The sequence below is a fragment of the Burkholderia sp. Bp9143 genome (assembly GCF_003853645.1).
Lineage (GTDB): Bacteria > Pseudomonadota > Gammaproteobacteria > Burkholderiales > Burkholderiaceae > Burkholderia.
This window is the reverse complement of record NZ_QTPO01000002.1, coordinates 113,230-169,943: the sequence shown is the minus strand read 5'-3', so window position 1 is coordinate 169,943 and position 56,714 is coordinate 113,230. Positions and strand designations below refer to the sequence as shown.

Here is a 56,714-nt window from a genome sequence, read left to right as displayed (position 1 = left end):
GAATCGATTACGCGCGGCGCGGGCCGCGCGATGCAGGAGCAGGAGACACAACCATGCAAGTCCGGGAAAACCTCGCCAGCGCAGCCGTGAAGCCGTCGGCCGACGCGCTGGTTCCACAGCAGAGCGACCGCCAGAAGTGGTGGCAGCACCTCACCGAATACAGCCTGATCGCGATCTTCGCGGTGATGTTCGTGACGATGTCTCTGACGGTCGATCACTTCTTCTCGATCGACAACATGCTCGGCCTCGCGCTGTCGATCTCGCAGATCGGGATGGTCGCGTGCACGATGATGTTCTGTCTGGCGTCGCGCGACTTCGACCTGTCGATCGGCTCGACCGTCGCGTTCTCCGGCGTGCTGTGCGCGATGGTGCTGAACGCGACCGACAACACGTTCGTCGCGATCGTCGCGGCGGTCGCGGCCGGTGCGGCGATCGGCTTCGTGAATGGCGCGGTGATCGCGTACCTGCGCATCAACGCGCTGATCACGACGCTCGCGACGATGGAAATCGTGCGCGGGCTCGGCTTCATCGTGTCGAAGGGGCAGGCGGTCGGCGTGTCGTCGGATACGTTCATCGCGCTCGGCGGGTTGTCGCTGTTCGGCGTGTCGCTGCCGATCTGGGTCACGCTGCTGTGCTTCATCGTGTTCGGCGTGCTGCTGAACCAGACCGTGTACGGCCGCAACACGCTCGCGATCGGCGGCAACCCCGAGGCGTCGCGTCTCGCGGGGATCAACGTCGAACGCACGCGCGTGTACATCTTCCTGATCCAGGGCGCGGTGACGGCGCTCGCCGGCGTGATCCTCGCGTCGCGCATCACGTCGGGCCAGCCGAACGCCGCGCAGGGCTTCGAGCTGAACGTGATCTCCGCGTGCGTGCTCGGCGGCGTGTCGCTGATGGGCGGCCGCGCGACGATCTCGGGCGTCGTGATCGGCGTGCTGATCATGGGCACCGTCGAGAACGTGATGAACCTGCTGAACATCGACGCGTTCTACCAGTACCTCGTGCGCGGCGCGATCCTGCTCGCGGCGGTATTGCTCGACCAGCTGAAGAACCGCGGCGTACGCGACTGACCGATTCCACGGAGACGATTCGCATGACCATCGAAACTTCCGCGCTGGATCCGCGCGCCGCGAGCGACGCGCGCTATGCGCGCTACCCGAGCCTCGAGGATCGCGCGGTGCTGATCACGGGCGGCGCGACCGGCATCGGCGCGGCGTTCGTCGAGCACTTCGCGCGGCAGGGCGCGCGCGTGGCGTTCGTCGATCTCGACGCGCAGGCGGGCCAGGCGCTCGCGGAAAGTCTCGCGCAGTTGCCGGACGTACGCCACGCGCCGCTGTTCATCCCGTGCGACCTGACCGACATCGACGCGCTGCGCCATGCGATCGACGCGATCCGCGCACGCATCGGCGCGATCGCGGTGCTCGTGAACAATGCGGCGAACGACACGCGCCACGCGATCGGCGACGTGACACCCGCGTCGTTCGACGCGGGCATCGCGGTGAACCTGCGCCACCAGTTCTTCGCCGCGCAGGCGGTGATCGACGACATGAAGCAGCGCGGCGGCGGCGCGATCATCAATCTCGGCTCGATCAGCTGGATGCTGAAGAACGGCGGCTATCCCGTCTACGTGATGGCGAAGGCGGCCGTGCAGGGGCTCACGCGCGGGCTCGCGCGCGATCTCGGCCCGTTCGGAATCCGCGTGAATTCGCTGGTGCCCGGTTGGGTGATGACCGACAAGCAGCGCAGGCTGTGGCTCGACGACGCGGGCCGCGCGGCGATCAAGGCCGGCCAGTGCATCGACGCCGAGCTGCTGCCGGACGATCTCGCCCGGATGGCGCTGTTCCTCGCGGCCGACGACAGCCGGATGATCACCGCGCAGGACGTGGTGGTCGACGGCGGCTGGGCCTGATTGCCGGTGTTCGAGTTCGCGCGACACCGCGCGACGACCCGTATCGTTTCATCGACGAAGGAAAGGAGCTCACCATGACCGCCACGTCCTCGCACGCATCGTCGTCCACGAGCCAGTCGCGCCGCGCACGCCTGGCTGCCGCCGCTCAGCCGGTCAGCGCCGGCCCGCAGACCGCCGCGTTCGCGCAGGGCGTCGGCGCCGCGCATGCGGAGACCGTCACGTTGTCGAACGCGTCGCTGCGGCTCGACGTGCTGCCGCACCTCGGTGGCGGCATCGCGCGCTTCGACTGGCGCGGCGACCACGGCGCGCTGGTGCCGGTGTTCCGTCGTTGCGAGCACCCGGAAACGGCGACGGACCCGAACGCGCTCGCGTGCTATCCGCTGCTGCCGTACTCGAACCGGATCGGCAACGGCCGCTTCGAATGCGACGGGCGCAGCGTCGCGGTGCCGCGCAACCGTCGCGACGAGCCGCTGCCGATTCACGGCGACGGCTGGCTTGCGCCGTGGCAGGTGGACGATGCGACCGACACGACGCTGCAGCTGTCGCTCGATCGCGCGAGCGGCGCGCCTTACGCGTTTCGCGCGATCCAGTCGTTCGCGCTCGAGGACACGACGCTGTCGATCGCGCTGACGATCGAGAATGCGGGGCGCGCCAGGCTGCCGTTCGGGCTCGGCGTGCATCCGTTCGTGGTGCGCGACGACGCGACCGAGCTGGCGGCGGCGGCCGGCGGCCTGTGGCTGTCGGGCGCCGATTTTCTGCCAGTGCGGCACGTGAGCGTGCCGCCGGCCTGGCAGTTCGGCGTCGCGTATCCGTTGCCGGCGACGCTCGTCAATCATGCGTTCACCGGCTGGGGCGGCCACGCGACGGTGAGCTGGCCGCGCCGCGGGCTGTTGCTGACGGTCGCGGCCGACGCCGATGCATACGTGCTCTATACGCCGCCCGGCGAGGATTTCTTCTGCTTCGAGCCGGTCGATCATCCGATCAATGCGGTGAACCTGCCGGGCGGTGCGGCCGCGCACGGCATGACGTTGCTCGCGCCGGGCGAGCGGCTCACGCGGCGTTTCGCGTTCACCGTCGAGCGGGCCGATGCACGCGTCGACGCGGCCGCGCGCGAAGGACGCCGGCGACGCGGGTAAAATACGCGGTCTACCAACGGTTTGCCGCGAGTATCCGCCATGTCTTCCCCGCTTACTTTCATCGAATCGCTGCGCGCCGCGTGGCAGCGCACGAATTCGCTGCTGTGCGTCGGCCTCGATCCCGAGCCGTCGCGCTTTCCCGTGCAGTTCGACGGCCAGCCCGACGCGATCTTCGAATTCTGCCGGCAGATCGTCGACGCGACCGCGCAGTATGCGAGCGCGTTCAAGCCGCAGATCGCGTACTTCGCCGCGCATCGCGCGGAAGATCAGCTCGAGCGCCTGATCGCGCATATCCACCTCCAGCATCCGGGCCTGCCCGTGATCCTCGACGCGAAGCGCGGCGACATCGGCAGCACGGCCGAGCAGTATGCGCGCGAAGCGTTCGAACGCTATCGCGCGGACGCGGTCACCGTGAACCCGTACATGGGCTACGACTCGGTCGAGCCGTACTTCGAGCATGAAGGCAAGGGCGTGATCGTGCTGTGCCGCACGTCGAATCCGGGCGGCTCGGATCTGCAGTTCCTCGACACGAACGGCCGGCCGCTGTACCAGGTCGTGGCCGACCTCGCGGCGAACAAGTGGAACGCGAAGAACGGCCAACTCGGCCTCGTGGTCGGCGCCACGTTCCCCAAGGAAATCGAGATCGTGCGCGGGATCGTCGGCGACATGCCGCTGTTGATCCCCGGCATCGGCGCGCAGGGCGGCGACGTGCAGGCGACCGTCAACGCGGGCCGCACCGCCGACGGCACCGGAATGATGATCAACTCGTCGCGCGCGATCCTGTACGCGAGCAAGGGCGAGGATTTTGCCGAAGCCGCGGCGCTCGCCGCGCAGAAGACGCGCGATACGATCAACGCGCATCGCTGAGATATCGCTGAAACGCACGCCGCCCGTCTGGGCGGCCTCTTGCTGCGTCCCGCGCCTGCGTGCCGCGCAGCTTTTCCGGCGCTAGCCGCTCTGGCGCACGCGAACAACTTCCCGTCGCTTCCGCACCGCATGTCCGCGCGTCAATCGCGCGATGCTGCCGCTTGTCATCGATCCGTAATCAAAATGTCAAGAAAGGGAGCGACGCCATGCCCAAGCTGTCCCGACGTCTTCTGAGCGCGCTTGCCGCGTCGTTGTGCATGTCGTTCGCCCACGCGGCGGACCTGGCGCACTGGCCGGCGGACAGTGCGAAGACACTGAACGCGATGATCGCCGCGCACGCGCATCGCGGCGACTACGCGGTGTTCGACGCCGACAACACGACCTATCGCTACGACCTCGAGGAATCGCTGCTGCCGTATCTGGAGAACCACGGCGTGCTCACGCGCGATTCGCTCGATCCGTCGCTGAAGCTGATCCCGTTCAAGGATTCCGCCGACTACAGGGAATCGCTGACGAGCTACTACTACCGGCTCTGCGAGATCGACGACCTCGTCTGCTACCCGTGGATCGCGCAGGCGTTCGCGGGGCTGTCGCTTGCCGATCTGAAGCGCCACGTCGACGCGATGCTGGCCGACGGCAAGCCGGTGCCGATCCGCTACTGGCAGGGCGACAAGGTCGTCGACGGCGCGGCGAACCCGCCGCGCTTCTTCCGCGGCATGCAGGAGCTGTACAACGCGCTGCGCGAGAACGGGATCGAGGTCTACGTGATGACGGCCGCGCACGAGGAGCTCGCGCGGCTCGTGCTGTCGGATCCGAAATACGGCTACAACGTGAAGCCGCAGAACGTGATCGGCGTGACGACGCTGCTGCGCAACCCGGCGACGGGCGCGCTGACCACGTCGCGGCTGCAGATCAAGGCCGGCAAGTACGACGAGGCCGCGAACCGCGACCTCGTGATCACGCCATTCCTGATGAACCCGATGACGTGGTACGAGGGCAAGCTGGGCTCGATCGCCGGCTGGATCGACCAGTGGAAAAAGCCGGTGCTCGTCGCGGGCGACACGCCGAAATCCGACGGCTACATGTTGCTGAACGCGACCGACGTCGCGCGCGGCGGCGTGCGCGTATGGGTGAACAAGAAAGACAAGCAGATGGCGCAGATCCGCGCGTGGTCGGACGAATCGGCTGCGCAGCAGAAGGCGCTCGGCCTGCCGGTCACGGCGGACAAGAACTGGATCGTCGTGAAGCCCGACGCGATCCAGTAGGCGCGCAGGGGCGCCGGCCGCCGCTGCCGTTGCGCCGGCGAATCAGCGTTCGCGCTCGTCAAGCAGCTTCAGCAGCCCGCGCAGCGCATGCGCGGCCGCCTGCGTGCGGATCCGCTCGCGGTCGCCCTTGAACACGAGGGTCTCGACGTCGGTATGCAGCCGGTTGCTCCACCCGAACGACACGGTGCCGACCGGCTTCTTCTCGCTGCCGCCCGCCGGGCCGGCGATACCGGTGACGGACAGCGCGACCTGAGCGCGGCTGTTGCGCAGCGCGCCTTCGGCCATCGCGCGCGCGACCGGCTCGCTGACGGCGCCGTGTTTCTCGATCAGATCGGGCGGCACGCCGATCATCTCGATCTTGGCCTGGTTCGAGTAGGTGACGAAGCCGCGCTCGAACCACTGGCTGCTGCCGGAGATGTCGGTGATCGCGGCGGCGATCATGCCGCCCGTGCAGGATTCGGCGGTGGCGAGCGACAGGTGCTCGTCACGCAGCTTGTTGCCTGCGCGGATCGCAAGCTGATGGACGACGGAATCGGTTGGCATGCGCGTCGGGAAGCGGGAGTCGGGAAGTGGGTCAGCCGACGACGGAGCGCCAGAAGGCGATCACGAGCAGCGTCATGAACGCGGCGATCAGGTCGTCGACCATGATGCCGAGCCCGCCTTTCACGCGACGGTCGAAATAGCGGATCGGCGGTGGCTTGAGCATGTCGAAGACGCGGAACACGACGAACGCCCACAACTGGCCGATGAAGGTCGCGGGCGTGACGAACAGCATCACGAGCCAGATCGCGACGATTTCGTCCCAGACGACGGCGCCCGGATCGGACGTGTGCATCTTCCTCGCGGTGAAACCGGTGATCCACGTGCCCGCCGCGAAACCGATCGCGATCAGCGCCCACCATTCGGGCACCGTCAGGTAGCGGTTGAGCACGACGAACGTGAGCCAGCCGAACAGCGTGCCGAACGTGCCGGGCATGAACGGCGCGAGCCCGCTGCCGAAGCCGAGCGACACGATGTGCGCCGGGTGCGACAGCATGAAGCGCGCGGTGGCGCGCCGCGGCACGTTCCGGGCGGCGCCGGGCGCGGCCGCGGATTGCTCGGTCGTCGGGTCAGTCTGCATGGAAGTGGTCGAAACCGTGCAACGTGAGAGTCAGGGGCGCGCCGGCGGCGTCGCGCCACGCGATCGCGGGCGGCTCCGACGGCGAGGACAGCGCGTGTATTGTACCGATTCGCGTGACCCGAACGCCGGCGCTCGCGCCGGCTGCCTCGACCGCCGCGCGGGCCGCGGCCGGCGCGGTGAAGCACAGTTCGTAGTCGTCGCCGCCGGCCAGCGTGCAGCGTCGCTGCACGTCGGGCGGCAGTGTCGCGAGGGCGGCCGAGCGCGGCACCGCGTCGGCGTCGATGTCGGCGCGCACGTTCGAGCGGGCCAGGATGTGCCGCAGGTCGCCGGCGAGGCCGTCCGAGATGTCGAGCGCCGCATGCGCGACGCCCGCGAGCGCGAGCCCGAGCGCGATGCGCGGTTCCGGGCGCTCGAGCGCCTGACGGAACGCGGCGGCTTCGGCCGTGCCGGCGGCCCATTCGCCGCGCGCGACCCCGAGCCCGGCGCGGGCGTCGCCGAGCGTGCCGGATACCCACACGTCGTCGCCGTCGCGCGCGGCATCGCGCCGCAGCGCCGCATCCGGCGCGACCTCGCCGAACACGGTCACGCACAGGTTCAGCGGCCCGCTCGTCGTGTCGCCGCCGATCAGCTCGCAGCCGAACCGCTCGGCGAGCGCGAACAGCCCGTTGCTGAACGCCTCGAGCCACGCCGCGTCGGCGCGCGGCAGCGCGCACGCGAGCGTGAACGCGCGCGGCTCGGCACCCATCGCTGCGAGATCCGACAGGTTGACCGCGAGCGTCTTGTGGCCGAGCGCGTCGGGCGCGACATCGGGGAAGAAATGGCGGCCTTCGACGAGCATGTCGGTCGAAATGGCGAGCAATTTGCCTGATCGCGGCGCGATCAGCGCACAATCGTCGCCGATGCCGAGCGTCGACGCACGCGCCCCCCGGGCCGCGCGGCGCGCGAAGAAGCGATCGATCAGCGAAAACTCGGACAGGGCGGCTGGCACGGCGGACGGACCCGGAAGCGGTGAAAGGAACGGCATTGTACGCAGCGAACGGCGCCGTTCCTGCACCGTTCAGCCCATTTTTGTCGCGGCTGTTGCACCCGAATCACCGGTCTGGCGGCCTTCGATTGGCGCTACAATGCCGTCGAACAGTTATTCTAATCCGCCCGCCAAGAGACACATGTCGACCCAAGCCTCCTCCAAAGCCAAGCTCCGCGAAGCCGCTCTCGACTATCACGAGTTCCCGACGCCCGGGAAGGTCGCGATCGCCCCGACCAAGCAGATGATCAACCAGCGCGACCTCGCGCTCGCGTATTCGCCGGGTGTCGCGTATGCGTGCGAGGAGATCGTCGAGAACCCGCTGAACGCCGCGCGCTTCACCGCGCGCAGCAACCTGGTCGGCGTCGTCACGAACGGCACGGCGGTGCTCGGGCTCGGCAATATCGGCCCGCTCGCGTCGAAGCCGGTGATGGAAGGCAAGGCGGTACTGTTCAAGAAGTTCGCCGGCATCGACGTGTTCGACATCGAGCTGAACGAGTCGGACCCGCACAAGCTGGTCGACGTGATCGCCGCGCTGGAGCCGACCTTCGGCGGGATCAACCTGGAAGACATCAAGGCGCCGGACTGCTTCATCGTCGAGCGTGAAGCGCGCAAGCGGATGAAGATTCCGGTGTTCCACGACGACCAGCACGGCACCGCGATCGTCGTGGCCGCGGCCGTCACGAACGGCCTGAAGGTCGTCGGCAAGGACATCAAGAAGGTGAAGCTCGTCGCGTCGGGCGCGGGTGCGGCCGCGCTGGCGTGCCTGGACCTGCTGGTCGACATCGGCCTGCCGCTCGAGAACATCACGGTGACCGACCTGGCCGGCGTGGTCTACAAGGGTCGTGCCGAGCTGATGGATCCGGACAAGGAGCGTTTCGCCCGCGAAACCGAAGCCCGCACGCTGGCCGAGGTGATCGACGGCGCGGACATCTTCCTCGGCCTGTCGGCTGCCGGCGTGCTGAAGCAGGACATGGTGAAGGGCATGGCCGAGCGCCCGCTGATCCTCGCTCTCGCGAACCCGACGCCGGAAATCCTGCCGGAACTCGCGCTCGAAGTGCGCCCGGACGCCGTGCTGGCCACTGGCCGCACCGACTACCCGAACCAGGTCAACAACGTCCTGTGCTTCCCGTTCATCTTCCGCGGCGCGCTGGACGTCGGCGCGACGACGATCACGCGTGAAATGGAGATCGCGGCCGTCAACGCGATCGCCGAACTCGCACAGCACGAGCAGAGCGACATCGTCGCGACCGCATACGGGATCCAGGACCTGTCGTTCGGGCCCGAATACCTGATTCCGAAACCGTTCGATCCGCGCCTGATCGTCAAGATCGCGCCGGCCGTCGCGCAGGCCGCGATGGACGGCGGCGTCGCGACGCGCCCGATCGAGGACATGGAGGCGTACCGCGTTCACCTCCAGCAGTTCGTGTACCACAGCGGCACGACGATGAAGCCGATCTTCCAGATCGCGCGCGCCGCGTCGGAAGAGAAGAAGCGCGTCGTGTTCGCGGAAGGCGAGGAAGAGCGCGTGCTGCGCGCCGTTCAGATCATCGTCGACGAAAAGCTCGCGAAGCCGATCCTGATCGGCCGTCCGTCGGTGATCGAGCACCGTATCCAGCGCTACGGCCTGCGCCTCACGCCGGGCACCGACTTCACGGTCGTCAACACCGAGCACGACGAGCGCTACCGCGACTTCTGGCAGACGTACTACAAGATGATGGCGCGCAAGGGCATCAGCGAGCAGCTGGCCCGTGTCGAGATGCGCCGCCGCACGACGCTGATCGGCTCGATGCTGGTGAAGAAGGGCGAAGCGGACGGGATGATCTGCGGCACGATCAGCACCACGCACCGCCACCTGCACTTCATCGACCAGGTGATCGGCAAGCGCGCGGGCTGCAGCGTGTACGCGGCGATGAACGGCCTCGTGCTGCCGGGCCGCCAGATCTTCCTGGTCGACACGCACGTGAACGTCGATCCGACCCCGGAGCAACTCGCCGAGATCACGATCATGGCGGCGGAAGAAGTGCGCCGCTTCGGCATCGAACCGAAGGTCGCGCTGCTGTCGCACTCGAATTTCGGCACGAGCAACGCACCTTCGGCGAAGAAGATGCGCGATACGCTCGCGATCCTGCAGGAACGTGCGCCGGAGCTGAAGGTCGACGGCGAAATGCACGGCGACGTCGCGCTCGACGCGGCGCTGCGCAAGGAAATCCTGCCGGAATCGACGCTGGAAGGCGACGCGAACCTGCTGATCCTGCCAAACATCGACGCCGCGAACATCGCGTACAACCTGCTGAAGACGGCCGCCGGCAACAACATCGCGATCGGGCCGATCCTGCTGGGCGCGGCTCAGCCGGTGCACGTGCTGACCGAATCGGCGACCGTTCGCCGCATCGTCAACATGGCGGCGCTGCTGGTCGCCGACGTGAACGCCGCCGCGCGCTGAGCCGGAACGAACGCGCGGTGCCGGTCGAACCGGTTGCCGCACGTCGGGCGAAATTGTAAACAAAAGCAAAAAGAGGCGTGCCCGCAATGGGCACGCCGCGGGTAGGGCGCAAACGCGCTTCCCATAAGCAACAGCAGCATCTCTCCACTCCGGGTAGCGAGCGTGGCAAGGAGGCAGTGTCTTGCCATGCGAGAGATGCCGCCAATATTTTATCTCATGCAAGATAAATGTAGTCTTATTTGGGTAAAAAATGCGCGATTCCGTGCGACGCCAGCCTTTCGGTTCCCAAACGAACATTGATTCGCGCGGACAATAGCGCTACGCTAACGCCTTTGGTTGGTCGTCAACTACTTGATTTAACAGCGGGAACCCTGGTTCATGGCACGCAAGTGGCTCCGCAACGGCGCGCTCGCGTCCGTCTTCGCGATGTTCGCGATGGGTATCGTCGGTACACCGACGGGCAGTCTGGTTTCCGCCGCTTACGCACGGCAGGCCGTTTCGGCCGATCTGGCCGTCGGCGGGGTCGATACGATCCCGACCGGCCGTCTGCCGCGCGAGGCCGTGACCACGCTTGGCCTGATCGGCGCCGGTGGCCCCTATCCGTACGAGAAAGACGGCGTCGTCTTCGGCAACCGCGAGCGGATCCTGCCGAAGGCGAAGCGCGGCTACTACCACGAGTACACGGTGCCGACGCCGCGCGCACGCAATCGCGGCGCGCGCCGGATCGTCTGTGGCGGGCCATTGCGCAGGATCGACAACTGTTATTACACGGACGACCACTACAACAGTTTTAAACGTATTGTTGAATGACTTCGGGATGAACGGCATGAGCGACTCCATCTACGCGCACGATACGGCGGCGGCGGAACTGTTCGCGGCCGGCGACGGCAATCTGTTTCAGCGCGTGATCCAGCTTCACGCGGCGGCACAGGCCGGCGGCGCGCCGGAGCAACAGGAAGCCGACGGGCTTTCATCGAACGAGGAGCCTATGAGCCTTTTCACGACCGTGCGACCCAATCTCGTGCAGTCGATCCGCGCGTTCCGCGTGCAGGATCTCGCCGACGAAGCCGGTCGGCTCGGCCAGCATTTCCTGTACGCGTATTGCGGTGCCGCGCAGTCGAAGCAGGAAGTGATGGAGACGATCGCGACGTCGTTCCTGTTTCCGAAGCATTTCGGGAAGAACTACGACGCGCTGTACGACTGCCTGACCGACCTCGTCGCGAAGGCCGGCGCGCAGCCCGGTTTCGTGATCGTGCTCGAAGGGCTGCCGATCGCGCAGAAATTCGACAAGGAAGGGCGCGAGACGCTGCTCGACGTGTTCCGCGAAGCCGCCGAGTTCTGGGCCGAGCGCAAGGTCGCGTTTCGCGTGTTCTATTCGTTCGCGTAACGCGCGAACCCGCCGGCCGCCTGAGCGCGGCCGATTCGGCGAAAGGCCCGCCTCGCGCGGGCCTTTTTGCGTCCGTGCGACGCATGCAAGACGGCGCGCCGCATCGCGCGCTAACATTCACCTTTCATCGACACCTTTTTTCGAGACAATCCCGGGCGCCCCGGCTGCGGCTGCTGTGCCGGGTGCGCAAAACAAACCATCGAGAGAGGGCTGTCCACCCATGAATATTTCCCGTTCCGCGCGCGTAGCCGCGCTGTCCCTGCTGGCTGCCGCGGGCGCCGCGTACGCCGCGCCGCTTACGCCCGAGCAGACCGTCGACCTGTACATCGGCGCGTTCGTCAATGGCGACGTGTCGAAGGCCCGCGAATTCAGCGACGCGGTGCGCCCGAGTTATGCCGGGAAGGATGCGCTCGACGTCGACGTGCTGTCGACGCTGCGCGAGTCGATGCGTGCCGACATGGCAGAGGGAATGCTGGCGCCGATGCCGCCGAAATTCAGTATCGCGTTGCGGCCGGCCGTCGAGAGCATGGCCGCCGCGTATCAGCGCGCGCTCGATCGGTCGGAGTGCAAGACAACCGGGTCGTCGCGGCAACCGAACTCGGCCATCGAGGGCCAGACGATCGCAACGGTCGAATTCACGTGCCGCGTCGCGGATGCGGGGCCCGGCGGGAAGGCGCTGCAGGCGAAGCTCGGCAACGGTCGCCTGACGAACGATGCGGCACGGATCGCCGCGTTCAAGGCAGTCTTCTCGGGCATGGCGCAGGTGCTGGATGCGGCACCGGTGACGCGCCCGGTGACGGGCAAGATCGACCTTTACAGTCTCGATGGCGGTTGGGCAACCGGCAGCCCGCAAGACGTGCTGACGCCGGTGCTCGACGCGTTGTCCGACTCGATGCCGCATCGATCGTCGCGCGGCAAGTCGCAGTAAGCCGCTGGTTGAAGCGCGCCGCATTCACGCGGTGACCCTGGGCCGGGTCGCCACGTGGTTGCGGCACGTCGGGTTCGTTACCAACCGCCCCAGCGCGCGGCCAGCGCCGCCAGCACGGCCGCGCCGGCCGTCTCGGTGCGCAGCACGCGGGGCCCGAGCGACAACGCGGTGAACCCGTGTGCGCGGGCCGCGTTTTCCTCGTCCGGCGACAGCCCGCCTTCGGGCCCGATCAGCAGCGTGACGGCCGCCGCGGGCGGCGCGTCCGGCAGCGACGCGAACGAGATGCTCGCGCGCGGCGACAGCAGCAACCGCAATTCGCCGTCGGCCGCCGCGGCCGGCAGCGTATCGAGCCATGCGCCGAAGCCGCGTACCGGCGCGACATCGGGCACGCGGTTGCGCCCGCATTGTTCGCACGACGCGCGCACGACGCCGCGCCAGTGCGCGACGCGCTTGTCCGCGCGCTCGCCGGACAGTTTCACGACGCCGCGCGCGGTCGACAGCGGCACGACCGCCGCGACGCCGAGCTCGACGGCCTTCTCGATTACCCAGTCCATCTTGTCGCCGCCGGCGATGCCTTGCGCCAGCGTCACGCGGTAGGGCGGCTCGGCCTCGGCCGGGTCGAACGCCTCGATCTGCGCAAGCGCGCTGCGCTTGTCGATCTCGACGAGCCGCGCGCGGTACTGGCCGCCGCTGCCGTCGAACAGCGCGAGCGCGTCGCCGGGCTGCAGCCGCAGCACTTGCGCGTGCCGCGCGACGTCGGTCGGCAACGCGAGCGTCGCATCGGCGCACAGCGCCGCTTCGACGAAGAAACGCGGCACGGCCGCGGTGGTGGTGGCTTCACTCATGCGTATCGCGGCTCCGTTCATGCACACAGGCGGCGCGCGAGCGCCCAGCGGTAGCCGTCGAGATCCTCGATCTGCGCGAAGCGGTCACCCCAGAACTGATCTTGCGGCGCGGTCAGCGATTTCGCGCCCGCGTCGAGCGCACGCTGCCAGGTCGTGTCGACGTCGTCGACATACAGGTAGAACGACTGCGGGGCGGTTGCGCCCGCACGCTTCGGCGTGAGCGCGGTCGAGCCGAATGCGCCTTCGGGCGCGAACATCACGATCAGCTGCCCGTTGTAGGTCATCTCGACGTGCATGATCGCGCCGTCCTCGTCATGGACGTCGCGCAGCTCGAAGCCGAATGCGGCCTGGAAGAACTCGATGGCCGCATGCGCATTGCGCACGGCCAGGTAAGGCGTCAACCAAGGCACGTTGGCCGGACGTGGATCGGTCATGAAATCTCCTGTCGAACAGTGTTGGTGCTTCAGCGCCCACTCTGTTCCCATGTTTTGCGGTCGAACGGTGTTGGCGCTTGAGCGGTTACTCCCTTCCCATGCTTTGCAGTCCAGCGGATATTGGCGCGCGGGTCGGGCGCGGGAGAAAGCGCGGCCAACCCGCGGAATGTTGCGTCCGCCCGGAAGCTCAGCGACGAACGCCCAGTGTATCGCGCAGCGTGCGCGGCAGGGCAAAGAGGGCCGCATGGAGTCGCGCATCGTAGTAGCGCAAGCCCTGCACGTGGCGTGCGGCGAGCCGTTCGTCGATGTCGTGCGCGAATAGCGCGGCCGCATCGAGCGTGTCGCTCGCGATCGCCATCAGCCATTGGGAGCCATACAGCGGCACGTGCGCGGACAGCAGATCGACGACCGCGAAGCTCGCACGCAGGTCGTCGAGCAGCGCGGCGATGCGCGCCGCGTGGTACACCGGCGAGCCGAGGTGCAGCGAGATCGCGCCGCACGGCGTGAGGATCCGCTTGAGCCGCGCGTAGAACTCGCGCGTATAGAGGCCGGCCGCCGGCGAATCGGGCGGTGTGAGGTCGAACACGACGAGATCGAAATGCTCGACGGTCGACGCGACGAAATGCGCGGCGTCGCCGATCACGACCTCGACGCGCGGGTCGTCGAGCGCGCCCTGGTGCACGTCGTCGAGATAGCGGCGCGCCATGCCGACCACTTCGTCGTCGAGTTCCGCGACGACGATCCGCTCGATGCACGCGTGCTTGAGCAGCTGGCGCGCGGCGCCGCCGTCGCCGCCGCCGAGCACGAGCGCCTTCCTCGGATACGGATGCGCGAGCGCGGCCGGGTGCGTCATGCACTCGTGGTACACGTATTCATCGCCGACCGACGTCATCGGCCGGCCGTCCAGTGTGAACAGGCGGCCGAGCTGCGGGGTTTCCCAGACTTCGATGTGCTGGTGCGGCGACGCGACGTGCGCGAGCCGGCGTGCGTTCGGGAAGCCGTACGCGGCGTCGGGCGTGGGATGGAAGAGAAGGGTCGTGTTCACGGGCGGGCCGCTCGGGGCAGGCAGTTCCGACGCCTGAATTATAGGAGGCGGGCGGTCTGACGGAAAACCGTGCCGGAACACTACGCGCCGACAAGGGAAATGTCAGCCCATCTGTTAAAATGACGAGCTTTGCAGCCCCGTCCGTAGGCTCCGTCCGCTTCGCGTCCGTCAGGCGCCGCACCGCGCGCCGGGAACGATTGACGCTCGAGCTTCCGGATGCCGCCGTGCCCCCGTTTCCTCGACTCGTTCTCCGGACTCGACATGACGACTTCGTCTCCCGCCTCCACCACCCTGATGGCCAATGCGATCCGTGCGCTCGCGATGGACGCCGTCCAGCAAGCGAACTCCGGCCACCCCGGCATGCCGATGGGCATGGCCGAAATCGGCGTCGCGCTCTGGTCGCGCCACCTGAAGCACAACCCGACGAACCCGCACTGGGCGGACCGCGACCGTTTCGTGCTGTCGAACGGCCATGGCTCGATGCTGCTGTACTCGCTGCTGCACCTGACCGGCTACGACCTGCCGATGGAAGAGCTGAAGAACTTCCGCCAGCTGCACTCGAAGACGCCGGGCCACCCGGAATACGGCATCACGCCGGGCGTCGAGACGACCACCGGCCCGCTCGGCCAGGGTCTCGCGAACGCGGTCGGCATGGCGCTCGGCGAAGCGCTGATGGCCGACGAGTTCAACCGTGACGGCGCGAAGATCGTTGATCACCACACGTACGTGTTCCTCGGCGACGGCTGCCTGATGGAAGGCATCTCGCACGAAGCCTGCTCGCTCGCGGGCACGCTGAAGCTGAACAAGCTGATCGCCCTGTACGACGACAACGGCATCTCGATCGACGGCGACGTCGTGAACTGGTTCCACGACGACACGCCGAAGCGCTTCGAAGCGTACGGCTGGAACGTGATCCCGCATGTGAACGGCCATGACGTCGACGCGGTCGACGCGGCGATCGCGAAGGCGAAGCTGTCGGACAAGCCGACGCTGATCTGCTGCAAGACGGTGATCGGCAAGGGCGCGGCGACCAAGGCGGGCGGCCACGACGTGCACGGCGCGGCGCTCGGCGCGGAAGAAATCGCGAAGACGCGCGAAGCGCTCGGCTGGAAGTGGGAGCCGTTCGTGATTCCGCAGGAAGTCTACGCGGCATGGGACGCGAAGGAAGTCGGCAAGCGTGCCGAGACCGAATGGGACGCGACGTTCGCCGCATATCGCGCGAAATTCCCGGCAGAAGCCGCTGAATTCGAACGCCGGATGGCCAACAAGCTGCCGGCCGACTGGGCCGAGAAGGCCGCGGCGATCATCGCCGGCGCGAACGAGCGCGCCGAGACGGTCGCGACCCGCAAGGCATCGCAGCAAGCGATCGAAGGGCTCGCCGCCGCACTGCCGGAACTGCTCGGCGGCTCGGCCGACCTGACCGGCTCGAACCTGACCAACTGGAAGGCATCGAAGGCGGTGCGCGCGAATCCGGAAGGCGCGGGCGTGCTGCTCGGCAACCACATCAACTACGGCGTGCGCGAATTCGGCATGAGCGCCGCGATCAACGGCCTCGCGCTGCACGGCGGCCACAAGCCGTTCGGCGGCACGTTCCTGACGTTCTCCGACTACAGCCGCAACGCGCTGCGCGTCGCGTCGCTGATGAAGGTCCCGTCGATCTTCGTGTTCACGCACGACTCGATCGGCCTTGGCGAAGACGGTCCGACGCACCAGTCGATCGAGCACGTGTCGAGCCTGCGCCTGATCCCGAACCACGACGTGTGGCGTCCGGCCGACACGGTCGAGACGGCCGTCGCATGGACCCACGCGGTTGCCGCCGACCGTCCGTCGAGCCTGATCTTCAGCCGCCAGAACCTCGCGTTCAACCCGCGTACCGACTCGCAGATCGCGAACATCGAGAAGGGCGGCTACGTGCTGAAGGACTGGGACGAAGAGATCGTCGCGCGCAAGATCATCCTCATCGCGACGGGCTCGGAAGTCGAACTCGCGATGAAAGCCGTCGAGCCGCTCGCGCAGCAGGGCATCGCGGCTCGCGTCGTGTCGATGCCGTCGACCAACGTGTTCGACCGCCAGGACGCCGAATACCGTGAACGCGTGCTGCCGCACGGCGTGCGCCGCGTCGCGATCGAAGCGGGCGTGACCGCGTTCTGGCACAAGTACGTCGGCCTCGAAGGCGGCGTCGTCGGGATCGACACGTTCGGCGAATCGGCCCCGGCCGGCGTGCTGTTCAAGTACTTCGGCTTCACCGTCGAGCACGTCGTCGAGACCGCGAAGGCCGTGCTGGCCTAAAAGCATTCGCGACGCGCGCGGCCCCGCGCGCGCGTCGCACCGTGAAGCTGCACGAAACGAATTTTTTCAGCCATCAGGAGATAGACCATGACGATTCGCGTCGCAATCAACGGCTACGGCCGTATCGGCCGCAACACGCTGCGCGCGTTCTATGAAAACGGCAAGAAGCACGATCTCGAGATCGTCGCGATCAACGACCTGGGCGATGCGAAGACCAACGCGCACCTGACCCAGTACGACACCGCGCACGGCAAGTTCCCGGGTGAAGTGTCGGTCGACGGCGATTACCTCATCGTGAACGGCGACAGGATCCGCGTGCTGGCCAACCGCAACCCGGCCGAACTGCCGTGGGGCGAGCTCGGTGTCGACATCGTGATGGAATGCACGGGCTTCTTCACGACCAAGGAAAAGGCGAGCGCGCACCTGAAGGGCGGCGCCAAGAAGGTGATCATCTCGGCGCCGGGCGGCAAGGACGTCGACGCAACGATCGTCTACGGCGTGAACCACAACGTGCTGAAGGCCGAGCACACCGTGATCTCGAACGCATCGTGCACGACGAACTGCCTCGCACCGCTCGTCAAGCCGCTGCACGACAAGATCGGCCTTGAAACGGGCCTGATGACGACGATCCACGCCTACACCAACGACCAGGTGCTGACGGACGTCTATCACGAAGACCTGCGCCGCGCGCGTTCGGCCACGCACAGCCAGATCCCGGCCAAGACGGGTGCTGCTTCGGCCGTCGGCCTGGTGCTGCCGGAACTGAACGGCAAGCTCGACGGCTACGCGATCCGCGTCCCGACGATCAACGTGTCGATCGTCGATCTGTCGTTCATCGCGAAGCGCGACACGACGGTCGAGGAAGTCAACGCGATCATGAAGGAAGCATCGGAAGGCGCGCTGAAGGGCATCCTCGGCTACAACACCGCACCGCTGGTGTCGATCGACTTCAACCACAACCCGGCTTCGTCGACGTTCGACGCGACGCTGACCAAGGTGTCGGGCCGCCTCGTCAAGGTGTCGAGCTGGTACGACAACGAGTGGGGTTTCTCGAACCGCATGCTGGATACGGCTGTCGCATTCGCAAACGCGAAGTAATCCCGCACGTTGCGCGGCCGCCGCAAGGCGGCTTGCGCGGCGAACGAACCCGGCCCGATTCCGCGGCCGGGTTTTTTATTGTCCGGCGTGCCCTGTCACGTGTTCGAGCGCGTCGACGAACGCGCGCTTCAGCGGGCTGTCGAGGTCGGTCCAGGCGAGGCCGATGCCGGTCCGGTGCCCGGCCAGGTCGAGCGGCCGCGCGAGCACGTTCGGCGGCAGCGCGCTCGCGGCTTCCGCCGGGATCAGCCCGATCCCCATCCCGGCCGCGACGAGCGCGAGCATCGTCGTGAATTCCCCGAACTCCTGCGCGATCTCGAGCGTCGTGCCCGCGCGGCTCAGCGCGAGCAGCATGTCGTCGTGAAAGCCGGGCGCGTAGCGGCGCGCGAGCACGAACGCGGGCTGGCCGCGCAATGCCGACGGCGCGATCGTGTCGTGCGCGGCGAGCGGATGGTCGAGCGGCAGCGCGACCACGAAGCCTTCCTCGAGCACCACGCGCGTGTCGATGCCCGCATACGCGGCCGGCAGCCGGATCATCCCGAAATCGATGCGCCGGTCGCGCAGTGCGGCGATCTGGTCGGGCGTCGGCAGATCCTTCAGTTCGAGCGTGATCAGCGGATAGCGCTCGCGCATCGTGCGCAGCACGGCCGGCAGCAGCACCGGCAGTACCGACGACACGAACGCGATGCGCAGCGTGCCGATCTCGCCGCGGCTCGACAGCCGCGCCATCTGCTCCGCGCGCGCGGCCTGCTGCAGCGTCGCCCGCGCCTCGGGCAGGAACACGCGCCCCGTATCGCTGAGTTCGACCTTGTGACGGTCGCGCTCGAACAGGCGCGCCCCCAGCTCTTCCTCGAGCGCCTTGATCTGCATGCTCAGCGCGGACTGGACGATGAACAGGCGCTGCGCGGCGCGCCCGAAATGCAGCTCTTCCGCGAGCGTGACGAAGGCGCGCAATTGCTTGAGTTCCATGGTGGGCGGGCGGCAGCGAATGGTGATCGGATTTCATGATAACCGGATCAAAAAAGACCATTGGCGCAACCCCCGGCCGAGCGCCGAAGATACCCTCAACGCGAGACCGGCCGCGACCGGCGGTCGGCTCGATGGCACGAGGAGACTTGCATGAGTAACGCGCTTGACCGGTTCCGCCTGGACGGCCGCCGCGCACTGATCACGGGTTCCGGACGCGGGATCGGGCTGACGCTCGCCCGCGGCCTCGCGGAAGCCGGTGCGGCGATCGTGATCAACGATCGTAATGAGGAGAAGGCCGCGACGCTCGCGCGCCGGTTCCGCGAGGAAGGCTTCGCGGCCGACCATGCGGTGTTCGATGTCACCGAGCACGCGCAGGTGCGCGCGGCGATCGACGATTTCGAGGCGCGCGTCGGCGCGATCGACATCCTCGTGAACAACGCGGGCATCCAGCGCCGCGCGCCGCTCGACGCATTCGACCCGGACGACTGGCAAGCGCTGATGCGCGTGAATCTCGACGGCGTGTTCAACGTCGCGCAGGCGGTGGCGCGCCACATGATCGCGCGCGGCCGCGGCAAGATCATCAACATCTGCTCGGTGCAGAGCGAGCTCGCACGGCCGACGATCGCGCCGTATGCGGCGACGAAGGGCGCGGTGCGGATGCTGACGAAAGGGATGTGCGCCGACTGGGCGCGTCACGGCATCCAGGCGAACGGCCTCGCGCCCGGCTATTTCGAGACCGAACTGAATCGCGCGCTGGTCGACGACGCGGCGTTCTCCGACTGGCTGTGCAAGCGCACGCCGGCTGGCCGCTGGGGGCGCGTCGACGAGCTGTGCGGCGCGGCGATCTTCCTCGCGTCCGCCGCATCCGACTTCGTGAACGGCCAGACGCTGTTCGTCGACGGCGGGCTGACCAGCGCCGTCTGAGCGGCGACGCCTGGCGCCCCGTGCGCAGCGTCGTTGCGCCGGCTGGCACCGGCATCCGAATTCCCAGAAGAGCCCGCCGCACGAGCGGGCCGATGTCCCGGCGCATCGCGCCGGGTTCCGGAACGGAAGGCAGGAGACAGGAGACAACGATGGATCGCATTTCCCCGCCGCCTCAGCGGCGCGATGCAATGCCCGGCACGCCGGTCGACGCCGTCGAGCGGCGCGGCGTCGACACGAAGCAGTTGAACCGCGCGGCATGGACCTGCTCGCTCGGCAGCGCGCTCGAATACTACGATTTCGCGCTGTACACGCTCGCGTCGGCGCTCGTCTTCGGACCGCTGTTCTTTCCCGCGCAAACCGCCGAGATGCGGCTGATCGCGAGCTTCGGCACGTACTTCGTCGGCTTCGCGGTGCGCCCGCTCGGCGGTGTCGTGTTCGGCGTGCTCGGCGATCGCGTCGGCCGCAAGTTCGTGCTGACCGCGACGGTGCTGCTGATGGGCGTCGCGAGCACGCTGATCGGCGTGCTGCCGACCTATGAGACGGCCGGCTACTGGGCGCCCGCGCTGCTGGTGCTGCTGCGCATCCTGCAGGGCCTCGGTGCCGGCGCGGAGCAGGCGGGCGCCGCGGTGCTGATGACCGAATACGCGCCGCCGGGCAAGCGCGGCTTCTACGCGTCGCTGCCGTTTCTCGGGATCCAGCTCGGCACCGTGCTCGCGGCTGCCGTCTATTTCCTGCTGCTCGCGAACATCGATCGCGTGACGGACGGCTGGGGCTGGCGCGTGCCGTTCCTGTTCAGCGCGGTGATCGTCGCGGTCGGGCTCTACATGCGCGTGCGGCTGCACGAGTCGCCGACCTTCGTGCGGCTCGAGAAGCGCGCGCAGGTGTCGGCGAATCCGCTGAAGAGCGCGGTCCGGCATTCGAAGCGCTCGCTGCTGATCGGCATCGGACTGCGGATGGCCGAGAACGGCGGCTCGTCGATCTACCAGGCGCTCGCGGTCAGCTATCTCGCCGGCGTGATCGGGATGAAGGGGCCGATCGGCGCGCTCGCGCTGGTGTGCGCGGCGACCGTCGGCGCGTGCACGGTGCCGCTCGCGGGCCGGCTCAGCGACCGCTTCGGCCGCGTGCGCGTGTACCGCATGTTCGCGTGGCTGCAGCTCGCGCTCGCGTTTCCGGTGTGGTGGATCTTCAGCCAAGGGAACGTGGTGGCGAGCGTGATCGCGATCTCGATCGCGCAGGGCTTCGCGAACTGGGGGATGCTCGGCGCGCAGGCCGCGCTGCTGCCCGAACTGTTCGGCGCGCGGCATCGCTACATGGGCGTGTCGTTCTCGCGCGAAGTGTCGGCCGTGCTCGCGGGCGGGATCGCGCCGCTCCTCGGCGCGACGATCATCGCGACCGTGATCGCGCTGCACGGCGGCGATCACGCGGCCGGCGTGCGTGCATGGGTGCCGATCGCCGCGTACCTGGTGCTGCTGACGCTGATCACGCTGTTCACCACCGCGCGGATGCCGGAGACGCTGAACCGCGATCTCGACGATCCGCTCGACGCCGCGCAGGCGCAATCGGCCCCGGATGCCGAACCGCTCGCACGGCATGCATGAACGGGCCGGGCGGCCGACGCGGCCCGGCACGCATTCGACTTTCAACGCTTTTCGACAGGAGCAAGCGCAAATGGCGCACGAATCGACCCGGCGGCCCGAGCTGCTGATGACGGGCCCCTACCAGCCGTGGGACGACGCATGGTTGTCGACCGGCTATGACATTCACCGGCTGTGGGAGGCTGCCGACCGCGCGGCGTTCCTCGCCGAACACGGCGCCGCCGTGCGCGCGATCGCGACGCGCGGCGACCTCGGTGCCGATGCCGCGCTGATCGCCGCGCTGCCCAAGCTCGAGATCATCTCTTGCTACGGCGTCGGCACCGATGCGATCGATCTCGCGGCGGCCCGCGAGCGCGGGATCCGCGTGACCAACACCCCCGACGTGCTGACCGGCGACGTCGCCGATCTCGGCGTCGGGCTCACGCTCGCGCTGCTGCGCCGGATCGGTGCCGGCGACGCGTACGTGCGCTCCGGCGCATGGTCCGACGGTGACATGCCGCTCGTCACGCGCCTGTACGGCAAGCGCGTCGGCATCGTCGGCTTCGGCCGGATCGGTTCGACGCTCGCGCGCCGGCTGTCGGGCTTCGATGTCGAGCTCGGCTACTTTGACGTCGCGCCGCGCGCGGACAGCCAGCACCGCTTCTTCGACCGCCTGACCGAGCTGGCCGACTGGTGCGACGTGCTGATCGTCACGCTCGCGGGCGGCGCGTCGACCCGTCATCTCGTCGACGCCGCCGTGCTCGACGCGCTCGGCCCGCGCGGCTACCTGGTGAACGTGTCGCGCGGCACGACCGTCGACGAGCCCGCGCTGCTCGACGCGCTCGAACGCGGCGCGATCGCCGGCGCGGCGCTCGACGTGTTCTGGAACGAACCGCGCATCGACCCGCGTTTTCTCGCGTTGCCGAACGTGCTGCTGCAGCCGCATCATGCGAGCGGCACCGTCGAGACGCGCCAGGCGATGGGCTGGCTCGTGCGCGACAACCTCGCCGCGCACTTCGCCGGCGAGCCGTTGCTCACACCGGTCGTCTGAGGAGGCTGTCATGCGTATGCGTTGCATGTGTCTCGTGATCCACGGGCCGAACGACCTGCGGCTCGAAGAGCAGGACTTGGGCGAGATCGGCCCGGGCCAGGTGCGCGTCGATGTCGCGATCGGCGGCATCTGCGGCTCCGATCTCCATTACTTCCGGCACGGCGGCTTCGGCGCGATCCGGCTGCAGCAGCCGATGGTGCTCGGCCATGAAGTGGCCGGCACGGTGGCGGCGGTCGCGCCGGACGTGACGTCGGTGAAGGTCGGCGATCGCGTCGCGGTGAATCCGAGCCGCCCGTGCGGCGCGTGCCGCTACTGCCTCGAAGGGCTGCCGAACCAGTGTCTCGACATGCGCTTCTACGGCAGCGCGATGCGCATGCCGCATGTGCAGGGCGCGTTTCGCAACGCGCTCGTGTGCGATGCCGCGCAGTGCGTGAAGGTGGCGGATCATGTGCCGCTGTCGCTCGCGGCGCTCGCCGAGCCGTTCGCGGTCGGGCTGCACGCGGTGTCGCGCGCGGGCCCGCTGATCGGCCGGCGCGTGCTCGTGTCGGGATGCGGGCCGATCGGCGTGCTGGCGGTCGCGGCGGCGCGCGTGCACGGCGCGGCGGAGATCGTCGCGACCGACGTGGTCGATGCGCCGCTCGAGGTCGCCCGCGCTCTCGGCGCCGACCATACGATCAACGCGGCGGCCGACACCGGCTGGGTCGCGCGCTACGGTGCCGACAAGGGGACGTTCGACGTGATGATCGAATGTTCGGGCAATGCGCGCGCGCTGCGCGATGGCCTCGACGTGATGCGGCCGCGCGGCGTCGTCGTGCAGCTCGGGCTCGGTGGCGACGTCAGCCTGCCGCAGAACGTCGTGGTCGCGAAGGAGCTGTCGATCTGCGGCTCGTTCCGCTTCCATGCGGAATTCGCGCTCGCGGTGCAGCTGATCAATGCGCAGCGCGTCGACCTGCGCCCGGCCGTGACGGGCGTGTTCCCGATGCGCGACGCGAACCATGCGTTCGAGCTGGCCGGCGACCGGCAGCGCGCGATGAAGGTGCTGATCGATTTCGCGAGCGAGGCGGCATGATCGTCTGCTGATGGCGCGCGACGGCGCGCAATGCAAAAAAGGCACGCCCGCGGTTTGCGGGAGCGTGCCTTTTTCATTGGCGGGAGCGAAAGCCGACTACTGCGTGACTCGCCGCACGCCGACGCGCTGCGAGGCGAGCCACAGGGCGATCAGCAGGCTCCGTCGGGAGGATGACCGGCACGACCGGAGAGCGGGTGCCGCGCCGGCCGACGACTGCGTCAGGTGCCCGGTGTCGGGAAGAAGATGCCCGCGCGCTGCGCGGCGTTCGCGATGTGCGTTTCGATCGCGGTGCCGGCCGCGGCCGCATCGCGGGCGATCAGCGCGTCGACGATCGCGCGGTGCTCGTGCCACGTCGACAGCAGCAGCTCGCGCCGGTAGAACGGCATGCGCTGGCTTTCCTTCATGATGTCCGCACTGCTGCGCAGCACCGACTCGATCGCCGCGTTGCCCGCGAGATGGATGATCCGCATGTGGAAGTCGAAGTCGAGCCGCGACGCTTCGTCGAGCGCGCTTTCGGTCAGCGCGACGTGCAGGTCGGCGAGGTTGTCCTCGAACCATGCGATGTCGTCGTCGGTGACGACGTGCGCGGCCATCCGCGCGGCGAACCCTTCGAGCGCATAGCGCATCTGGTACGTGTCGGGCGGCGACGACTGCTCGGCGAACTGCCAGGGATGGGCGGCCGTCGCCTGCGCGCTTTCGACGTACACGCCCTTGCCGGCGCGGATGCGCAGCATCCCGAGCGCCTCGAGCGTGGAGAGCGCCTCGCGCAGCGACGCGCGGCTGATCTCCAGCTCCTCGGAGAGCTGGCGCTGGGCCGGCAGCAGGCTGCCGACCGGATACACGCCTGCCTCGATCCGGTCGCGGATCGTCGCGATGGCGGCGTCGGTCACGGTGTGCGGAACGTTTTTCATGATGTGAACGATGGCCGGTCTGACCGGCATTGTAATCCGCACGCGCGCGGTGCACGACCGGCCTACGGGAAAGCCACGATCCGCCCCCGTTCGGTGCGTCGAAAGCCGGCGCGAAGGGGCCGGGAAATCCCTATTTGATCCGTCCTTGACGCCACTATATCGGCTTCCTACTATCCACCATAACATCACTGGTCTTACCAGTATGAACAGACGAAACTGCAACCGTTGGATCGGGAGAGCGCCGTGTCGAAATTCCTCAACTCGCTGTTTGGCCGGGTAGTCGTCGCACTAATCCTGGGGGTCGCGCTCGGCGCGTTCTTCCCGCATTTCGCCGAGTCGCTGCGACCGCTCGGCGACGGCTTCCTGAAGCTCATCAAGATGGTCATCGGCCCGATCGTGTTCTGCGTCGTGGTCAGCGGGATGGCCAACGCGGGCGACCTGAAGAAGGTCGGCCGGGTCGGCCTGAAGGCCGTCGTCTACTTCGAGATCATGACGACGCTCGCGCTCGGCATCGGTCTGGTACTCGCGTGGCTCACGCGCCCGGGCGTCGGGATGAACATCGACCTGCACTCGCTCGACGCGGCCTCGCTCTCGTCGTACGCGAAGAACGCCGAGAGCCTGAAGGACACGGCCGGCTACCTGATGAAGATCATCCCCGAGACCGCGATCGACGCGTTCGCGAAGGGTGACATCCTGCAGATCCTCGTGTTCGCGGTGCTGTTCGGCTCCGCGCTGTCGCTGCTCGGCGACAAGGCGCAGCGCGTGAACAGCCTGATCGAGGAACTGTCGCACGTGTTCTTCCGCATCATCGGCTTCATCATCAAGCTCGCGCCGCTCGGCGTGCTTGGCGCGATCGCGTTCACGACCGGCAAGTACGGCGTCGCGTCGCTCAAGCAGCTCGGCTACCTCGTCGCGGTGTTCTACCTGAGCTGCTTCGTGTTCGTCACGGTCGTGCTCGGCGCGGTGATGCGTCTCGCGGGCTTCTCTGTGTTCAAGCTGATCCGCTACCTGCGCGAGGAACTGTCGATCGTGCTCGGCACGGCGTCGTCGGACGCGGTGCTGCCGCAGGTGATGAGCAAGCTCGAATACATGGGCATCAAGGATTCGACGGTCGGCCTTGTCATCCCGACCGGCTATTCGTTCAACCTCGACGGCTTCTCGATCTACCTGACGCTCGCCGTGCTGTTCATCGCGCAGGCCACCAACACGCCGCTGTCCACGCATGACCTGATCGTCGTGCTGCTCGTGTCGCTCGTCACGTCGAAGGGCGCGCACGGGATTCCGGGCTCGGCGATCGTGATCCTCGCGGCGACGCTGTCGGCCATTCCCGCGATTCCGGTGCTCGGCCTCGTGCTGATCCTGCCGGTCGACTGGTTCGTCGGCATCGCCCGCGCGCTGACCAACCTGATCGGCAACTGCGTCGCGACGGTGGTCGTCGCCGTGTGGGAGAACGACATCGACCGGGCCCGCGCGAAGCGCGTGCTGAACCGCGAACTGCGCTATGTGGCGGACGAGCAGGGCAGCGCCGCGCCGGTCGCCGGCGACCAGGCTCACGCGCTCTGAGCGCACGCTCGCGCGGAGCGGCTTCCCCGGCTGTTCCGCGCGGACGAATTTCCCGCGGCCGCCGCGACGATGTGCGCCGGCCCTTACCAAGACAAGATAGTGGAGACGACATGGCAGCCCCCGTCCTCGATCCGAACGCGCCGGCCTTCACGCGGCGCTACATGAACCTCGCCGACCCGCGCCTGGGCGCGCAGGCGCTCTTCGCCAGCGACGAATTCTTCGCGCCGAAGGAGCGCATGCTGAATCCCGAGCCGGCCGTCTTCATTCCCGGCAAGTACGACGACCACGGCAAGTGGATGGACGGCTGGGAAACGCGCCGCAAGCGCACGACCGGCCACGACTTCTGCGTGGTCCGGCTCGCGCGGCCGGGCGTGATCTACGGCGTCGATCTAGATACGAGCCACTTCACCGGCAACTTCCCGCCGGCCGCGTCGATCGAGGCCTGCGCGGTGGACGGCGACACGCCGCCGGACGACGCCGAATGGCGCACGATCGTCCCCGCGACGACGCTGCAGGGCAATTCGCATCACTACGTGAGCGTCGACGATGCGCAGCCGGTCACGCACCTGCGCGTGAACCTGTATCCGGACGGCGGGCTCGCGCGGCTGCGCGTGTACGGCCAGCCGCAGCGCGACTGGCGCCACGTGCCGGCGGGCGAACTCGTCGATCTCGCGGCGATCGAGAACGGCGGCTACCTGGTGGCCGCGAACAACCAGCACTTCGGCCCGGCCTCGCAGATGCTGATGCCGGGGCGCGGCGCGAACATGGGTGACGGCTGGGAAACCCGGCGGCGCCGCGAGCCCGGCAACGACTGGGCGATCGTCGCGCTGGCGCGGCCGGGCATCATCCGGCGCGTCGAGGTCGATACGGCGTTCTTCAAGGGCAACTTCCCCGACCGCTGCTCGCTGCAGGCCGCGCACGTTGCCGGCGGCACCGACGATTCGCTCGTCACGCAGGCGATGTTCTGGGCCGAACTGCTCGGCGAGCAGAAGCTGCAGATGGACCACGTGCATACGTTCGACCAGCTCGCGGCACTCGGCCCCGTCACGCACGTGCGCTTCAACATCTTCCCGGACGGCGGCGTGTCGCGCCTGCGTCTGTGGGGCGAGCCGGCTTGAAGGAGGGCAATGGCATGAGCGGACCCCACATCCTGCGCGTCGAGCGCCTGACCCGCGAGGCATTCGCGCCGTTCGGCGACGTGATCGCGCTCGAAGGCGCGCGGCACTTCCCGATCAACGGCGGCACGACCGAGCGCTTCCACGATCTCGCGACGATCGACGTCTGCGCGGACGGTGGCCGGCCGCTCGTCAGCGTGTTTCGCGCGCAGCCGCGCGCGCTGCCGGTCGCGATCACGCTGATGGAGCGCCATCCGCACGGCAGCCAGGCGTTCATCCCGCTGGCGGCCGTGTCGCGCTACGCGATCGTCGTCGCGCCGGCCGGCGAGTTCCGGCCCGACGCGATGCGCGCGTTCCTGGCCGAAGGCTGGCAGGGCGTGAACTATGCGAAGGGCGTCTGGCACCATCCGCTGCTCGCGCTCGACGCGGTCAGCGACTTCGTGATCGTGGACCGCGGCGGCCTGCAGCCGAACTGCGACGAGATTCCGCTCGACGACGCTTGGGCGCTCGAGTTCGAGCCGGCGTGCGCGAGCGCGGCCTGACGCGCGGCGAAGGCGGCATCGGGCATCGATCGTCGAGCATCGAGGATCGCGCGGCGGCAGCACGGCTCGCCGCCGCATGATCGACTGAAAACGTTCCGACCCGACCCGAAGCGGCCCGCACGTGATGCGCGGGCCGTTTTTTCATTCCTGTCCCGAAAACAACGCGGCCCGGGCGGCGGGATGCCGGCCGGGCCGTTGCGCAGGCGCGCAGGGTGCGGATCAGTGCTTGCGGTGCGGGCAGTTCTCGGTCGTGCAGGACCCGTACATCGCGAGCGAGTGTTCCTGGAGCCGGAAGCCGCGTTCCTTCGCGATCGCTTGCTGGCGGCCTTCGATCTCGGCATCGAAGAATTCCTCGACGCGGCCGCAATCGAGGCAGACGAGGTGATCGTGGTGCGAACCTTCGTTCAGTTCGAACACGGCCTTGCCGGATTCGAAGTTGCTGCGCGTGAGCAGGCCGGCCTGCTCGAACTGCGTCAGCACGCGGTAAACGGTGGCGAGCCCGATGTCGAGCTGCTCGTTGAGCAGGTTGCGGTAGACGTCTTCGGCCGTCAGGTGACGCACCGGGCTTTGCTGGAAGATCTCGAGAATCTTGAGGCGCGGTAGGGTGGCCTTTAGCCCGATATTCTTGAGATCCGTCGGATTGGTCATGGCTAGGCATCCCTAGAGTACAATGCAGGGCTTCAATGTTACCGGCTTTTCGCCGTTCCAGAAACACGCGCGGCCTGCGACGCGGGCCAGCACGGTGACGGAAATGTTCCCGGAATCCCTTTCGCACTTTCAGAGGAGTCGCATGCGGAGTGCCATCATCGCTGCCGCCGCCGTTGCCGCGCTGGCTGGTTGTTCGTCGTACGACAGCGTGACGCAGCGCATCGCGCAGAGCATCACGCCCTATCGGATCACTGTTGTGCAGGGCAACTTCGTGTCGCAGGAGAAGGCCGCCCAGCTGCAGGCCGGGATGACGCGCGAGCAGGTCCGCGCGTTGCTCGGCACGCCGCTGCTGTCGGACATGTTCCATGCCGACCGCTGGGATTACCTCTTTTACTTCAAGCGCGGCTCGACGTCCGTCGTCCAGCAGCGCGACCTCGTGCTGACGTTCTCGGGCGACCGCCTCGCGAGCTGGACGGGCGCCGAGAACCTGCCGTCCGAACTCGACCTGCTGGCCGATATCGACGGCGACCGCGGCGGCAAGAAGGCGAAGGCCGCGGCCGCGGCGAAGAAGGCGTCCGAAGCCGCTGCTGCCGCGAGCGCCGCGCAGGCGGTCGCTGTCGCGAGCCCGGCCGCCGAGCCGGCCTCCGGCGCGGCGGTCGACCTGGATGCGAACGCCCAGGCGGCGCGCGCGGCGAACCGCGCGACCAACCAGGTGTCGGGGCAGGGCACGACCGCCCACCGCTTCACGCCGTCCGCGCAGGCCTCGAGCGGTGCGCCGGTGCCGGGCGGCCAGCCGCCGGGCGCCGCGCCGGCGATCCAGCCGCAGTTCCAGTTCCATCGCCCGCCGCAGCCGAACGTGTCGAACGAGGCGTCGCCACCGGTCGGCCCGCAGGGTTCGGACAACCTGCAGAACCAGCCGCTTACCGCGCCGGCCCAGTCGCAGTAAGCGCCCGGCGTGCGGAAACAGGGCGGCATGCGCCGCCCGCCTTTAGACCTGTCGTGTAGAAAGCCATGAAGATTGCGATTGCCGGTGCATCGGGCCGTATGGGCCGGATGCTGATCGAAGCCGTTCTCAACGATTCCGACGCGCAGCTCGTCGGCGCGCTCGACCGCGCCGATTCGCCGTTCCTCGGCCAGGACGCGGGCGCGTTCCTCGGCAAGGAAACCGGGATCAAGCTGACCGACGACCTCGACGCCGTGTTCGCGCAGGCCGACTACCTGATCGACTTCACGCGGCCGGAAGGCACGATCGCGCACGTCGCGGCCGCGCTGCGCCACGACGTGAAGCTCGTGATCGGCACGACCGGCTTCACCGCCGAGCAGAAGGCCGAGCTGCAGGCCGCGGCGGGCAAGATCGGCATCGTGTTCGCGGCGAACATGAGCGTCGGCGTGAACGTCACGCTGAAGCTGCTCGAATTCGCGGCGAAGCATTTCTCGCACGGCTACGACATCGAGATCATCGAGGCGCACCACCGCCACAAGGTCGACGCGCCGTCGGGCACCGCGCTGATGATGGGCGAGGCCGTTGCCGGCGCGCTCGGGCGCTCGCTCGACGACTGCGCGGTGTACGGCCGCCAGGGCGTGACGGGCGAACGCGATCCGTCGACGATCGGCTTTGCGGCCGTGCGCGGCGGCGACATCGTCGGCGATCACACCGTGCTGTTCGCCGGGATCGGCGAACGGATCGAGATCACGCACAAGTCGTCGAGCCGCGTGTCGTACGCGCAGGGCGCGCTGCGTGCGGTCCGCTTCCTGTCGGCGCGCGGCGCCGGCCTGTTCGACATGCAGGACGTGCTCGGCCTGCGCTGACCCTCGCGGGGAAACTCCGATGGCGATTCCCACCGGCGTTGTCCATTACCTCGAAAGCGGCGATGCGATCACGCACGCCGTCGCCTATGTGCTGCTGGCGATGTCCGTCGCCAGCTGGTGCTTCCTCCTCATGAAAGCCTGGCTCCTGGTCCGCGCGAAGCGGCAGGGGCCGCGCGCGCTCGCCGCGTTCTGGCGCGCGGCGTCGCTCGACGCGGGCATCGCCGCGCTCGCCGGCACCGATCGCGAGCGCGTGTTCGTGCCGCTCGCCGAAGCCGCGCGCGACGCGGCCGACGCGCACGATCCGGCTGCGCTGGCCGCGCGTGTCGAGCGCAGCGAACGCGTGCTGCGCGCGCTGCGTCACGCGATGCTGCGCTCGCAGCGTCGTCTCGAGTTCGGCCAGGTGCTGCTCGCGTCGATCGGCAGCACCGCGCCGTTCGTCGGGCTGCTCGGCACCGTATGGGGCATCTACCACGCGCTCGGCAGCATCGCCGCGAGCGGGCAGGCGCAGATCGAGAACGTCGCGGGGCCGGTCGGCGAGGCGCTGATCATGACCGCGTTCGGGCTCGTCGTCGCGATCCCCGCGGTGCTTGCCTACAACATCCTCGGGCGGCTCGTGCGCCAGCTCGCCGAGGAGCTCGACGGCTTCGCGCGCGACCTGCACGTATTCGTGTGCGCGCAGGGCGCCTGACGCGCGGCCGGGAGGAACGACCATGGCATTCGGCGGACTGGAGCACCACAAGACGTCCGCGCCGATGGCGGAGATCAACATGACGCCGCTGATCGACGTGATGCTCGTGCTGCTCGTCATCTTCATCATCACCGCGCCGCTGATGACGCACGCGATCCGGCTCGACCTGCCGAAGGTCGCGGCCAGCGTCGCGCGCGACACGCCGCAGTCGGTCACGCTGTCGATCGACGACGCCGGCAAGCTCTACTGGGACGACGCGCCCGTCGCACTCGACGCGCTGCCGGCACGCTTCCGGGCCGCCGCCGCGGACGCCGCGCCGCCCGAGTTGCGGCTGCGCGCATCGCGCGCGACCCGCTACGACGTGATCGCGCAGGTGATGGGCGCCGCGCAGGCCGCGGGTCTCACGCGGATCGGCTTCGTCACCGACATGCCGCCGGCGGGCACCGCCGCGCCGGCCGCCGCAGGCGCGAAACCCTGACCTGCCTGCCGCCCGCGAGCCCGGCGCAGGCAAGAATGCGCCACAGCCCGCGAGACCGGCCGTACCGCCCGCCACGGACGGTATAATCGTCGTTTCCGACCGGTTGGCAGGGTTTCGCCGGGTAACCTGGAGACTCTCCGGGTTACCCGGCGAACATCCGGAACCATGAGGCAGGCCCGAGAACCGTGAGCCTGCTCCCGCCGCCGGGCTGCCCGATTTCGTCCACTTCCGCGTGCCCGCCTCGTGGCGCGCCGCTTAAAGCCTAGTCCGAACCACACCATGCACGAGAGATACGTACCCGCCGACGTCGAAGCCGCCGCTCAGGGCGACTGGCGCGCAGCCGATGCCTACAAGACGAAGGAAGATTCGCAGAAGCCGAAGTTCTACTGCGTGTCGATGCTGCCATACCCGTCCGGCAAGCTGCACATGGGTCACGTGCGCAACTACACGATCAACGACGTGATGTACCGCTATCTGCGGATGAACGGCTACAACACGCTGATGCCGATGGGCTGGGACGCGTTCGGGATGCCGGCCGAGAACGCCGCGATGGCGAACGGCGTGCCGCCCGCGAAGTGGACCTACGACAACATCGACTACATGAAGGGCCAGATGCAGTCGATGGGTCTCGCGATCGACTGGTCGCGCGAAATCGCGACGTGCAAGCCCGACTACTACAAGTGGAACCAGTGGCTGTTCCTGAAGATGCTCGAGAAGGGCATCGCGTACAAGAAGACGGGCACCGTGAACTGGGATCCCGTCGACCAGACCGTGCTCGCGAACGAGCAGGTGATCGACGGCCGCGGCTGGCGCTCGGGCGCGCTCGTCGAGAAGCGCGAGATCCCGATGTACTACCTGCGGATCACGCAGTACGCGGATGAACTGCTGAACGACCTCGACGGCCTCGGCTGGCCCGAGCGCGTGAAGATCATGCAGCAGAACTGGATCGGCAAGAGCTTCGGCGTGAACTTCGGCTTCCCGTACGAGCTCGACGGCGAGAAGGCGCTGTTGCGCGTGTTCACGACGCGTGCCGACACGATCATGGGCGTCACGTTCTGCGCGATCGCGGCCGAGCACCCGCTCGCCACGCGCCTCGCGCAGGGCAAGCCGGAACTGCAGGCGTTCATCGATGAATGCAAGCGCGGTGGCGTCGCCGAGGCCGATGTCGCGACGATGGAGAAGAAGGGCGTCGCGACGGGCTTCACGGTATCGCACCCGCTGACGGGTGAGTCGGTCGAGATCTGGATCGGCAACTACGTGCTGATGAGCTATGGCGAAGGCGCTGTGATGGGCGTGCCCGCGCACGACGAGCGCGACTTCGCATTCGCGAAGAAATACGACCTGCCGATCAAGCAGGTGATCGCGGCCGAAGGCCAGACGTACTCGCTCGACGCGTGGCAAGAGTGGTACGGCGACAAGGAAGTCGCGACCTGCGTCAACAGCGGCAAGTACGACGGCCTTGCGTACGGCGCGGCGGTCGACGCGATCGCGGCCGACCTGAAGGCCGGCGGCTTCGGCGACAAGCAGGTCACGTGGCGCCTGCGCGACTGGGGCGTGTCGCGCCAGCGCTACTGGGGCACGCCGATCCCGATCATCCACTGCCCGTCGTGCGGCGACGTGCCGGTGCCGGAGCAGGACCTGCCGGTCGTGCTGCCGGAAGACCTCGTGCCGGACGGCTCGGGCAACCCGCTCGCGAAGTCGGAAGCGTTCCTGAACTGCGCGTGCCCGAAGTGCGGCGCGGCCGCGAAGCGTGAAACCGACACGATGGACACCTTCGTCGATTCGTCGTGGTACTTCTCGCGCTACACGGCGCCGGACGCCGAGACGATGGTCGACGCGCGCACCGATTACTGGATGCCGATGGATCAGTACATCGGCGGCATCGAGCACGCGATCCTGCACCTGCTGTATTCGCGCTTCTGGACCAAGGTGATGCGCGACCTCGGCCTCGTGAAGTTCGGCGAGCCGGCGAAGAACCTGCTTACGCAGGGCATGGTGCTGAACGAGACGTTCTACCGCGAAGACGCGTCGGGCAAGAAGACCTGGTACAACCCGGCCGACGTGACCGTCGCGTTCGACGAAAAGGGCCGCCCGGTGGGCGCGACGCTGAATGCCGACGGCCAGCCGGTCGTACTCGGCGGCATCGAGAAGATGTCGAAGTCGAAGAACAACGGCGTCGATCCGCAGCTGCTGATCGACCAGTACGGCGCGGACACCGCGCGCCTGTTCACGATGTTCGCCGCGCCGCCCGAGCAGCAGCTCGAGTGGTCGGGCGCGGGCGTCGAAGGCGCGAGCCGCTTCCTGCGCCGCGTGTGGAGCTTCGGCGCGACGAATCGCGAAGCGCTCGCCGCGCGCGCGGGCTTCGATGCGGCCGCGCTCGGCGATGCCGACAAGGCGCTGCGCCGCGAGATCTACAGCGTGCTGAAGCAGGCCGATTTCGACTATCAGCGTCTGCAGTACAACACGGTCGTGTCGGCCGCGATGAAGATGCTGAACGCGATCGACGGTGCGAAGGGCGCGACGCCCGGCGTGCTGCGCGAGACGTACGGCGTGCTGCTGCGCGTGCTGTACCCTGTCGTGCCGCACGTCACGTTCGAGCTGTGGAAGGCACTGGGCTACGCGGACGAATTCGGCCCGTTGCTCGACGCGCCGTGGCCGAAGGTCGACGAGGCCGCGCTCGAGCAGGCCGAGATCGAACTCGTGCTGCAGGTGAACGGCAAGGTGCGCGGCGCGCTGAAGGTCGCGAAGGACGCGAGCCGCGAGGCGATCGAAGCCGCGGCGGTGGCCGACGATGCGTTCGCGAAGTTCAGCGACGGCAAGCCGGCGAAGAAGATCGTCGTCGTGCCGGGCCGCCTCGTGAACATCGTCGTCTGACGGCCGTTGGCCGTCGGGTGCACAAAGAAGGAGCGAAGGTGATCCGCAGATCGTTTTTGATGCTCGCCGTCGGCAGCGCGGTCGCGCTGTCGGCATGCGGTTTCCAGTTGCGCGGCCAGCAGGACTACGCGTTCAAGCACCTGCTGGTGGCCGGCGCGCCGGCGCCCGTCGAGGCGCGCCTGGTGCGCCTCGTCGAGGCCGGCAGCGACACGAAGATCGTCAAGTCGGCGGACGACGCCGACGCCGTGCTGCGCATGTGGGAATCGCGCGGGCAGAACACGCTGACGCTCAACAAGTACGGCTCGGCGCAGGAATATGCGCTCTTCTACACGTTGAACTACACGCTGACGAGCAAGGACGGCACCGTGCTGATCCCGCCGAGCGCGATCGCGCTGAACCGCGCGATGACGTACAGCGACCAGTACACCAACGCGAAGTCGCAGGAAGCCGAGATTCTATACAGCGACATGCAGAACGACGCGGTCGACCAGCTGATGCGGCGTCTCGCGATCGTCCACTCGCTGACGCCGGCGCCGGAGGACGTGGTGCCGGGCGTTGCGCCGCGCGCACCGCTGCCGCCGCCGCCGCTCTGATCGCCGGCGCACGCACCGATGCAATTGCGACTTGATGCGCTGGAGCCGCACCTCGCGAAGGGGATGGCCGGACTCTACACCGTCTACGGCGACGAGCCGCTGCTCGCGCAGGAAGCGTGCGACCGCATTCGTGCGGCCGCGCGCGCGGCCGGCTTCACCGAACGTTCGGTGCATACGGTCGAGCGCGGCTTCGACTGGAGCGTGCTGCTCGGCGCGACCCAGGCGATGTCGCTGTTCGGCGAGCGCCAACTGATCGAGCTGCGCATTCCGTCGGGCAAGCCCGGCAAGGAAGGCGCCGACGCGCTGAAGACGCTCGCGGCGACCCCCAACCCCGACGCGCTGATGCTCGTCACGTTGCCGCGCCTCGACGCGGCAACGCAGAAATCCGCGTGGTTTACCGCGCTGCAGAACGGCGGCGTCGCGCTGAAGATCGATCCGGTCGACCGCGCGCAGCTGCCGAACTGGATCGGCCAGCGTCTGTCGATGCAGAGCCAGCGCGTCGCGCCCGGCGACGACGGCCGGCGCGCGCTGCAGTTCATCGCGGAGCGCGTGGAGGGCAACCTGCTCGCCGCGCACCAGGAAATCCAGAAGCTCGGGCTGCTGTATCCGCAGGGCGTGCTGTCGTTCGAGCAGGTGCACGACGCGGTGCTGAACGTCGCGCGCTACGACGTGTTCAAGCTGAACGAGGCGATGCTCGCGGGCGACGCCGCGCGGCTCGCACGGATGATCGACGGGCTGAAGGGTGAGGGCGAGGCGATCGTGCTCGTGATGTGGGCCGTCGTTGAGGAATTGCGCACGCTGCTGCGGATCAAGCGCGGCGCGACGGCCGGCAAGCCGCTGGCCACGCTGCTGCGCGAGAACCGCGTGTGGGGGCCGCGCGAGCGGCTGATCGGCCCCGCGCTGAACCGCGTGTCGGAAGCCGTGCTCGAGAAGGCGCTCGCGTTCGCCGCGAAGCTCGACCGGCAGGTGAAGGGGCTGTCGGCCGTCACGCCGGGCCGCCGCACGCAGGACGATCCGCCGCCCGATCCGTGGGACGGCCTGTTCCAGCTCGCGATGACGGTGGCGGGCGCCCGCGGCGAACGACCGCCGACCGCGGGTCGCGTGCGGCGCTAGGGTCTGTTTCCATATGGAACGCGCATGCGAATGCCCGAAATCGCGCGTAGGGCAAGGAGCGAGGAGCGCCGTTTGGCCGAGCCAAACAAGCGACGAGCGACGCCGCCATACGGGCGATTTCGGGCATTCCCGTGGAATGAGCTTTTTAATTTGGGGTTGCCACGAGAACGGCCGCTCGCCGCGTTGCGCTCCTTGCGAATACGTCAGTATTCGCGGCGTCGCGCGCCTCGCGAGCGGCCGTTCTCGTGGCAACGCATGCGCGTTCCATATGGAAACAGACCCTTGGCCCCGTCCGGGCCTTCAGCGCAAGCATCGCAACCCGCTTACAATATTTCGATGGCTGGCGCGGCCTTCCTGCGGCCGCGCCTCACGCTTCCCCACGATTTCACGCCGCGCCAAGCGGCTCGCTTCTCGAGTCACACGATGGATATCGACCAGTACATGACGGACCTGGGCCGCCGTGCCCGGCACGCTTCCCGCGCGATGGCGCGCGCCAGCACGGCTGCGAAGAACGCGGCGCTCGACGCCGTGGCCCGCGCGATCGAGCGCGACGCGCAGGTGCTGAAGGACGCGAATGCGCGCGACGTCGCCCGTGCCCGCGAAAAGGGGCTCGATGCGGCGTTCATCGACCGCCTGACGCTGTCGGACAAGGCATTGAATACGATGGTCGAAGGCCTGCGCCAGGTTGCGTCGCTGGCCGATCCGATCGGTGAGATCGGCAATCTCAAGTACCGTCCGAGCGGGATCCAGGTCGGCCAGATGCGCGTGCCGCTCGGCGTGATCGGCATCATCTACGAGTCGCGCCCGAACGTGACGATCGACGCGGCCGCGCTGTGCCTGAAGTCGGGCAATGCGACGATCCTGCGCGGCGGCTCCGAGGCGCTCGAATCGAACGCGGCGCTCGCGAAGCTGATCGGCGAGGGGCTCGCGGCGGCCGGCCTGCCGCAGGACGCCGTGCAGGTCGTCGCGACCGCCGATCGTGCGGCGGTCGGCAAGCTGATCACGATGACCGAATACGTCGACGTGATCGTACCGCGCGGCGGCAAGAGCCTGATCGAGCGCCTGATCAACGAGGCGCGCGTGCCGATGATCAAGCACCTCGACGGCATCTGCCACGTATATGTCGACGATCGCGCCGATGTCGCGAAAGCGCTGACGGTATGCGACAACGCGAAGACGCACCGCTACGGCACCTGCAACACGATGGAGACGCTGCTCGTTTCGAGCGGCATCGCGGTCACGCTGCTGCCGCCGCTCGGCAAGCTGTATCGCGACAAGCAGGTCGAGCTGCGTGTCGACGCGGCCGCGCGCGCGGTGCTCGCCGAGGCGGGTGTCGGCCCGCTCGTCGATGCGACCGACGAAGACTGGCACACCGAATATCTCGCGCCGGTGCTCGCGATCAAGGTCGTCGACGGCCTCGACGCCGCGATCGAACACATCAACCATTACGGTTCGCACCACACCGATGCGATCGTGACCGAGGATCACGACCGCGCGATGCGCTTCCTGCGCGAAGTCGACTCGGCGAGCGTGATGGTCAACGCGTCGACGCGCTTCGCGGACGGCTTCGAATTCGGCCTCGGCGCGGAAATCGGCATCTCGAACGACAAGCTGCACGCACGCGGCCCCGTTGGCCTGGAAGGGCTCACGTCGCTGAAGTACGTCGTGCTCGGGCACGGCGAAGGCCGCCAGTAAAGCGAGGCGCACAACCGATGGCAATGCTCTGGGTCAAGACGTTCCACATCGTGCTGATCGCCGCGTGGTTCGCGGGGTTGTTCTACCTGCCGCGCATCTACGTGAACCTGGCCATGGAGACCGATCCGGCCACGGTTCGGCGCCTGCTGCTGATGGCGCGCAAGCTGTTCCGCTTCATGACGATGATTGCCGTGCCGGCACTGGCGTGCGGGCTGTGGCTCTGGCTCGTGATCGGCATCGGCCAGGGGCAGGGCTGGATCCACGCGAAGGTGACGGTGGTGCTGCTGCTCGTCATCTACCACGCGTATTGCGGACACCTGCTGCGGGTGTTCGAGCGCGGCGAGAACCGCCGCACCGACAAGTGGTATCGCGTGTTCAACGAGCTGCCGGTGCTCGGCATGCTCGCGGCGGTCGCGCTGGTCGTGATCAAGCCGTTCTGAACCTTCCGGTGGCACCGTCGACGAGCATGCCGGCGGTCGATCGATGCGCAACGGCGCCCCTTGGGGCGCCGTTTTCATGTGCGCGTCGTACGCGTCATTCCTTCGTCGGATCGTCGATCCGGCGGCGCGTGATCGCTTCCTTCGCGCGGCCGACGCGCTCCATCAGCGCGGGCCCGCGCGACAGCGCAACGCCGACCGCGAGGATGTCGCCGATCGCGAGATGCGACATCCGCGACGTCATCGGCGAGAACACGTCGGTTTCCTCCGCGACGTTCGACGCGAGGCTCACCGTCGCGAGTTTCGCGAGCGGCGAATGGCTCTGCGTGATCGCGACGACCTTCGCGCCGCACGCGAGCGCGGAGCGCGCGGCATCGACGATGTCGCGCGTGCGGCCGGTGTTCGAGATCGCGACGACGACGTCGTGCGGCCCGAGCAGCGCCGACGACATCGAGAACGTGTGCGGGTCCGAATACGCGACGCTCGGCACGCCGAGCCGGAAGAACTTGTGCTGGATGTCCTGCGCGGCGATGCCGGAGCCGCCGGCGCCGTAGAACTCGATGCGCGACGCGTTCGACAGCAGCGCGATCGCGTCGGCGACGCTGCCGGCCGACAGGCTGTTGCGCACCTCGATCAGCGCACCGATCGTGCGGTCGAACACCTTGCCGATGATGCCGGGCGCGGGCTCGTCGGGCTGGACGTCGCGATACACCGACGACACGCCCGGCGCGACGCTCTGCGCGAGCCGGATCTTGAATTCGCGAAAACCGCTGCAGCCGAGCGCCTGGCAGAAGCGCGCGATGGTCGGCTGGCTGACGCCCGCGCGGGTCGACAGCTCGGTCATCGCGAGGTCGAGCACCTCGCGCGGCGCGGCGAGGATGTAGTCGGCGAGCTTGCGCTCGGACGGGCGCAGGTCGGCGCGGATCGCTTCAATGCGAGGCAGCATGGGACGGCGGATGGAAATCGGGTTCGGATGAGCGAGTGTATCGCAATCGAATTGTAGAAAATCTACATGAAAATGCTAGCTTCATTTTCGGCAATTTATGGAGTGTGTGAGGCGGGAGATTAGGGTTTTCACTAGGTAAACCCTTACTGGTGGCGGGGATGTGGGTTGCGTGCGTGCTGATCTGCATTGCATGCGTGTAGTTTTTCTACTAGACTGGCTTCGTTCGTTCGACGCACTCGACCGTCCCCACGATTCCAACCGCCGGTGTCGCCGGCATACAGGAGCGCCCAGCATGACGTCGCTGCACCCCACCCTGGCGAAAGTCACCGAACGCGTGATCGCCCGCAGCCAATCGACCCGTTCCGCCTATCTGCAGCGCATCGACGGCGCGCAAGGCAAGTTCCCGGCGCGCGGCGCGCTGTCGTGCGCGAACCTCGCGCACGGCTTCGCGGGTCTCGAAGGCAGCGACAAGTTCCAGATCAAGGCGATCCGCGAGCCGAACATCGGCATCGTGTCCTCGTACAACGAGATGCTGTCCGCGCACGCGCCGTACAAGGATTTCCCCGACATCATCAAGGCCGCCGCGCGCGAGAACGGCGGCGTCGCGCAGTTCGCGGGCGGCGTGCCGGCGATGTGCGATGGCGTCACGCAGGGCAACCCCGGGATGGAGCTGTCGCTGTTCTCGCGCGAGGCGATCGCGATGGGTACGGCGATCGCGCTCACGCACAACATGTTCGACGCGGCGCTCTGCCTCGGCATCTGCGACAAGATCGTGCCGGGCCTGCTGATCGGCGCGCTGCAGTTCGGCCACCTGCCGACTATCTTCGTGCCGGCCGGCCCGATGACGAGCGGCCTGTCGAACGATGACAAGGCGAAGATCCGCCAGCAGTTCGCGACCGGCCAGGTCGGCCGCGACGCGCTGCTCGAAGCCGAATCGGCCGCGTATCACGGTCACGGCACCTGCACGTTCTACGGCACCGCGAACAGCAACCAGATGCTGATGGAGTTGATGGGCCTGCACCTGCCGGGTTCCGCGTTCGTCCATCCGCACACGCCGCTGCGTACCGCACTGACGGCCGAAGCCGCGCGCCGCGTGCTCGACCTGACGGTCGAGCGCGGCCAGTACACGCCGATCGGCCATGTGATCGACGAGAAGGCGATCGTCAACGGGATCGTCGCGCTGCTCGCGACGGGCGGCTCGACCAACCACACGCTGCACCTCGTCGCGATCGCGCGCGCGGCCGGCATCCTGATCGACTGGAACGACTTCGACGAACTGTCGGCGGTCGTGCCGCTGCTCGCGAAGATCTACCCGAACGGCAAGGCCGACGTGAACCATTTTCACGCGGCGGGCGGCGTCGCGTTCCTGGTGCGGAACCTGCTCGAAGGCGGGCTGCTGCACGAAGACGTGGCGACCGTTGCGGGCAAGGGCCTGTCGCACTACACGAAGGAGCCGAAGCTGATCGACGGCAAGCTGACGTGGGTCGACGGCACGGCCGAGAGCCACGACACGAAGGTGCTGCGCGGCATTCGCGACCCGTTCCAGCCGGACGGCGGCCTGCGCCTGATGCAGGGCCGGCTCGGCCGCGGCGTGATCAAGATTTCGGCGGTCGCGCCCGAGCACCGCAAGGTGACGGCGCCCGCGATCGTGTTCGATTCGCAGGAAGCCGTGCAGGAGGCCTTCGATCGCGGCGAGCTGAAGCGCGATTTCGTCGCGGTCGTGCGCTTCCAGGGCGCGCGCGCAAACGGGATGCCCGAGCTGCACCGTTTGACGCCGCTGCTCGGCGTGCTGCAGGATCAGGGCTTCCACGTCGCGCTCGTGACCGACGGCCGCATGTCCGGCGCGTCGGGCAAGGTGCCGGCCGTGATCCATGTGTCGCCGGAGGCGCTGCTGGCCGGCCCGCTCGGCAAGGTGAAGACGGGCGACACGCTCGTGATCGACGCGGAAGCCGGCGTCCTCGACATCGAGATCGACGACGCCGAGTGGCAGGCGCGCCCGGTCGCGCAGCCGCTGCACCAGGCCGACAACGAAACCGGTTTCGGGCGCGAACTGTTCGGCGTGTTCCGCGCGGCGGCCGCGCCGGCCGAGCAGGGCGCATCGGTTTTCGGGACGCTGATCGGCGAAACGGCCGTTGGCGTTACCGCATGAATTGCATGAATTTCAAGGAGTGTCATCGATGAAGACGATTGCTGAAATCGTGAAGCTGGGCCCGGTGATTCCGGTGCTCGCATTCGACTCGGTCGAGCAGGGGGAACACGTTTCGCGTGCGTTGCACGCGGGCGGCGTCAAGGTGCTCGAGATCACGCTGCGCACGCCGGCGGGCCTCGAGGCGATCCAGCGCGCGAGCCAGCTCGCGGACGACATCGTCGTCGGCGTCGGCACGATCACGAAGCCGGAGCACTGCGAGCAGGCGAAGCGCGCGGGTGCGAAGTTCGGCGTGTCGCCGGGCCTGACGAAGGACCTGCACCTCGCGTCGCTCGATGCGGGCCTGCCGCTGCTGCCGGGCGTGATGACGCCGAGCGACATCATCCAGGCGCTCGAATTCGGCTACGAGATCGTCAAGTTCTTCCCCGCGCAGCAGGCCGGCGGCGTGCCGATGCTGCAGGCGTTCCACGGCCCGTTCCCGGCGCTGAAGTTCTGCCCGACGGGTGGCATCACGGTCGACACCGCGCCGAATTTCCTGAAGCTGCCGAACGTCGTGTGCGTCGGCGGTTCGTGGCTCACGCCGAAAGCCGCGCTCGCCGCGCAGGACTGGGCGGAAGTCACGCGCCTCGCGCAAGCCGCGAGTCAGCTCCACCGTTAATACTTGTACGAAACGATCGTTTGACCCTCGGTATGCGAGCGCTTAGTGCTTGTTTTGCCGAGGGTTTTTGCTGATGGAACCGGTTCTATCCGCGGACCGCAAAGATAAGTAAAATTCAGCGTCCTCACGGGGTGGGTACCCCCCGTGTTTCGGAGACCTGCATAGCCGGGCATACTCGCAACAACTCGCCCGGTTTCGAACAATCCAAGGAGGAGTGCCACATGGGGGCTGTCCAAGGCAGCATGCTGCTCGTATTCACGCTGATCGCGATTGCCGCGCTGATCCTGATGATCGCGCGCTACAAGATCTACCCGTTCCTGGTGCTGATCATCGTTTCGCTGGGCCTCGGTCTCGTCGTCGGCATGCCGATGGACAAGATCGTCAAGTCGTTCGAAACGGGCACGGGCGGCACGCTCGGCCACATCGCGATCGTCGTCGGCCTCGGCACGATGCTCGGCAAGATGATGGCGGAATCGGGCGGCGCCGAACGGATCGCGACCACGCTGATCGACTGGTTCGGTGAAAAGAACATCCACTGGGCGATGATGTTCGTCGCGATCATCGTCGGCCTGCCGGTGTTCTTCGAAGTCGGCTTCGTGCTGCTGATTCCGATCGCGTTCAACGTCGCGAAGCGCACCGGCAAGTCGCTGCTCGTCGTCGGCCTGCCGATGGTGGCTGGCCTGTCCGTCGTGCACGGGCTGATCCCGCCGCACCCGGCCGCGCTGCTGGCCGTCCAGCAATACGGCGCCGATATCGGCAAGACGATCGCGTTCGGCCTGATCGTCGGCGTGCCGACCGCGATCATCGCGGGTCCGCTGTTCGCGCTGATGATCTCGAAGTTCGTGAAGCTGCCGGAAAACAATCCGCTCGCCGCGCAGTTCGTCGATACGCACACGGACGGCCGCAAGCGCGAACTGCCGAGCTTCGGCATCACGCTGTTCACGATCCTGCTGCCCGTCGTGCTGATGCTCGTCGGCAGCTGGGCCGACCTGGTGTTCGCGCCGAAGTCGCTGCCGAACAACCTGCTGCGCTTTGCCGGCAACTCCGACGTCGCGCTGCTGATCGCCGTGCTGGTGAGCTTCTTCACGTTCGGCAAGCTGCAGGGTTTCAACCGCGACCAGATCCAGAAGTTCTGCGGCGAGTGCCTGGCGCCGATCGCCGGCATCACGCTGATCGTCGGTGCGGGCGGCGGCTTCGGCGGCGTCCTGCGCGACAGCGGGATCTCGCAGCAGATCGTCGAGACCGCGAAGCACGCACACCTGTCGCCGCTGCTGCTCGGCTGGTTCGTGGCGGCGCTGATGCGTCTCGCGACGGGTTCGGCGACGGTTGCAATGACGACGGCCTGCGGCATCGTCGCGCCGATCGCGGCGGCGTCGGGCGCGGCGGTTCGTCCGGAGCTGCTGGTGCTCGCGACGGGCTCGGGCTCGCTGATCTTCTCGCACGTGAACGACGGCGGCTTCTGGCTGATCAAGGAATACTTCGGGATGACGGTCGGCCAGACGTTCAAGACCTGGTCGCTGCTTGAAACCATCATCTCGGTGCTCGGTCTGAGCTTTACGCTGCTGCTGAGCCTGGTTCTGTAACAAGGGGTAGTCAATGATTCTGATCGCAATGGGCGTGTCGGGCGCGGGCAAGTCGCGAATCGGCGAAATGCTGGCGGAACGCCTGTCGTGCAGCTATACCGACGGCGACGCGTTTCACAGCGCGGCGAACAAGGAAAAGATGCACAACGGCATTCCGCTGACGGACGACGACCGCTGGCCGTGGCTGCGCACGATCCGCGCGGCCATCGAGGAAAAGCAGCGTGCCGGCGAGACGGCCGTGTTCACGTGCTCGTCGCTGAAGCGGTCGTACCGCGACGTGCTGCGCGGCACCGACACCGACGTGCGGTTTGTGTATCTGAAGGGTTCGTTCGAGGTGTTGCACGAGCGCCTGAAGACCCGCACCGGCCATTTCTTCGATCCGTCGCTGCTGAAGAGCCAGCTCGACACGCTCGAGGAACCGGGCCCGGACGAAGCGATCGTGGTCAGCATCGAGCTGACGCCCGAACAGATCGTCGATGAAGTGATGGTGAAGATCGGCCTCGCGCAGCAGCACTGAGCGCGGTTCGCGGCAATCGTCATGCAATAGCGAAAAAGGCACCTTCGGGTGCCTTTTTCGTTTCAGGTGCGCAGGCCGCTCAGGCCGAACGCGCGTGCTGCGCGATGCCGTCGAGCAGCACGTCCAGCATCGTGTCGTGCACGGCGGCCGGGTCGAGTCGCGCATAGAGCGGGGCGGCCGATTTGACGAGCGGGTGCGCGACGTCGGACAGCGCATCCATTTCCGCGAGCTCGACGTCGTTCGCGGGCCGCGTGAGGCCGCCGGCCTCGGCGGCGGCGAGCCCGATCACGCTCGCATACCAGCCGACGCACACGGACGGCAGCGCGGTGCGCGGGATACCGGCATCGGCCAGCGCGCGATGCACGGTCTCGATGTGCGCGAGATCGGCCGGGCCGGTGCTCATGTGACGCTGCAGCAGCGCGAACGCGGCGGGGTGGCGCAGCGCGAGCGCGCGGTACTGGCGCGCGAGATCGCGCAGCCGCTCGCGCCACGGAAGCGAAGGGTCGACCGGCACGAGCGAGCGCGACAGCGCGTTCGCGATCGCACGGCTCAGGCCTTCTTTCGACTTGAAGTGATACAGCACGCTCATCGGGTCGCAGCCGACCGACTGCGCGAGCTTGCGCACGCTGAACGTGGCTTCACCGACCTCTTCGAGCAGCGCGAGCGCGGCCGCGACGATCGCGTCCTTGTCGAGGCCGCGCGGGCCTTGGGCGGGTTTGTCTTTCATGTGAGCGGATGCGGCGGCGGGCTGTCATCTTGACGAAAACATATTCTACGCTGTAGAATTATTTCTGCGGTGTAGAAATTGGGTGTCCCGGCACCTTTCAATGCGTGCTTTCGCACGGTCCGGGATCCAGGCAGACACGAGCGTGTCTGCCGTCAACACGGGCCATCGCGCCCTTTATCTCGTTGACACCCAAGTGGAACCGGCTGCCCCACCCGCGAAGCCCTACGGCTCTTCGACAGGCGGCCCAAGACCATGCAAGTGCAATCATGACTTCCAACCACAAACCCCTGATCCAGGGCGAATCGCGTTTCGACCAGACGCAACTGAACATCGAAAAGGACAACTGGAACTGGTGCGAGCCGTCCCGCTACGACGGCGAGCGTCCGGCCAACTGGTACGAGGCGTCGTTGTCGCGCCATGAAAACAGCGCGCCGCTCGTGCACGACGCCGTATGCGACGTGCTCGTGATCGGCGCGGGGCTGCTCGGCGCATCGGCTGCGCTGCATCTCGCGGAAGCGGGCGTCGACACGATCCTCGTCGACAAGCATCACGTCGGCTCCGCGGCGTCGGGCCGCAACGGCGGCCAACTTACGCCGGGCCTTGCGCGCTGGGAAGCGGCCGACATGATCGACCACCTGTCGCACGCCGATGCGAAGCGGCTGTGGCGCTTCGCATCGGCCGAATCGATGGACCTGATCGATGCGATCGGCGCGCGTTACGCGCTCGACCTCGACCGCAAGCGCGGCCACGTGACGGCGGCGGTCCACCCGGGCCACATGAGCGCGCTGCTCGAAGGCGCGGACGCCCGCCGCCATCTCGGCGACGGCGGCGTGACGCTCGTCGGCCGCCATCAGCTGCACGACGAATACGTGCGCTCGGGGCTGTATCACGGCGCGGCGATCGATGCGATCGGCGGCCAGCTTCATCCGCTCGCGCTGGTGCGCGGCCTCGTGCACGGCTTCCGACTGAACGGAGGCGCGCTGTACGAGGGGACGGAGGTGCTGGAACTCGACGAAACGCCGGCGGGCGTCGTCGCGACGACGCCGGGCGGCACGATCACCGCGCGCCGCGGCGTGGTGCTCGCACTGCACAACACGACGTTCCGGCTGCTGGATGACGGCGCCGCGACCACCGTGCCGTTCTTCACGTACGTGAGCGTGACGGCGCCGCTCGACGTCGACGTCGCGACGCTGATGCCGGCCGGCATGCCGGTGTACGACACGCAGTTCCAGATCGACTACTACCGGCCGGTGCACGGCAACCGCCTGCTGTTCGGCGGACAGGGCACCGGCACGTGCTGGGCGCAGCAGGACGTCAACGCATACTTGCTGACGCGGCTGAACACGGTGTTTCCGCAGCACGACGGCCGCTTCGCGCTCGACTACTGCTGGAGCGGCGTCAGCGACTTCACGCTGAACGGCGCGACCGACAGCCGCAAGACCGACGGCCGCGTGCCGATGTACATGGTGCAGGGCTGGAGCGGGCACGGCGTCGCGCAGACGGTGCGGATCGGCAAGGCGATCTGCGACGATTTCGTCGGACGCAACGACGATTTCTCGATGCTGACCGGCATCGATCATCGCGAGATTCCGCTCGGCCGGCAGTTGTCGCCGATCGCGATTCCGGCCGCGAAGGCGGCGATGAGCGTGATGAGCGCGCTCAATCCGGGGCGAATGATCTCGTTCTGATCGGCCAAAAAGCAAAAAGCCCGATGCGATTGCTCGCATCGGGCTTTTTTTTCGTCCGGCGATGGCGGCGCTTACGCGATCCGCTTTGCCAGTTCGACGGCCTTGCCGATGTACGACGCAGGCGTCATCGCGAGCAGGCGATCCTTCGCGTCCTGCGGGATCGCCAGCGTGCCGACGAATTCCTGCAGCGCTTCACGGGTGATGCCCTTGCCGCGCGTCAGTTCCTTCAGCTGCTCGTACGGGTTCTCGATGCCGTAGCGGCGCATCACCGTCTGCACCGGCTCCGCGAGCACTTCCCAGCAGTTGTCGAGATCGTCGTTCAGGCGCTGCGGGTTCACTTCGAGCTTGTCGAGGCCGCGGATCAGCGAGTCGTACGCGAGCAGCGAGTAGCCGAGCGCGACGCCCATGTTGCGCAGCACCGTCGAGTCGGTCAGGTCGCGCTGCCAGCGCGACACCGGCAGCTTGTCGGCGAGGTGGCGCAGCGTCGCGTTCGCGAGGCCGAGGTTGCCTTCCGAGTTCTCGAAGTCGATCGGGTTGACCTTGTGTGGCATCGTCGACGAGCCGATTTCGCCCGCCTTCGTTTTCTGCTTGAAGTAGCCGACCGAGATGTAGCCCCACACGTCGCGGTCGAGGTCGAGCAGGATCGTGTTCGCGCGCGCGACCGCGTCGAACAGCTCGGCCATGTAGTCGTGCGGCTCGATCTGGATCGTGTACGGGTTGAAGGTGAGCTTCAAGCGGTTCTCGATCACGTCGCGCGAGAACGCTTCCCAGTCGAATTCCGGATACGCGGACAGGTGTGCGTTGAAGTTGCCGACCGCGCCGTTCATCTTGCCGAGGATCTCGACCTTCTCGATGCGCGTGATCGCGCGTGCGAGGCGCGCGGCCACGTTCGCGAGTTCCTTGCCGAGCGTCGTCGGGCTGGCCGGCTGGCCGTGCGTGCGCGACAGCATCGGCTGCTCGGCGAGCGCGTGCGACAGCGCGACGAGGCGCTGGTGGACCGTGCGCAGCGCCGGCACGATCACGTGCTCGCGCGCGCCGGCGAGCATCATCCCGTGCGACGTGTTGTTGATGTCTTCGGACGTGCACGCGAAGTGGATGAATTCGCTGGCCTTCTCGAGTTCGGCCTGGCCCTTGACCGATTCCTTCAGCCAGTATTCGACGGCCTTCACGTCGTGGTTCGTCACGCGCTCGATTTCCTTGATGCGCGCGGCGTCGTGCGCGGTGAAGCGCTCGGCGAGCTGCAGCAGGAATTGTTCGGACGCGTCGGAGAAGCGCGGGACTTCCGCGAAGCCGGCGCGCGACAGCGCGATCAGCCAGTGCACCTCGACGGTGACGCGGTGGCGCATGAAGGCGGCTTCGGAGAGCCAGTCGCGCAGCGCTTCAGTCTTGCTGGCGTAGCGGCCGTCGATGGGCGAGAGCGCGGTGAGGGCGAAAAGCGTATCGGGACGAGTGTCGGACATGATCGGGCGTGGCCTTTGGGGCCGGTGCGAACGAGGGGGAGGAGAATCTAGCATTTTACCATTGGCGCGGGGCGATCCCGGGCGAACCGGTCCGGCCGCGGCCACCGCGGGCGATCGGCACGCAGCCGGCGCGCGATCGGCCTGCCGGCAGGCGCCCGCACCGGCTCGCCGGGCTACCCGCCATGCCGACGGGCGGGACCGCCCGCCGGTAGAATGCAGGCTTCTTCCCGACCGCCGCCCGCCGCGCCCGCCTGCATGGAACTGAAATGGCTCGAAGACTTCGTCTCGCTCGCGGAAACGCGCAGCTTTAGCCGGTCCGCCGAACTGCGGCACGTGTCGCAGCCCGCGTTCTCGCGGCGCATCCAGGCGCTCGAGGCGTGGCTCGCGACCGAACTGATCGATCGTTCGGTCTATCCGACGCGGCTCACGCAGGCCGGCCAGATCTTCTACGAGCAGGCCCTGACGATGCTGTCGCAGGCGCACGAGGCGCGCACGCTGCTGCGGGGCCACGTCGGTGCGCCGGTGCCGACGATCGAGTTCGCGGTGCCGCACACGCTGTCGCTCACGTATTTCCCGCGCTGGCTGCAGCGGATCGAGGCGAAGATGGGGCAGGTCCACACGCGGCTGCGCGCGCTGAACGTGCACGATGCCGTGCTGTCGCTCGTCGAGGGCGGCTGCGATCTCGTGATGGGCTATCACCACCCGAGCCACCCGGTCGCGCTCGATCCGGCCCGCTACGACATGCTGGTCCTCGGCAGCGAGCCGATCAGCCCATTTTCCGCGCCGGGCCGCGCGGGCCGGCCGCGCTACACGCTGCCGGGCACGGCCGATGCGCGCGTGCCGTACCTGTCTTACACGCCGAACGCGTATCTCGGCCGGATGACCGAGGTCATCGTTGCGAACGCACCGACCTCGCTGTTTCTCGATCGCGTGTACGAAACCGACATGGCCGAAGGGCTGAAGGCGATGGCGCTCGCGGGTCACGGCGTCGCGTTCCTGCCGCACAGCGCGGTCGAGGATGCGGTGGCCAGCGGCCGCCTGATCCGGCTCGACCGTTCGGCGCGCGGCGGCACCCATCCGTTCACGCTGACGATGGAGATCCGCCTGTACTGCGACAAGCTCGCGCTGCAGGGCGACGATCCGCGCCAGAAGCTCGTGCGCACGCTGTGGGATGTCGTGCGCGACGAATTGCGCGAGACCACCGGTTAACCGTGGGCGGTTAACCGGGCCGGTCGAGCGCGTGCGGCTGACTACCAGCTTGCTGTGCCTGTCGGACGGCTGTCCGGCGGGCATCCGGCCTGCTTCCCCGACGATTTTTCGCAAACGCGATGCACGAGCGATCGCGGGCGTTCTTGCGCAAATCGACCGCGGATTTGCGAAAAATCACGATCATGCAAGAAACGCATAATCGAATAAGCAAACGGCATTGGATAAAAAAAACGGGTTTTTCGACAATGTGCGCAATCCGTTGAACGTTGGAGCGTCCATGTCTTCGCAACTGCAGTCCATCCCGTCCTACCTTCACGCCGACGATCTCGGCCCGTGGGGCAACTACCTTCAGCAGGTCGATCGCGTCGCACCGTACCTCGGTTCGCTGTCGCGCTGGCTGGAAACGCTGAAGCGTCCGAAGCGCATCCTGATCGTCGACGTGCCCATCGAGCTCGACAACGGCACCGTCGCGCACTTCGAAGGCTACCGCGTGCAGCACAACGTGTCGCGCGGTCCGGGCAAGGGCGGCGTGCGTTACCACCAGGACGTGACGCTGTCGGAAGTGATGGCACTGTCGGCATGGATGTCGGTGAAGAACGCGGCCGTGAACGTGCCGTACGGCGGTGCGAAGGGCGGCATCCGCGTCGACCCGCGCAAGCTGTCGCGCGGTGAGCTCGAGCGCGTGACGCGTCGCTACACCAGCGAAATCGGCATCATCATCGGACCGAACACCGACATTCCGGCACCGGACGTCAACACCAACGAACAGGTGATGGCGTGGATGATGGACACGTTCTCGATGAACCAGGGCCAGACGTCGACTGGCGTCGTGACCGGCAAGCCGATCTCGCTCGGCGGTTCGCTCGGCCGCAAGGAAGCGACGGGTCGCGGCGTGTTCGTCGTCGGCTGCGAAGCGGCGAAGAAGAAGGGCCTGGAAATCGAAGGCGCGCGCATCGCGGTGCAGGGTTTCGGCAACGTCGGCGGCATCGCGGCGAAGCTGTTCCAGGAAGCGGGTTCGAAGGTGATCGCGGTGCAGGATCACACGGGCACGATCTACCGGCCGGCCGGCCTCGATTCGAACAAGCTGCTCGACCACGTGGCACGCACGGGCGGCGTCGCGGGATTCGAAGGCGCTGAACCGATGCCGAACGACGAGTTCTGGACGGTCGAGACGGACATCCTGATCCCGGCGGCACTGGAAAACCAGATCACCGAGAAGAACGCATCGAAGATCCGCACGAAGATCATCGTCGAAGGCGCGAACGGCCCGACGACGACGGCGGCCGACGACATCCTGAGCGCGAACGGCGTGCTCGTGATCCCCGACGTGATCGCGAACGCGGGCGGCGTGACCGTGTCGTACTTCGAGTGGGTGCAGGACTTCTCGAGCTTCTTCTGGACGGAAGACGAGATCAACCACCGTCTCGAGCGCGTGATGCGCGAAGCGTTCGCCGGCGTGTGGGCGGTCGCGGAAGAGCACAAGGTCTCGGTGCGTACGGCGGCGTTCATCGTCGCGTGCAAGCGCATCCTGATGGCGCGCGAAATGCGCGGCCTGTACCCCTGATCAGTCATTGCCGATCGTCGATCGGTTGACTACGCTCAAAGCATGACGCAATCCACCCGATTGCGTGCATGAACCCTCGCGGGCGGTGCCGAATCCGGCATCGCCCGCGCGTGCATTCATGCGCCGCAGGAGCGCCCGAGGCCGGGAGGACGGCTTCGCGTGGGGCGATTCGTAGTGCGGTAAAGAACCAGTACTTTCAAAAATATTACTTTGATACACTGGCGCGGGTTTTAGCCAAGGAGATGACCAAAATGAAATACCAAAAGGCAGTCCTGATGGTCGCGGCGCTGTGCGCGTTTGCGAGCGGCGCGCATGCACAGGAGACCGGCACGCTGAAGAAGATCAAGGACACGGGCGTGATCGCGCTGGGCCACCGCGAATCGTCGATTCCGTTCTCCTATTATGACCAGAGCCAGCAGGTCGTCGGCTATTCGCGCGAATTCCAGCTGAAGGTTGTGGACGCGGTGAAGAAGAAGCTGAACCTGCCGAACCTGCAGGTCAAGAACATCCCGGTCACGTCGCAGAACCGCATCCCGCTCGTGCAGAACGGCACGGTCGACATCGAGTGCGGCTCGACGACCAACAACGTCGAGCGTCAGCAGCAGGCCGCATTCTCCGACACGATCTTCGTGATCGGCACGCGCCTGATGACGAAGAAGGATTCGGGCGTGAAGGACTTCGCCGACCTGAAGGGCAAGACGGTCGTGACCACCGCCGGCACGACGTCCGAGCGCCTGCTGCGCAAGATGAACAACGAGAAGCAGATGGGCATGAACATCATCAGCGCGAAGGACCACGGCGACTCGTTCAACACGCTCGAGTCGGGCCGCGCGGTCGCGTTCATGATGGACGACGCGCTGCTCGCGGGCGAGCGCGCGAAGGCGAAGCAGCCGGGCGAGTGGGTGATCGTCGGCACGCCGCAATCGGAAGAGGCGTACGGCTGCATGATGCGCAAGGGCGATGCGGACTTCAAGAAGGTCGTCGACGACGCGATCTCGCAAGTCGAGAAGTCGGGCGAAGCCGCGAAGATCTACGCGAAGTGGTTCGAGAACCCGATCCCGCCGAAGGGGCTGAACCTGAACTTCCCGCTGTCCGATTCGATGAAGAAGCTGTACGCGAACCCGAACGACAAGGCGCTCGACTGACCACGCGGCTGTTGATGCAGAAATGACGCTACTGAAACGGAAGAGGCCACGCTTCTTCCGTTTCTTTTTGCTGGAGTCTTGCCCATGTCTTACCACTGGAACTGGGGCATCTTCCTGAGCCCCGTCTCGACCGGCGAGCCGACGACTTACTTCGGATGGCTGATGTCCGGCTTCTGGGTGACGATCAAGGTGTCGCTCGTCGCCTGGGTCATCGCGCTGATCGTCGGTTCGCTGTTCGGCGTGCTGCGCACGGTGCCGAACAAATGGCTGTCCGCGATCGGCACCGTGTACGTGTCGATCTTCCGGAACATCCCGCTGATCGTGCAGTTCTTCGTCTGGTACCTCGTCGTGCCCGAACTGCTGCCCGCGTCGATCGGCACCTGGATCAAGCAGTTGCCGCCCGGCACGCAGTTCTTCACCGCGTCGATCATCTGTCTCGGCCTGTTCACGGGCGCGCGCGTGTGCGAACAGGTGCGCTCGGGGATCAACGCGCTGCCGAAGGGCCAGCGCGCGGCCGGCCTCGCGATGGGTTTCACGCAATGGCAGACGTACCGCTACGTGCTGCTGCCGGTTGCGTACCGGATCATCGTGCCGCCGCTTACGTCCGAGTTCCTGAACATCTTCAAGAACTCCGCGGTCGCATCGACGATCGGCCTGCTCGACCTGTCCGCGCAGGCGCGCCAGCTCGTCGACTACACCGCGCAGACCTATGAGTCGTTCATCGCGGTGACGCTCGCGTACGTGGTCATCAACCTCGTCGTGATGGCGTTCATGCGCTGGATCGAAGGCCGCACGCGGCTGCCCGGCTACATCGGAGGCAAGTGATGCATCAGTTCGACTGGAGTAGTATTCCCGGCGCGATACCGACGCTGTGGTCCGGTGCGATCGTCACGTTCAAGATCACGCTGATCGCGATCGTCATCGGCATCGTGTGGGGCACGTTGCTCGCGCTGCTGCGGCTGTCCGGCGTGAAGCCGCTCGAGTGGTTCGCGAAGGCATACGTGACGGTGTTCCGCTCGATTCCGCTCGTGATGGTGCTGCTGTGGTTCTTCCTGATCGTGCCGCAGGTGCTGCAGGGCGCGCTCGGGCTGTCGCCGACGATCGACATTCGCCTCGCCTCGGCGATGGTCGCGTTCTCGCTGTTCGAAGCCGCGTATTATTCCGAGATCATCCGGGCCGGCATCCAGGCGGTGCCGCGCGGGCAGGTGAACGCCGCGTACGCGCTCGGCATGAACTACGCGCAGGCAATGCGCCTCGTGATCCTGCCGCAGGCGTTCCGCGCGATGGTGCCGCTGCTGCTCACGCAGGCGATCGTCCTGTTCCAGGATACGTCGCTCGTATACGTGATCAGTCTCGCGGACTTCTTCCGCACGGCCGCCAACATCGGCGATCGCGACGGCACGACCGTCGAGATGGTCCTGTTCGCGGGCGCATGCTATTTCGTGATTTGCTCGGTGGCGTCTGCCCTCGTCAAAGGTCTCCAGAAAAAGGTCACAAGATGATTTCCATCAAGAACGTTTCGAAGTGGTACGGCCAGTTTCAGGTCCTCGCCGATTGCACGACCGAGGTCAAGAAAGGCGAGGTGGTGGTCGTGTGCGGTCCGTCGGGCTCCGGCAAGTCGACGCTGATCAAGACCGTGAACGGCCTGGAGCCGTTCCAGCAGGGCGAGATCCTCGTGAACGGCCAGTCGGTCGGCGACAAGAAGACGAACCTGTCGAAGTTGCGCTCGAAGGTGGGGATGGTGTTCCAGCATTTCGAGCTGTTCCCGCACCTGTCGATCACCGAGAACCTGACGCTCGCGCAGATCAAGGTGCTCGGCCGCGGCAAGGACGAAGCGGCCGAGAAGGGCATGAAGCTGCTCGATCGCGTCGGCCTGAAGGCGCATGCGCACAAGTTTCCGGGCCAGCTGTCGGGCGGCCAGCAGCAGCGGGTCGCGATCGCGCGCGCGCTGTCGATGGACCCGATCGCGATGCTGTTCGACGAACCGACGTCCGCGCTCGATCCCGAGATGATCAACGAAGTGCTCGACGTGATGGTCGAGCTCGCGCAGGAAGGGATGACGATGATGGTCGTCACGCACGAAATGGGCTTCGCGAAGAAGGTCGCCCATCGCGTGATCTTCATGGACAAGGGCGCGATCGTCGAGGACGACCGCAAGGACGATTTCTTCTCGAATCCGAAATCGGATCGCGCGAAGGACTTCCTCGCGAAGATCCTGCACTGAGCACGCGTGCATCGCGCGCTTCGTGCGCGTGGCATGCGCAAACCGCCCGGCCGAGCGCCGGGCGGTTTTTTTTCGCCTGCCCGTCGCCCGCCGGTGGCGGCGGACGGATTCCGGCATCGGGCGTTACCAGCTGTAGCGGTAGCCGACCTGCCCGGTGACGCCGCGCCGGTAATCGCCGCCGATGTTGCGCGCATATTTCACGTTCGCGTACAACTCGCCCGACTTGCCGAAACCCGCGGTCACGCCAAGGCCGAGCTCGTACCAGGTGCGGCCCAGGTGCGTCGCGAACGGCGTGCCGCCGACGACGGTCTGGCCCGGCGACAGGAAGTCGTGCAGCACGTCGGCCGTGAAGTACGGCGTCGCCGCGCCGCCGCCCGCGTTCGCGTCGAGGTTCGGCCGGAAGAACCGCACGCCGACGCGCCCGCGCAGCGCGTGGGTGGTCGTGCCCGACACGGCCGACACGTTGTCGCTGAACCCGTTCAGTTTCAGGTACTGATACATCAACTGCGCCTGCGGTTCGACCGCGATCGGCGTGCCGCCGATCCCGAACGGCTTGCCGACTTCCTGCGACAGCGCGACGCCAAATCCGTTCTGCGATGCCTCGTTGCCGTAGCTGTCGCGATAGCGGTTGCCGTAGTGCGTGACCTGGCCGACGCTGTCGAAGTAGGTGCCGTCGGACAGGTAGCGCGTCCAGTAGCCGCCGACGCTCTGCGCGTGCATCTCGACCGAGCCCGTCGACGTCGACAGGCCCGGCGGGTCCGCGCGCGCGACGTCGCTGAAGCTGGCGTTCGCGACGCCGATGCTCGCCGTCACGCCCGCATGCGTGCTGCCGCCGGCGGGTGCCTGGTCGAGCGTCCAGTCCTTGCCGAGCTGCGCGAAGAACGTGCGCTCGTCGGCCGCGAAGCGGCCCGCGTTCGCGTCGAGGCTCTGTCCGCCGATGCGGCCCCACACGCCGTCGCGGTTGCCCGGCGCCTGCTTCTCCAGGTTGTAGATGTCGCCGACGCGCTCGTGCAGCTTGCCGAGCGTCGAGAAGCCGTAGTCGGCGTTCAGCAGCGGCGTCATCGCATAGCCTGCCACGCCCGGACGGTACGCGAGATTGCCGCCGTTGCCGCCGCCGTCGATGACGGTCGGGCCGACCGGATCGCCGGGGGCCATCGGGTCGAGCTGCGAGCGCAGGTACCAGCCGTTCGCATCGCGCTGTCCGCCGCGGTAAAGCCGGTATTCATACGCGCCGGCCTGGACCGGGCCCGCGAGATGGAATGCCGATGCGGCGGTCGTGCCGCCGTTGGCCGTGACGACCACCGGAATCCCGTCACCCGTCGTCTGCGCGCCGGTGCCGGCCGTGTTCGCGATCTTCAGCCCCGTCGTGCCGCTCGCGGTGCCGCCGCTCACGATCAGCTGGTCGGTCGGCGATGCGTCGGCGCCGAGGTAGGTGTTCAGCGCGATCGTACCGCCGTTGCCGACGTAACTGCCGGTCGTCAGCGTCCGGTAGCTGGTCGCTGCCGTCGGCGCGCCGGACGGCGCGGCGAATGCAACCAGGCCCGCGTTGTTGAGGCTGCTCAGCACGGAGCTGCCGGTCATGTGCCACGTGCTCGAGCCGTCGACGGTCAGCGCGACCGGGTCGATCTTGCCGGTGAGGGTCGTGCCGTTCGTCAGGAACACGTTGCCGGTGCTCGACGCGTCCGACATGATGTCGCCGTTCAGTTTCACGGCCGACGCGTTGAAGGTCGCGGTGCTGCCGTTCGCGAGGTCCAGCAGCGTGCCGTTGCCGGCCGTCACGACGGTGCCGTTGCGTACCGCGATGTCGACCGTGCCGCCGCGTGCGGCGAACGCCGGCCCGGCGACGGACGCGACGCTGCCGCCGTCGACGAGCACCGAGTTCGTCGCGCCGGTCGCGAGCGTGTCCGTGCTCATCACGCCGGCCGTCGCGCCCTTGAGCGTCGTGCCGGTCAGCGCGAGCACGCCGCCGCTGTCGACGGTCGCGCCGTTACCGGCCGCGCTCGCGATCGACGAACCCGTGTCGCCGATGCGGGCGCCGTTCTGCGCGACGAGGCCGTCGGCTGCCGTGCCCGCCGCGGAGAGCGTCGTACCCGACAGCCACGCGGTCGCGCCGCTGCCCACGACGATCGCGTGCGCGCCGGCGCCCGTCGTCGCGACGGTCGTGCCGTCGCCCGCGAGCGTGGAATCCGCGCCCGTCACGAAGAGGCCGCGTGCGTTGTCGCCAGCGGTGCGCACGACGGTCGCCGCGTCGGTCGCGATGCGCGCGCCGGCGCCCGTCGACGACAGCCCGTCGGCGCCATGGCCGGTCGTGCCGATCTGCGTGCCCGACAGCACGATCGTCGTGTTGGAGCCGAGGTTGTCGATGCCCTTGCCGGCGCCACCCACCGCGATCGACGTCGCGCCGGCCGCGATCCCGCCGTTCGAGACGGTCGGGTCGATCAACACGCCGTCGGCGCTGCCGTGCGCGACGACGGTGCCCGCACCCGACAGGGCGACCGACGCGCCCGCGCCGGTCAGGTGCACACCCGCGACGCCATCGTCGGCCTCGATCGTGCCCGCGTTGGCGAGCGTGGCCGACGTGCCCTGCACGAGCGCGCCGGTGCCGTTCGACACGCGGATCGCCGACGCGTTGTTCACCGTGCCGAGCGTGCCGACCACGACGCCCGTCGAGCCGGCGCCGGTCAGCAGCACCGTGTCGCGGTTCTCGAGCGTGCCGAGGTTCTGCGCGATGAAACCCGTCACGCCCGCGGTCGACGAGGTGACCGCGGCATCGTTGGTCAGCGTCGTCGCGACCGGCGCGCCGGCATTCGCGCCGGCGAGGTCGTGCGCCTGGCCGTCGACGATGCCTGCGATCGCGCCGGTCGCGTTCAGGTTGATCGTCGCGTTCGTATCGATCGTGCCTTGCGCACCGCCTTCGACCGTGACCGCGACGCTGTTCGCGCCGTTGACGTTGTAGGTCGCATTGCCGGTCGACAGCGTGGTGCCGGCGCCGGTCGCGAGCACG

General features: G+C 67.5%; 51 protein-coding genes (1 of these 51 running past the window's edge). 38 read left to right on the top strand and 13 right to left on the bottom strand.

The genetic code is table 11. The annotated features are described in order from the left end of the window. The first annotated feature begins 53 nt into the window (after positions 1–53). From araH to DIE23_RS02205, 5 genes are all read left to right on the top strand, one after another. Positions 54–1,070, top strand: a complete 1,017-nt coding sequence (gene araH, locus DIE23_RS02225; protein ID WP_124610606.1) for an L-arabinose ABC transporter permease AraH — start codon at positions 54–56, stop codon at positions 1,068–1,070. Between the two features lie 23 nt (positions 1,071–1,093). After that, complete coding sequence (locus DIE23_RS02220) at positions 1,094–1,909, top strand: SDR family NAD(P)-dependent oxidoreductase (RefSeq protein ID WP_124610605.1); 816 nt, start codon at positions 1,094–1,096, stop codon at positions 1,907–1,909. A gap of 74 nt (positions 1,910–1,983) precedes the next feature. Beyond that, positions 1,984–3,045, top strand: a complete 1,062-nt coding sequence (locus DIE23_RS02215; RefSeq protein WP_124610604.1) for an aldose 1-epimerase — start codon at positions 1,984–1,986, stop codon at positions 3,043–3,045. 39 nt (positions 3,046–3,084) lie between these two features. Further along, positions 3,085–3,912 carry an orotidine-5'-phosphate decarboxylase gene (gene pyrF / locus DIE23_RS02210; RefSeq protein ID WP_011350899.1) on the top strand — a complete coding sequence of 276 codons (828 nt, stop codon included), beginning with the start codon at positions 3,085–3,087 and terminating at the stop codon, positions 3,910–3,912. A 206-nt stretch (positions 3,913–4,118) separates the two neighbouring features. After that, positions 4,119–5,177, top strand: coding sequence for a haloacid dehalogenase-like hydrolase (locus DIE23_RS02205; RefSeq protein WP_124610603.1), 1,059 nt, complete (start codon positions 4,119–4,121; stop codon positions 5,175–5,177). A 42-nt stretch (positions 5,178–5,219) separates the two neighbouring features. On the opposite strand, the gene DIE23_RS02200 is transcribed toward DIE23_RS02205, so the two are convergent. The 3 genes from DIE23_RS02200 to thiL are packed head-to-tail and all read right to left on the bottom strand — an operon-like array spanning position 5,220 to position 7,285. Beyond that, the gene (locus DIE23_RS02200; RefSeq protein WP_124610602.1) at positions 5,220–5,720 is read right to left on the bottom strand and encodes a CinA family protein; all 501 of its coding nucleotides are present in this window, start codon (positions 5,718–5,720) and stop codon (positions 5,220–5,222) included. 31 nt (positions 5,721–5,751) lie between these two features. After that, positions 5,752–6,297, bottom strand: coding sequence for a phosphatidylglycerophosphatase A (locus DIE23_RS02195; RefSeq protein ID WP_124610601.1), 546 nt, complete (start codon positions 6,295–6,297; stop codon positions 5,752–5,754). Beyond that, a complete protein-coding gene (gene thiL / locus DIE23_RS02190) occupies positions 6,287–7,285 on the bottom strand; it encodes a thiamine-phosphate kinase (RefSeq protein WP_260435938.1) in 999 nt (332 codons plus the stop codon). The genes DIE23_RS02195 and thiL overlap by 11 nt, the downstream gene beginning before the upstream one ends. A 136-nt stretch (positions 7,286–7,421) precedes the next feature. On the opposite strand from thiL, the gene DIE23_RS02185 reads away from it, so the two are divergent. From DIE23_RS02185 to DIE23_RS02170, 4 genes are all read left to right on the top strand, one after another. Next, the gene (locus tag DIE23_RS02185) at positions 7,422–9,767 is read left to right on the top strand and encodes an NADP-dependent malic enzyme (protein WP_311767798.1); all 2,346 of its coding nucleotides are present in this window, start codon (positions 7,422–7,424) and stop codon (positions 9,765–9,767) included. A 378-nt stretch (positions 9,768–10,145) separates the two neighbouring features. Then, positions 10,146–10,577: a ribonuclease domain-containing protein gene (locus DIE23_RS02180; protein WP_124610598.1), complete on the top strand. Its 432-nt coding sequence runs from the start codon at positions 10,146–10,148 to the stop codon at positions 10,575–10,577. A 16-nt stretch (positions 10,578–10,593) separates the two neighbouring features. Then, positions 10,594–11,154, top strand: a complete 561-nt coding sequence (locus DIE23_RS02175) for a barstar family protein (RefSeq protein WP_014898116.1) — start codon at positions 10,594–10,596, stop codon at positions 11,152–11,154. Between the two features lie 220 nt (positions 11,155–11,374). After that, positions 11,375–12,082 (top strand): hypothetical protein, encoded by a 708-nt coding sequence (locus DIE23_RS02170; protein WP_124610597.1) that lies wholly within the window; start codon positions 11,375–11,377, stop codon positions 12,080–12,082. 77 nt (positions 12,083–12,159) lie between these two features. On the opposite strand, the gene DIE23_RS02165 is transcribed toward DIE23_RS02170, so the two are convergent. The 3 genes from DIE23_RS02165 to speE form a co-directional block, all read right to left on the bottom strand. Beyond that, the gene (locus DIE23_RS02165; protein ID WP_124610596.1) at positions 12,160–12,927 is read right to left on the bottom strand and encodes a 16S rRNA (uracil(1498)-N(3))-methyltransferase; all 768 of its coding nucleotides are present in this window, start codon (positions 12,925–12,927) and stop codon (positions 12,160–12,162) included. 17 nt (positions 12,928–12,944) lie between these two features. Further along, complete coding sequence (locus DIE23_RS02160) at positions 12,945–13,361, bottom strand: glyoxalase/bleomycin resistance/extradiol dioxygenase family protein (protein ID WP_124610595.1); 417 nt, start codon at positions 13,359–13,361, stop codon at positions 12,945–12,947. Positions 13,362–13,548: 187 nt separating this feature from the next. Next, complete coding sequence (speE, locus tag DIE23_RS02155; protein WP_124610594.1) at positions 13,549–14,406, bottom strand: polyamine aminopropyltransferase; 858 nt, start codon at positions 14,404–14,406, stop codon at positions 13,549–13,551. Between the two features lie 216 nt (positions 14,407–14,622). Between speE and tkt the strand changes: the two genes are divergently transcribed. After that, entirely contained in the window at positions 14,623–16,695 is a 2,073-nt protein-coding gene (gene tkt, locus DIE23_RS02150; protein WP_124610593.1) for a transketolase, read from the top strand. 87 nt (positions 16,696–16,782) lie between these two features. Next, positions 16,783–17,793: a type I glyceraldehyde-3-phosphate dehydrogenase gene (gene gap, locus DIE23_RS02145; RefSeq protein WP_124610592.1), complete on the top strand. Its 1,011-nt coding sequence runs from the start codon at positions 16,783–16,785 to the stop codon at positions 17,791–17,793. Between the two features lie 75 nt (positions 17,794–17,868). Here gap and DIE23_RS02140 read toward each other — a convergent pair whose 3' ends face one another. After that, the gene (locus DIE23_RS02140; protein ID WP_124610591.1) at positions 17,869–18,759 is read right to left on the bottom strand and encodes a LysR family transcriptional regulator; all 891 of its coding nucleotides are present in this window, start codon (positions 18,757–18,759) and stop codon (positions 17,869–17,871) included. A gap of 150 nt (positions 18,760–18,909) precedes the next feature. Here DIE23_RS02140 and DIE23_RS02135 point away from each other — a divergent pair, with 150 nt between their 5' ends. From DIE23_RS02135 to DIE23_RS02120, 4 genes are all read left to right on the top strand, one after another. Beyond that, complete coding sequence (locus DIE23_RS02135; protein WP_124610590.1) at positions 18,910–19,683, top strand: SDR family NAD(P)-dependent oxidoreductase; 774 nt, start codon at positions 18,910–18,912, stop codon at positions 19,681–19,683. Between the two features lie 149 nt (positions 19,684–19,832). Next, positions 19,833–21,281 (top strand): MFS transporter, encoded by a 1,449-nt coding sequence (locus DIE23_RS02130; protein WP_124610589.1) that lies wholly within the window; start codon positions 19,833–19,835, stop codon positions 21,279–21,281. Between the two features lie 70 nt (positions 21,282–21,351). Further along, positions 21,352–22,308: a 2-hydroxyacid dehydrogenase gene (locus DIE23_RS02125; protein ID WP_124610588.1), complete on the top strand. Its 957-nt coding sequence runs from the start codon at positions 21,352–21,354 to the stop codon at positions 22,306–22,308. A 10-nt stretch (positions 22,309–22,318) separates the two neighbouring features. Continuing rightward, complete coding sequence (locus DIE23_RS02120; RefSeq protein WP_124610587.1) at positions 22,319–23,377, top strand: L-idonate 5-dehydrogenase; 1,059 nt, start codon at positions 22,319–22,321, stop codon at positions 23,375–23,377. A 218-nt stretch (positions 23,378–23,595) separates the two neighbouring features. Here DIE23_RS02120 and DIE23_RS02115 read toward each other — a convergent pair whose 3' ends face one another. Then, entirely contained in the window at positions 23,596–24,318 is a 723-nt protein-coding gene (locus DIE23_RS02115; RefSeq protein ID WP_185646373.1) for a FadR/GntR family transcriptional regulator, read from the bottom strand. Positions 24,319–24,531: 213 nt separating this feature from the next. Between DIE23_RS02115 and DIE23_RS02110 the strand changes: the two genes are divergently transcribed. The 3 genes from DIE23_RS02110 (at position 24,532) to DIE23_RS02100 (ending at position 27,508) form a co-directional block, all read left to right on the top strand. Beyond that, a complete protein-coding gene (locus DIE23_RS02110) occupies positions 24,532–25,851 on the top strand; it encodes a C4-dicarboxylate transporter DctA (RefSeq protein WP_124610585.1) in 1,320 nt (439 codons plus the stop codon). A 110-nt stretch (positions 25,852–25,961) separates the two neighbouring features. Next, entirely contained in the window at positions 25,962–26,969 is a 1,008-nt protein-coding gene (gene alc / locus DIE23_RS02105; protein WP_124610584.1) for an allantoicase, read from the top strand. 14 nt (positions 26,970–26,983) lie between these two features. Next, a complete protein-coding gene (locus DIE23_RS02100) occupies positions 26,984–27,508 on the top strand; it encodes an ureidoglycolate lyase (protein WP_124610583.1) in 525 nt (174 codons plus the stop codon). 219 nt (positions 27,509–27,727) lie between these two features. On the opposite strand, the gene fur is transcribed toward DIE23_RS02100, so the two are convergent. Beyond that, complete coding sequence (gene fur / locus DIE23_RS02095) at positions 27,728–28,156, bottom strand: ferric iron uptake transcriptional regulator (RefSeq protein ID WP_011350926.1); 429 nt, start codon at positions 28,154–28,156, stop codon at positions 27,728–27,730. A 142-nt stretch (positions 28,157–28,298) separates the two neighbouring features. Between fur and DIE23_RS02090 the strand changes: the two genes are divergently transcribed. From DIE23_RS02090 to DIE23_RS02050, 9 genes are all read left to right on the top strand, one after another. After that, positions 28,299–29,102, top strand: a complete 804-nt coding sequence (locus DIE23_RS02090) for an outer membrane protein assembly factor BamE (RefSeq protein ID WP_124610582.1) — start codon at positions 28,299–28,301, stop codon at positions 29,100–29,102. 65 nt (positions 29,103–29,167) lie between these two features. Next, positions 29,168–29,965 (top strand): 4-hydroxy-tetrahydrodipicolinate reductase, encoded by a 798-nt coding sequence (gene dapB / locus DIE23_RS02085; protein ID WP_044844161.1) that lies wholly within the window; start codon positions 29,168–29,170, stop codon positions 29,963–29,965. A 19-nt stretch (positions 29,966–29,984) separates the two neighbouring features. Beyond that, a complete protein-coding gene (locus tag DIE23_RS02080) occupies positions 29,985–30,653 on the top strand; it encodes a MotA/TolQ/ExbB proton channel family protein (protein WP_124610581.1) in 669 nt (222 codons plus the stop codon). Between the two features lie 22 nt (positions 30,654–30,675). Further along, positions 30,676–31,131 (top strand): biopolymer transporter ExbD, encoded by a 456-nt coding sequence (locus tag DIE23_RS02075; protein ID WP_124610580.1) that lies wholly within the window; start codon positions 30,676–30,678, stop codon positions 31,129–31,131. A 279-nt stretch (positions 31,132–31,410) separates the two neighbouring features. Then, positions 31,411–34,005: a leucine--tRNA ligase gene (gene leuS / locus DIE23_RS02070; protein ID WP_124610579.1), complete on the top strand. Its 2,595-nt coding sequence runs from the start codon at positions 31,411–31,413 to the stop codon at positions 34,003–34,005. A 38-nt stretch (positions 34,006–34,043) separates the two neighbouring features. Further along, positions 34,044–34,598 (top strand): LPS assembly lipoprotein LptE, encoded by a 555-nt coding sequence (gene lptE, locus DIE23_RS02065; RefSeq protein ID WP_124610578.1) that lies wholly within the window; start codon positions 34,044–34,046, stop codon positions 34,596–34,598. Positions 34,599–34,616: 18 nt separating this feature from the next. Beyond that, positions 34,617–35,711 (top strand): DNA polymerase III subunit delta, encoded by a 1,095-nt coding sequence (gene holA, locus DIE23_RS02060; RefSeq protein WP_124610577.1) that lies wholly within the window; start codon positions 34,617–34,619, stop codon positions 35,709–35,711. A gap of 423 nt (positions 35,712–36,134) precedes the next feature. After that, positions 36,135–37,406, top strand: coding sequence for a glutamate-5-semialdehyde dehydrogenase (locus tag DIE23_RS02055; protein ID WP_124610576.1), 1,272 nt, complete (start codon positions 36,135–36,137; stop codon positions 37,404–37,406). A 17-nt stretch (positions 37,407–37,423) separates the two neighbouring features. Then, positions 37,424–37,846, top strand: coding sequence for a CopD family protein (locus DIE23_RS02050; protein WP_124610575.1), 423 nt, complete (start codon positions 37,424–37,426; stop codon positions 37,844–37,846). Positions 37,847–37,940: 94 nt separating this feature from the next. Here DIE23_RS02050 and DIE23_RS02045 read toward each other — a convergent pair whose 3' ends face one another. Beyond that, positions 37,941–38,789: a MurR/RpiR family transcriptional regulator gene (locus DIE23_RS02045; protein WP_124610574.1), complete on the bottom strand. Its 849-nt coding sequence runs from the start codon at positions 38,787–38,789 to the stop codon at positions 37,941–37,943. Between the two features lie 292 nt (positions 38,790–39,081). Between DIE23_RS02045 and edd the strand changes: the two genes are divergently transcribed. The 4 genes from edd (at position 39,082) to DIE23_RS02020 (ending at position 43,693) form a co-directional block, all read left to right on the top strand. After that, positions 39,082–40,938, top strand: a complete 1,857-nt coding sequence (edd, locus tag DIE23_RS02040; protein ID WP_124610573.1) for a phosphogluconate dehydratase — start codon at positions 39,082–39,084, stop codon at positions 40,936–40,938. 28 nt (positions 40,939–40,966) lie between these two features. After that, positions 40,967–41,593, top strand: coding sequence for a bifunctional 4-hydroxy-2-oxoglutarate aldolase/2-dehydro-3-deoxy-phosphogluconate aldolase (gene eda / locus DIE23_RS02035; protein ID WP_059465387.1), 627 nt, complete (start codon positions 40,967–40,969; stop codon positions 41,591–41,593). Between the two features lie 221 nt (positions 41,594–41,814). Continuing rightward, on the top strand, positions 41,815–43,176 hold the full coding sequence (locus DIE23_RS02025) for a GntP family permease (RefSeq protein ID WP_057926776.1): 1,362 nt from the start codon (positions 41,815–41,817) through the stop codon (positions 43,174–43,176). Positions 43,177–43,189: 13 nt separating this feature from the next. Continuing rightward, positions 43,190–43,693 (top strand): gluconokinase, encoded by a 504-nt coding sequence (locus tag DIE23_RS02020; RefSeq protein WP_124610571.1) that lies wholly within the window; start codon positions 43,190–43,192, stop codon positions 43,691–43,693. Positions 43,694–43,772: 79 nt separating this feature from the next. Here DIE23_RS02020 and DIE23_RS02015 read toward each other — a convergent pair whose 3' ends face one another. Next, positions 43,773–44,420 (bottom strand): TetR/AcrR family transcriptional regulator, encoded by a 648-nt coding sequence (locus DIE23_RS02015; RefSeq protein ID WP_124610570.1) that lies wholly within the window; start codon positions 44,418–44,420, stop codon positions 43,773–43,775. 266 nt (positions 44,421–44,686) lie between these two features. On the opposite strand from DIE23_RS02015, the gene DIE23_RS02010 reads away from it, so the two are divergent. Then, positions 44,687–46,108 carry an FAD-binding oxidoreductase gene (locus DIE23_RS02010; RefSeq protein ID WP_124610569.1) on the top strand — a complete coding sequence of 474 codons (1,422 nt, stop codon included), beginning with the start codon at positions 44,687–44,689 and terminating at the stop codon, positions 46,106–46,108. A 71-nt stretch (positions 46,109–46,179) separates the two neighbouring features. On the opposite strand, the gene purB is transcribed toward DIE23_RS02010, so the two are convergent. After that, entirely contained in the window at positions 46,180–47,568 is a 1,389-nt protein-coding gene (purB, locus tag DIE23_RS02005; protein WP_124500287.1) for an adenylosuccinate lyase, read from the bottom strand. Between the two features lie 255 nt (positions 47,569–47,823). Between purB and DIE23_RS02000 the strand changes: the two genes are divergently transcribed. From DIE23_RS02000 to DIE23_RS01975, 6 genes are all read left to right on the top strand, one after another. Continuing rightward, on the top strand, positions 47,824–48,777 hold the full coding sequence (locus DIE23_RS02000) for a LysR substrate-binding domain-containing protein (RefSeq protein WP_124610568.1): 954 nt from the start codon (positions 47,824–47,826) through the stop codon (positions 48,775–48,777). Positions 48,778–49,054: 277 nt separating this feature from the next. After that, a complete protein-coding gene (locus DIE23_RS01995) occupies positions 49,055–50,341 on the top strand; it encodes a Glu/Leu/Phe/Val dehydrogenase (protein ID WP_124610567.1) in 1,287 nt (428 codons plus the stop codon). Between the two features lie 251 nt (positions 50,342–50,592). Continuing rightward, positions 50,593–51,486 (top strand): glutamate/aspartate ABC transporter substrate-binding protein, encoded by an 894-nt coding sequence (locus DIE23_RS01990; RefSeq protein ID WP_185646372.1) that lies wholly within the window; start codon positions 50,593–50,595, stop codon positions 51,484–51,486. Between the two features lie 84 nt (positions 51,487–51,570). Beyond that, positions 51,571–52,311, top strand: coding sequence for an amino acid ABC transporter permease (locus tag DIE23_RS01985; protein WP_124610565.1), 741 nt, complete (start codon positions 51,571–51,573; stop codon positions 52,309–52,311). Next, positions 52,311–52,988, top strand: a complete 678-nt coding sequence (gene gltK / locus DIE23_RS01980; protein ID WP_124610564.1) for a glutamate/aspartate ABC transporter permease GltK — start codon at positions 52,311–52,313, stop codon at positions 52,986–52,988. The genes DIE23_RS01985 and gltK overlap by 1 nt, the downstream gene beginning before the upstream one ends. Continuing rightward, entirely contained in the window at positions 52,985–53,710 is a 726-nt protein-coding gene (locus tag DIE23_RS01975; RefSeq protein ID WP_014898077.1) for an amino acid ABC transporter ATP-binding protein, read from the top strand. Before gltK ends, DIE23_RS01975 begins: the two co-directional genes overlap by 4 nt. A 123-nt stretch (positions 53,711–53,833) precedes the next feature. On the opposite strand, the gene DIE23_RS01970 is transcribed toward DIE23_RS01975, so the two are convergent. Continuing rightward, positions 53,834–56,714 carry the 3' portion of an autotransporter outer membrane beta-barrel domain-containing protein gene (locus tag DIE23_RS01970; RefSeq protein WP_124610563.1) on the bottom strand. Its footprint extends 2,366 nt past the window's final position, so the window shows 2,881 of its 5,247 coding nt (coding positions 2,367–5,247); its start codon lies beyond the right edge, outside the window — the gene reads right to left on this strand; the stop codon is at positions 53,834–53,836.

Excerpts from the sequence above, each read along its gene's own strand:
- araH (WP_124610606.1), top strand. The coding sequence starts at position 54 with ATGCAAGTCCGGGAAAACCTCGCCAGCGCAGCCGTGAAGCCGTCGGCC.
- DIE23_RS02220 (WP_124610605.1), top strand. The coding sequence starts at position 1,094 with ATGACCATCGAAACTTCCGCGCTGGATCCGCGCGCCGCGAGCGACGCG.
- DIE23_RS02215 (WP_124610604.1), top strand. The coding sequence starts at position 1,984 with ATGACCGCCACGTCCTCGCACGCATCGTCGTCCACGAGCCAGTCGCGC.
- pyrF (WP_011350899.1), top strand. The coding sequence starts at position 3,085 with ATGTCTTCCCCGCTTACTTTCATCGAATCGCTGCGCGCCGCGTGGCAG.
- DIE23_RS02205 (WP_124610603.1), top strand. The coding sequence starts at position 4,119 with ATGCCCAAGCTGTCCCGACGTCTTCTGAGCGCGCTTGCCGCGTCGTTG.
- DIE23_RS02200 (WP_124610602.1), bottom strand. The coding sequence starts at position 5,720 with ATGCCAACCGATTCCGTCGTCCATCAGCTTGCGATCCGCGCAGGCAAC.
- DIE23_RS02195 (WP_124610601.1), bottom strand. The coding sequence starts at position 6,297 with ATGCAGACTGACCCGACGACCGAGCAATCCGCGGCCGCGCCCGGCGCC.
- DIE23_RS02185 (WP_311767798.1), top strand. The coding sequence starts at position 7,422 with ATGCCGTCGAACAGTTATTCTAATCCGCCCGCCAAGAGACACATGTCG.
- DIE23_RS02180 (WP_124610598.1), top strand. The coding sequence starts at position 10,146 with ATGGCACGCAAGTGGCTCCGCAACGGCGCGCTCGCGTCCGTCTTCGCG.
- DIE23_RS02175 (WP_014898116.1), top strand. The coding sequence starts at position 10,594 with ATGAGCGACTCCATCTACGCGCACGATACGGCGGCGGCGGAACTGTTC.
- DIE23_RS02170 (WP_124610597.1), top strand. The coding sequence starts at position 11,375 with ATGAATATTTCCCGTTCCGCGCGCGTAGCCGCGCTGTCCCTGCTGGCT.
- DIE23_RS02165 (WP_124610596.1), bottom strand. The coding sequence starts at position 12,927 with ATGAGTGAAGCCACCACCACCGCGGCCGTGCCGCGTTTCTTCGTCGAA.
- DIE23_RS02160 (WP_124610595.1), bottom strand. The coding sequence starts at position 13,361 with ATGACCGATCCACGTCCGGCCAACGTGCCTTGGTTGACGCCTTACCTG.
- tkt (WP_124610593.1), top strand. The coding sequence starts at position 14,623 with ATGCCGCCGTGCCCCCGTTTCCTCGACTCGTTCTCCGGACTCGACATG.
- gap (WP_124610592.1), top strand. The coding sequence starts at position 16,783 with ATGACGATTCGCGTCGCAATCAACGGCTACGGCCGTATCGGCCGCAAC.
- DIE23_RS02140 (WP_124610591.1), bottom strand. The coding sequence starts at position 18,759 with ATGGAACTCAAGCAATTGCGCGCCTTCGTCACGCTCGCGGAAGAGCTG.
- DIE23_RS02135 (WP_124610590.1), top strand. The coding sequence starts at position 18,910 with ATGAGTAACGCGCTTGACCGGTTCCGCCTGGACGGCCGCCGCGCACTG.
- DIE23_RS02130 (WP_124610589.1), top strand. The coding sequence starts at position 19,833 with ATGGATCGCATTTCCCCGCCGCCTCAGCGGCGCGATGCAATGCCCGGC.
- DIE23_RS02125 (WP_124610588.1), top strand. The coding sequence starts at position 21,352 with ATGGCGCACGAATCGACCCGGCGGCCCGAGCTGCTGATGACGGGCCCC.
- DIE23_RS02120 (WP_124610587.1), top strand. The coding sequence starts at position 22,319 with ATGCGTATGCGTTGCATGTGTCTCGTGATCCACGGGCCGAACGACCTG.
- DIE23_RS02115 (WP_185646373.1), bottom strand. The coding sequence starts at position 24,318 with ATGCCGGTCAGACCGGCCATCGTTCACATCATGAAAAACGTTCCGCAC.
- alc (WP_124610584.1), top strand. The coding sequence starts at position 25,962 with ATGGCAGCCCCCGTCCTCGATCCGAACGCGCCGGCCTTCACGCGGCGC.
- DIE23_RS02100 (WP_124610583.1), top strand. The coding sequence starts at position 26,984 with ATGAGCGGACCCCACATCCTGCGCGTCGAGCGCCTGACCCGCGAGGCA.
- fur (WP_011350926.1), bottom strand. The coding sequence starts at position 28,156 with ATGACCAATCCGACGGATCTCAAGAATATCGGGCTAAAGGCCACCCTA.
- DIE23_RS02090 (WP_124610582.1), top strand. The coding sequence starts at position 28,299 with ATGCGGAGTGCCATCATCGCTGCCGCCGCCGTTGCCGCGCTGGCTGGT.
- dapB (WP_044844161.1), top strand. The coding sequence starts at position 29,168 with ATGAAGATTGCGATTGCCGGTGCATCGGGCCGTATGGGCCGGATGCTG.
- DIE23_RS02080 (WP_124610581.1), top strand. The coding sequence starts at position 29,985 with ATGGCGATTCCCACCGGCGTTGTCCATTACCTCGAAAGCGGCGATGCG.
- DIE23_RS02075 (WP_124610580.1), top strand. The coding sequence starts at position 30,676 with ATGGCATTCGGCGGACTGGAGCACCACAAGACGTCCGCGCCGATGGCG.
- leuS (WP_124610579.1), top strand. The coding sequence starts at position 31,411 with ATGCACGAGAGATACGTACCCGCCGACGTCGAAGCCGCCGCTCAGGGC.
- holA (WP_124610577.1), top strand. The coding sequence starts at position 34,617 with ATGCAATTGCGACTTGATGCGCTGGAGCCGCACCTCGCGAAGGGGATG.
- DIE23_RS02055 (WP_124610576.1), top strand. The coding sequence starts at position 36,135 with ATGGATATCGACCAGTACATGACGGACCTGGGCCGCCGTGCCCGGCAC.
- DIE23_RS02050 (WP_124610575.1), top strand. The coding sequence starts at position 37,424 with ATGGCAATGCTCTGGGTCAAGACGTTCCACATCGTGCTGATCGCCGCG.
- DIE23_RS02045 (WP_124610574.1), bottom strand. The coding sequence starts at position 38,789 with ATGCTGCCTCGCATTGAAGCGATCCGCGCCGACCTGCGCCCGTCCGAG.
- edd (WP_124610573.1), top strand. The coding sequence starts at position 39,082 with ATGACGTCGCTGCACCCCACCCTGGCGAAAGTCACCGAACGCGTGATC.
- eda (WP_059465387.1), top strand. The coding sequence starts at position 40,967 with ATGAAGACGATTGCTGAAATCGTGAAGCTGGGCCCGGTGATTCCGGTG.
- DIE23_RS02025 (WP_057926776.1), top strand. The coding sequence starts at position 41,815 with ATGGGGGCTGTCCAAGGCAGCATGCTGCTCGTATTCACGCTGATCGCG.
- DIE23_RS02020 (WP_124610571.1), top strand. The coding sequence starts at position 43,190 with ATGATTCTGATCGCAATGGGCGTGTCGGGCGCGGGCAAGTCGCGAATC.
- DIE23_RS02015 (WP_124610570.1), bottom strand. The coding sequence starts at position 44,420 with ATGAAAGACAAACCCGCCCAAGGCCCGCGCGGCCTCGACAAGGACGCG.
- DIE23_RS02010 (WP_124610569.1), top strand. The coding sequence starts at position 44,687 with ATGACTTCCAACCACAAACCCCTGATCCAGGGCGAATCGCGTTTCGAC.
- purB (WP_124500287.1), bottom strand. The coding sequence starts at position 47,568 with ATGTCCGACACTCGTCCCGATACGCTTTTCGCCCTCACCGCGCTCTCG.
- DIE23_RS02000 (WP_124610568.1), top strand. The coding sequence starts at position 47,824 with ATGGAACTGAAATGGCTCGAAGACTTCGTCTCGCTCGCGGAAACGCGC.
- DIE23_RS01995 (WP_124610567.1), top strand. The coding sequence starts at position 49,055 with ATGTCTTCGCAACTGCAGTCCATCCCGTCCTACCTTCACGCCGACGAT.
- DIE23_RS01990 (WP_185646372.1), top strand. The coding sequence starts at position 50,593 with ATGAAATACCAAAAGGCAGTCCTGATGGTCGCGGCGCTGTGCGCGTTT.
- DIE23_RS01985 (WP_124610565.1), top strand. The coding sequence starts at position 51,571 with ATGTCTTACCACTGGAACTGGGGCATCTTCCTGAGCCCCGTCTCGACC.
- gltK (WP_124610564.1), top strand. The coding sequence starts at position 52,311 with ATGCATCAGTTCGACTGGAGTAGTATTCCCGGCGCGATACCGACGCTG.
- DIE23_RS01975 (WP_014898077.1), top strand. The coding sequence starts at position 52,985 with ATGATTTCCATCAAGAACGTTTCGAAGTGGTACGGCCAGTTTCAGGTC.